Below are 55,616 nucleotides of genomic sequence, written 5' to 3' on the forward strand. Positions count from 1 at the left end.
ACGCGATGCCTTGGCCAGCTGGATCCACTTCTACAATCACCACAGACCCCACACGGCCTGCGGGAACCTCCCACCCATCACACGGTTAACCAACATCCCCGATCAGTACAGCTAGCCCGTCCGATGACGGGGAAACGCTGCGCGGCGGGCGCTGGATCGGCGTCCTGGAGCGCGCCGCCGTGTTCGGCTCCCTACTGGCAGGGCAGCCCGCACTCGTCGCCGTCACCGTGGCGGTGAAGGCCTCGGCCCGATTTCCCGAGATCCGCGGGGCCCGCAGCGGCGAGGTGGCCGAGCACTTCATCATCGGCACGCTGGCCAGCTTCCTGCTCGCCGGGGGCCTTGCCGTGTTGCCCGGCTGGGTCGTGCGCCTGTGGTGATGAGCATCGAGCAGTGGCGCCGGAGCCGGACTGCCGCTCGGGGTCAGCGGAGCCGGCGGTAGCCGTCGTCGTACGGTCCCAGTGCTGCGACGGCCTCGTAGTCGGCCCGTGCCTCGGCCAGGAGCACCGGCGGCAGCCCGGCGAGTTCGAGACGATGGCCGTCTGCGAGGACGGACAGCGACTCGGTGGCGCAGGGCATCGGTTCCTCGTCGTTCAGGTCCTGGCCGGTGAAACGGATGACCACCGTGAGGCCGCTGTCCCCGATGGCCTTCTCGTACTCGTTGAACCAGTGGAAGTCCAGGTCGCAGCGGGTGTAACCGCGCGCGGTGATGGTGTCGCGGAAGCGGAAGGTGTCGCTGACGTGGCCGCTCAGGTCCTCCATGCGGGTGATGAGCGGTTCGACGACCGGTGTCCCCAGCGCGCTCCACTGGTCGAAGAGCGGTGTCACGGCGTGCTCGCTCAGGTGAGCGCGCCATGCCTCGGCGGCCTCGGCGCCGAGGAGGGTGCCGTGGGCCACGGCGAGGCGCGCCTGCGGATCGAGGGCGAGCGGTGCGCCGTCGACGCCCACCGGTGCGCCGTCCGCGGTGGGACGGAAGGCCCGCTGCTGAGGTGTTCCGGGGTTCTCCAGCCAGACGAGCCGGGCGATGAGCAGGCGCATGAGTGGGTGCGCGGCCAGGGACTCCTGCCAGTCGGCCGACTGCCAGACCCGGCCCAGGCACATCGCTCCGTGGAGGCGGGCCGGTTGACGGGACATGACCGCGGCGAGCTCCCGGCGTGAGGCGCGCAGCCGGTCCTTGGCGGCTGCCGCGAGGTCGGGGTCGTCCCCTTCGGCGGGGCCGGGCAGCGACCTGATCGCCCGCGAGTCGGGGCCGATCAGCTGGAGACGGCCCTTGTCGGTGAGGCGGCCGTGGAACCGGTGGGCTCCGAGGTCGAGGTGCAGCAGCCCGTCGTCGGCGAAACCGGCAGTGGCGATGGTGCGGTCGGCCAGTTCATCGGCCGTCCACCCGTGACGTTCGGCGAACCGTCCGGCCAGCTCGCCGGCGGCCTTCTGGACGGTCGCCATCGAGTGGTGGCGGGCGATCGCCATGAGCAGCTCGGTGCTGTCCGGCTGGTCGTTGGCGGCCAGGGCGGACAGCAGGGCGATGAACTGTGCCCGACGCTGCGGGTGTTCGTCCATGTAGGTCCGCACGATCTCGGCCAGCTCGCCGTTCGGCATGGCGGCGGTCAGGGCGAGCAGGCCCTTGTCGTTGATCGCCGAGCCGATGTAGGAGCGCTGGTTGTTCTCGAAGTACTGGTTGATGAAACTGCGCAGGGGCCGGGCCGCCTGCTCGCGGATCGTCTGGGCGTACGGGTCCGTGTCCGCTGGGGTCAGGGCCGCGGCCCGGCGCTGCCATTCCTTGTGATCCCAGCGCGCCCGCTGCTCGGCCCGGGTGCGGTTCTCCTCGGCGCTGCGGCGGCGGGTGTCGTACTCGATCCACCGGTTGATGATGTGGCGGCCGAGTTCAGCGGCGTCGCCGCGGTCGAGCTGGTCGAGGTGGAGGGCCATGAGGGTGGAGCCATCGGGGTCCTTCATCTTGTCGGCCAGCACCACCCACCAGGCGAGGACACCCGGCTTGACCGGTGTGCCGTCGGCCCAGCGGGCACGTGGCAGCGCATCGGGGTCCAGCCAGTCGAGGTTCTTCGGCCACCGCCTCCCCAGCCCGCGCGTCGCCTCGGCGGTCAGGGTCCGGGGCGAGAGGAATTCGCCGATGTCCTCGCCGCAGGCCCGCAGCGCCTTGATCTCGGCGGCGCGCACGACCTGGTTCCGTTCACCTCGGAGGCCCTCGCGCAGCGTGGACACCGCGTGCGGGCCGCCGACCGAGCCCAGCCATTGTGCGGCGAGGATTCTCCGGTCCGGGGTCCGCAGCCCGAGCTGGGCGCCGGCCAGGTGCGGGGCGACCGGGGTGCCGGCGAGGATCTGTCGGGCGAGGCGGCGCTGCACCGGGGAATCGCAGGTTGCCCTCTCGGCGAGCAGCGGCAGCAGACGGGCCGGGATGCGCGGGTAATGGGCGAGGACGCGCAGGGCCTTGTCCGGGTGGCGGCCGGTGAGCCATGACTCGATGTCCTCCGGGTGTTCGACGAACCAGGGCCACAGGTCCGCCGGGTCGTAGGCCCACGTGATCTGGTAGTCAACCTGGGCGCGGATCGTCTCCTCGGCGATGCCGGCCCGGCGCAGGGCGTCGGCGAGGATCCTCGGTTCACTGTTCACCTCCTCATGGCCCACGCGGAACCGGGTGAGCATCAACAGTGCCTGGCGCAGCCCCGCCGGATCCCCCCGGTGAATGACGCGGGCGATGCGGGCGAGGTGGATGAAGTTCAGCTCGTGGCAGCAGCGGGACAGGGCGTCGATGACGATGGTGTACCAGCCGCGGTCGAGGGGCGGGGTCTCGTCGGAGCCGTCGGCGAGCCCGATGAGGGCGTCGAGCAGGTCCTCGTCGAATTGCGCGCAGGCCCCCGCCGGCTGAAGATACTCGGGCGACAGGAAGTCCGGTGGCGGAATCGGGCGGAAGGACGAGTCGTACGGGCCGGTGCCCTCGGCGAAACGAGCGACGATCTCGCGGATCTGCTGGCGGGCCGCCTCGGCACTGGTCTCGGGGAGCCCGCGCAGGGGCGGGAGTTCGAGGGGCTCCTCGTCGCCGAGGAGCTCGGTGAGATCCGGCAGGATCTGTTCGCAGACCGCGATGGTCTCAGCGGCTGAGTCGTCATACGGGTGGGCAGGCATGAGTGCTCCTGACTCGGGGGTTCGTCCGGGGGCCGCCTCAGGCTATCAGTGCCGGGGCGGCGGATGCCGTTCGGTGAGATCCCGGAGGGGGCGCCCGGGCCGTTCCCGCCCGGCGGACGGCCCGTCGTCAGTCGGCGCCTGCCGGCGGTCCGGACGGCGCGAAGCGCTCGTAGACCCGTCGGAAGGTGCCCTGGATGACGAGCTGGATGCCGTCGGCGCCGTACTGTGACAGCTGCTGGGCGCGGCCCTGGTCGGAGACGTAGTAGAGGAAGGGGGCCAGCGGGTCGGGGCCGGTGCGGTACTCCTCGAGGGCCCGGGCCGACATGGCGCTCAGCGCGCGGGTGAGGCCATCGCCGGCTGGTACGTGGACGAGCAGGAGCCCTGCCCGCGGGACGGTGAGGACGATGCCGGTGGCCGGCAGGGAGCCCCGCCACGGTTCGGGCAGGAAATCGGCGAGCAGGCCGAGGCGGCCGCTGACGAAACCATCGCCGCTCACCGCCCACGTGGCATCGGTGCCGTCGGCGTCGGGTGCCAGGTCCACCGGTCGCCGGCGCAGCCTCTCCCGCGCCGCGGCGTAGAGCGCCGACGGGCCGCCGTGCCGGGCCGCCAGGTGCTCGTCGGTCATGACGAGCACCTCATCGCGCTGGGGCTGTGCGGGAACGAGCGTGATGCCCGGCAGGAGCTCGGGGAAGTGGTCGGTGCCATAGCGGGCGACGGCCCTCGTCGGGACGGCGCGCACCAGCATCGAACCGGGGTCGATCGGTGACTGCCGCGTCGCATACCTGCTTGGCATGGCTCCACGCTACCGGCAGCCGGTGGCGGTCCCGCGGGGCCGGACGGGAGTGTCGGACGGTGCGCATAGGCTCGGATCATGCGTCCAGTCGAGTCGATCACCCGCACAGTGGCACCCTTCGCCGTGAAGGCCGACTTCGCACCGTCCGGCGACCAGCCGGCCGCCATCGACGAACTCGAGCGGCGCATCAGGGCGGGCGAGCAGGACGTCGTCCTGCTGGGCGCCACCGGCACCGGCAAGACGGCCACCATCGCCTGGCTGGCCGAACGGCTGCAGCGGCCGATGCTCGTCATGCAGCCCAACAAGACGCTGGCCGCCCAGTACGCCACGGAACTGCGCGAGTTCTTCCCCGACAACGCCGTCGAGTACTTCGTCAGCTACTACGACTACTACCAGCCCGAGGCCTACATCCCCCAGACTGACACCTACATCGAGAAGGACTCCAGCCTCAACGAGGAGGTCGAGCGCCTGCGGCATTCGGCCACCAACTCGCTGCTCACCAGGCGTGACGTCATCGTGGTCGCCACGGTCAGCGCCATCTACGGCCTCGGTACCCCGCAGGAGTACGTCGATCGCATGGTGCCCCTCACCGTGGGTGACGAGTGGGAGCGCACCGATCTGCTGCGCAAGCTCGTCGAGATGCAGTACGTGCGCAATGACGTGGCCGCCACCCGGGGCACCTTCCGGGTGCGCGGCGACACGCTCGAGATCTTCCCCATGTACGAGGAGAACGCGCTGCGGGTCGAGTTCTTCGGCGACGAGATCGACGCCCTCACCACCCTGCACCCGCTCACCGGCGAGATCCTCAGCGAGGACCAGCAGGTCTACGTCTTCCCGGCCTCCCACTACGTCGCCGGCCCCGAGCGCATGGAACGGGCCATCGCCTCCATCGAGGCCGAGCTGGCGGCACGTCTCGACGAGCTCGAGAAGGACGGAAAACTCCTCGAGGCCCAGCGGCTGCGCATGCGCACCAGCTATGACATCGAGATGATGCGCCAGATCGGCACCTGCGCCGGCATCGAGAACTACTCGCGGCACATCGACGGGCGCGGGCCCGGCTCACCGCCGAACTGCCTGCTCGACTACTTCCCCGAGGACTTCGTGCTCGTCATCGACGAGTCGCACGTCACGGTGCCGCAGATCGGCGCCATGTTCGAGGGCGACATGAGCCGCAAACGCACCCTCGTCGAGCACGGTTTCCGGCTGCCCAGCGCCCTGGACAACCGGCCCCTGCGGTTCGAGGAGTTCACCGAGCGCATCGGCCAGACCATCTACTCGTCGGCCACCCCCGGCCCCTACGAGACGGCCCGCGCCAATGGTGTCGTCGAGCAGATCATCCGGCCCACCGGCCTGGTCGACCCGGAGGTCGTCGTCAAACCCACGCACGGGCAGATCGACGACCTGCTCGGCGAGATCCGCGACCGCGCCGCCCGCGACGAGCGCGTGCTGGTCACCACCCTCACCAAGAAGATGGCCGAGGACCTCACCGATTACTTCCTCGAACGCGGCGTGCGGACCCGGTACCTGCACAGCGAGGTCGACACCCTCGCACGCGTCGACCTGCTGCGCGAGCTGCGCACCGGCGAGTACGACGTGCTCGTCGGCATCAACCTGCTGCGCGAGGGCCTCGACCTGCCCGAGGTCTCGCTGGTGGCCATTCTCGACGCCGACAAGGAGGGCTTCCTGCGTTCGGAGCGCTCGCTCATCCAGACGATCGGCCGTGCCGCCCGCAACGTCTCCGGGCAGGTGCACATGTACGCCGACGAGATCACCCCGTCGATGGAGTCGGCCATCAACGAGACGAACCGCCGCCGCGCGATCCAGCTGGCCTACAACGCCGAGCACGGCATCGACCCGCAGCCCCTGCGCAAGCGGATCGCCGACATCACCGACATGCTCGCCCGCGAGGACGCCGACACCGACCGGCTCATGTCCTCGACCCGGCCCGCCGGCCGCGGCGCCCCCGCCGCCCGGACCGGCACGGCGCGGGCCACCGACACGGCCCAGATGCCCGCCACCGAGCTGGCCGACCTCATCGCCGAGCTCACCGATCAGATGCACGCGGCGGCCACCGAGCTGCAGTTCGAACTGGCGGCACGCCTGCGCGACGAGATCGGCGAACTCAAACGCGAGCTGCGGGCCATGGTCGAGGCGACCCGCTGAACCCTGCCGGCGGAGCGGCCATGCGCGGCAACTCGGGTCCGGTTGCCATCCGGCTTGCTCCGCGGTGCCACAATGGGGGCAGTTGAGGGGAGTACTCCACTCGCGCAGTGATCGTCAGTACGGTGCCAGGGCGCCCGGCGCTGCGCTCCGCGTGGTCACGCGGAGGGAAGAGACCTCATCGAAGGACACATCTTCGTGGAGGCCCCGCCATGCACGTCTCCGTGCTCACCTGGATCATCACCCTCGTCGTCATGCTCGGGGTGCTCATCGCCGACGCCGTGCACATGGCGAGGAACCCGCACGTGCCGAGCGTGCGCGAGTGCGTCGCCTACATCAGCATGTACGTCGGCCTGGCCGTCGTCTTCGGGCTGTGCCTGCACTTCTTCGCCGGGGGTACGCACTCGGGCGAGTTCTTCGCCGGCTGGCTCACCGAGTACAGTCTCTCGCTCGACAACCTGTTCATCTTCCTCATCATCATGCGCAAGATGCGGGTCCCGCGCGAGAGCCAGCAGTTCGCCCTGCTCGTCGGCATCATGCTGGCCCTGCTCTTCCGGGGCGTCTTCATCGCCCTCGGCGCCACGCTCATCGCGCGGCTGGCCTGGGTGTTCTTCATCTTCGGCGCCTGGCTCATCTACACCGCCGTCGACCTCGTGCGCGACTACCTGCGCCACGACTCGGACGACGACGCGGACGACGCCACCGAGGGGCGGCTCATGCGCTGGGTGAAGAAGGCCGTCCCCTCCACCAACGAGTTCGACGGCGACAAGGTGTTCGTCCGCGTCGACGGCAAGATCCTGGCCACCAGCCTGTTCTTCGTCATCGTGGCGCTCGGCTCCACCGACGTCATGTTCGCCCTCGACTCCATCCCGGCGATCTTCGGGCTCACTCAGCAGCCGTACATCGTGTTCACCGCGAACGTCTTCGCGCTCATGGGGCTGCGCCAGCTCTACTTCCTGCTCGGCGACCTGCTCAACCGGCTCGTCTACCTGCCGATCGGCCTGTCCGTGCTGCTGACCTTCATCGGCGTGAAGCTCGTGCTGCACGCCATGAACCACTACGGCCTCGACGCCCGGCTCGGTTTCGACGGGGAGATCCCGACCTCGGTGTCCCTGCTCGTCATCGTCGGGATCCTCGCCGTGACGGCCGCCGTCTCGGTGTGGCGGATCAGGCACGACCGGAAGGCCGTCGAGCGGGCCAAGGCCGAGCGGCTCGCCAAGGACAGGGCTCGGTTCGAGGCCACCCAGGACCAGTGGAGCTGACCGATCGTCCACCTGCGGGTCAGCCGTGGCCGGGCGTCCCGACAAGATGAATCCCATCCGGGGATTCATGCTCGTATCATGGAAGACATGAGCGTTCAGATCACCGTTCGGCTTCCCGGCGAACTCGTGGCCTTCCTCGACAGCAGCGTGGCTGAGGGGCTTGCACAGAGCCGGGCCGCCCTGGTGGCTTCTGCGCTGGAACGGGAGATGCGGCGTCAGGCCGCGATCGACGATGCGAGAATCCTGGCCGAGCAGGGCCCGGGGGACGACCTGGACGAGTTGGTGTCCTGGTCAGTCTCGGGTGCTGCCCTGGGGGATTGACGTGCGAGAGATCTGCCTGGCTGAACTCGACAAGACCCGGCCCGTGCTCGTCCTCACCCGGGAGCTTGCGCGGGAAGCGATGACGAAGGTCACGGTTGCGCCCATCACGTCCACTGTCAAGGGCTTGTCCAGCGAAGTGCGTCTTGGCCCGGACAACGGTCTCGACCATGAGTGCGCGGCGTCCCTCGACAACGTCGTGACGATTCCGGTGACGTCGTTGGGGCGGACGGTGGGCTTCCTCAGGCCCGACCAGGAACGAGACCTGGCTGTGGCTGTTGTCCTGGCATATGACCTGGAGGTATCTCTCCTGGGGGACTGACCGGACGCCCGAGCTGCTCCGGCGCCGTCAGAACGTGCCCCCGGGTCGGTCCGGCCGGCCGGGGACCCGCGATGGCGGGGTGCTGCTCACCAGCCGCGTTCGCGCCACTCGCCGAGGTGGGGGCGTTCGGTGCCGAGCGTGGTCGGCGCCCCGTGGCCGGGCAGGACGCGGGTGTCGTCGCCGAAGGCGTCGAAGAGCTTGGTCGTGACGTCGGTGTAGAGGCTGTCGAAGTCGGCCGGCGAGGTGGTCTTGCCGACGCCGCCGGGGAACAGCGAGTCGCCGGTGATGAGGGTGGTGGCCGGCTCGGTCGGCACGACGAGGGTGATCGAGCCGGGCGTGTGACCGACGATGCCGATCACCCGGAGCAGGTCTGCGCCGACGGCGATCGTGTCGTGGTCCCAGACGCCGGTCGGCTCGACCCCGGTCCGGGCCCGGATGGTCTCGACATCGGGGGTGCCGGCGTAGAGCGAGGCCCCGGTCGCGGCGGCCAGCTGGGCCAGGGCCTCGATGTGGTCGGTGTGGCTGTGCGTCGTGATGATCGCCTCGATGGTGCGCCCGGCGATCCATTCGATGAGGCGGTCCGCCTCGTCCGCGGCGTCGACCAGGACGTGGTGGCCGGTGGTGTCGGTCAGCAGGTACGCGTTGTTCTCCAAGGGCCCCACGACGAGGGACTCGATGCTGATGGTCATGTCCGCCATCCTTCGGGTAGTTCGGGCAGTTCGTTGCGCGCGGGGTGGTCGCCCGGCAGCCGCCCGGTCAGCCAGCCGAGCAGCAGGGCGTCGCTCCCGCCCACCGGGGTGGGGCGCCCCTTGGCCCCCAGTCTGGCGTGGAAGCCGGAGGTCGACTCCACCTGCAGCGCGGGCAGCTGATCGTCGCCCGCGAGCCAGTAGCAGGTCCATTCCAGCACCCAGCGGGCAATGTCGTCGTCGGCGTCGGTGATGGTGAAGCCGCAGTCGAGGTCCGCGTGGTGCAGGAGCACCTCGCGCAGCCTGGCCAGCGGCAGCAGGTCGAGCCGGATGAGGCGCCCGTCACCCAGATCCACCGGTGAGGTGCAGGAGCCGATCTTGTCGAAACTGCGGTGCAGGCGACCGGCCGAGGTGTCCAGGTCGATCTGCAGGTCGAGTGCCCTGCGTTCGGCGCCGCGCTCGATGTCGGTGAAGCGGTCGCGGTCGGACAGGTACAGGGGGATACCGGTGCCACCGGAGGGTGCCGACTCGGCCAGCCGAGCGAGGGCGTCGGCGCCGCGGGCCAGATGGGTGGCGACGTGGGCCCGCGACCAGCCGGGCAGCGCACTCGGCTCGTGCCAGGCGTCCTCCTCGATCATGATCGTGTCGCCGAGGAGCTGCTGGGTGGCCTCGAGCTTGCGGCGGCGTACCAGTTGGACGTCACCCGCGCCGGGCAGGAAACGCTGGTCGTCCAGTGATGGCATCGCGGTGGCTCCCCTGTCCTTCCTGTCGTTCCTCGGTCCTCGCGGCGCCTGCCCGCACCGGCTCCGGCTCCGTGGCGGTGCGTGTCCCAGCTGATCGCGCCGGGTGCGACCAAGGACTCGCATCCCTGCAACCGTACTCTGCGCCGAGGAACCATGCCGCCCCAGGCCGCCACAAGACACCGGATGTGTCGCTCCCGGCGCCGGCGGAGCAGGGGGCTGTTCACTGTCCGCTGGGGTACCGTGGCCGGGAAAATGCCGGTGCCCGCTCATACCATGGGGCCCGTGAATGACATGCTCGTCGTCCGTGGTGCACGTGAACACAATCTGCGCGATGTCAGCCTCGACATCCCGCGCGAGAAAATGGTGGTGTTCACCGGCCTGTCGGGCTCGGGGAAGTCCTCTCTCGCCTTCGACACGATCTTCGCCGAGGGACAGCGCCGGTACGTCGAGTCGCTGAGCTCGTACGCCCGCCAGTTCCTCGGCCAGATGGACAAGCCTGCGGTCGACTTCATCGAGGGGCTCTCACCGGCCGTCTCGATCGACCAGAAGTCCACGAGCAACAATCCGCGGTCCACCGTCGGAACCATCACCGAGGTCTACGACTACCTGCGGCTGCTCTACGCGCGGATCGGCCACCCGCACTGCCCGGTGTGCGGTGAGCCCATCGCCCGTCAGACCCCCCAGCAGATCGTCGATCGTCTCATGGGGCTCGAGGAGGGCACGCGCTTCCAGATCCTCGCCCCGGTGGTGCGGGGCCGCAAGGGGGAGTACGTCGATCTCTTCCGCGAGCTGGCCACCGACGGCTACGCCCGCGTCATCGTCGACGGCGAGCAGCACCAGCTGTCGGCGCCGCCCGGCCTCGACAAGAAACGCAAGCACGACATCGACGTCATCGTCGACCGCGTCGTCGTCAAGGCCAGCGCCTCCCAGCGCATCACCGACTCGGTCGAGACCGCTCTCGGCCTGGCGAAGGGCCTCGTCGTCATCGACTTCGTCGACCGGGAACCCGACGACCCGCACCGCCGGCGCCGGTTCAGCGAGAAGATGGCCTGCCCCAACGGCCACGACCTCGAGATGGACGAACTCGAACCGCGCCAGTTCAGCTTCAACTCTCCGTGGGGCGCCTGCCCGACCTGTACCGGTCTGGGCACCCAGCTCGAGGTCGACCCGGCCCTCGTCGTGCCCGACGAGACCCTCTCGCTCAGGCAGGGCGCGATCGCGCCGTGGGCCTCGGCCATGGTCAAGCGGCACTACGACCACGTCTTCGAGGCGATGGCCGAGACCGACGGGTTCAGCGTCGACACCCCGTGGGAGGAACTGCCCGACACCGTCCGGGCCTTCATCCTCAAGGGCCACGACAACCCCGTCTACGTGAGATTCCGCAACCGCTTCGGGCGGGTGCGCACCTACACGCAGAAGTACGAGGGTGTCCTGCCCTATGTGCACCGCCGCTACGACGAGGCCGAGACCGATGCCGCCCGCGACCGGTGGGGGGCCTATCTGCGGGAGATCCCCTGCCCGGCCTGCGGGGGCGCCCGCCTCAAACCGGCCTCGCTCGCCGTCACCATGGCCGGCCGCTCCATCGCCGAGCTGTGCGAGCTGTCCATCGGCGAGGTGCTCGAGGTGCTCGAGTCCATGCGGCTGTCCGAACGGGAGGCCCAGATCGCCTCCCGCGTCGTCAAGGAGATCCGCGAACGCCTGCACTTCCTGGTCGACGTGGGCCTGGACTATCTCACCCTGTCTCGCTCGGCCGGCACGCTGTCCGGAGGCGAGGCCCAGCGCATCCGGCTGGCCACGCAGATCGGCTCGGGCCTCACCGGGGTCCTCTACGTGCTCGACGAGCCCTCCATCGGGCTGCACCAGCGCGACAACGAACGGCTGCTCGAGACCCTGCAGCGGCTGCGCGACCTGGGGAACACGCTCATCGTCGTCGAGCACGACGAGGAGACCATCCGCTCCGCGGACTGGGTCGTCGACATCGGTCCCGGCGCCGGCGAGCACGGCGGCGAGGTCGTCGTCAACGGCACCGTCGACGAGCTCCTCGCCAATCCGCGATCGGTCACCGGCGCCTATCTCACCGGCAGACGCCGTATCGAGGTGCCCGGGCGGCACCACGCGCCCAACGGCGCCGAACTCACCGTGCACGGGGCCGCCGCCAACAATCTGCGCGGCATCGACGTGAGCTTCCCCCTCGGTCAGCTCATCGCCGTCACCGGCGTCTCCGGTTCGGGCAAGTCGACGCTCGTCAACCAGATCCTCTACACGGCGCTCGCCAAACGCCTCTACGGGGCCAAGGCGGTCCCCGGCAGGCACTACTCGATCACCGGCGTCGAGCACATCGACAAGGTCATTCACGTCGACCAGACACCGATCGGCCGGACCCCGCGTTCCAACCCGGCCACCTACACGGGTGTCTTCGACAAGATCCGCCAGCTGTTCGCCCAGACCCCCGAGGCCAAGATGCGCGGCTACCAACCGGGCCGCTTCAGTTTCAACATCAAGGGCGGCCGCTGCGAGAACTGCTACGGCGACGGCACGATCAAGATCGAGATGAACTTCCTGCCCGACGTCTACGTGCCGTGCGAGGTGTGCAACGGCGCCCGCTACAACCGCGAGACCCTGGAGGTGCACTACAAGGGCAAGTCGATCGCGCAGGTGCTCGACATGCCCATCGAGGAGGCGGCCGAGTTCTTCAGGCCGATCACCTCGATCCACCGCCACCTGGCCACCCTCGTCGAGGTGGGCCTCGGCTACGTGCGGCTGGGCCAGCCCGCCACCACCCTGTCCGGTGGGGAGGCGCAGCGCGTCAAGCTGGCCGCCGAGCTGCAGAAGCGCTCGACCGGGCGCACCCTCTACGTTCTCGACGAACCCACCACCGGCCTGCACTTCGAGGACATCCGCAGGCTGCTGGCCGTACTGAGCAAGCTGGTCGACGCCGGCAACACGGTGATCGTCATCGAACACAACCTCGACGTCATCAAGACCGCCGACTGGGTCATCGACATGGGACCGGAGGGCGGCGTCAAGGGCGGGACGGTCATCGCCCAGGGCACCCCGGAGTACGTGTCCACGCGCGAGGACTCCCACACCGGGCACCACCTCGCCCGGTACGTCACGCCCGACGCGGCCTCGGCGCCGCTGCCGCCGCGGCCGGAAGTGCCCACCGCGGCCCAGCTGAAGGCCCAGGCCAAGGCGAAGAGGAGCGAGGAGGCCGCGGCGAGAAGAGCGGCCGCGCGGAAGAAGAAGACCCCGGCCAGGACGAGCACGCGGCGGAAGGCATCGGTGACGACCAGCCGGTGACGTGCGGGCCGGACGCCCCGCCCGCCGAGGGCGGTGACCCGGCCGCCGCGTGGGAGCGGGGCGGTCACGGGCTGTCCGCGGGCGCGGCCCGCGGACCCGTGCAGCGCGGCGCCGTCAGATGACTTCCTCGTTGTCGAGCCGGTAGACGCGGTTGATGCGCCTGGTGCCGTCGGCGCGCAGCGCCTGCTCGGCCGATTTGTGCACGAAGACGAAACCTAGTTTCTGGATCGCCTTGTTGGCCCGCTCGTCGGCGTCGTCGGCGCGCGTGATGACACCGGAGCAGTCGTTCGCACGGGCCTCGTGGATCATCAGGCGCACCAGGCGCAGATGCAGCCCAGTGCCCCAGACGCTGGGCGACAGATAGGTGGCGCCCAGCTCGACGCACTCGCCTCGACGGAAGTGGCTGGAGGTGCCGATGACCCTCCCGTCGAGACAGGCCGTCCAGGCGATGCGTTCGGGGCCGTCCTCGCGCTGGGCGAGCCTGGCGGCCAGATCCTCCGGCCCGTCGGGCATGCCCTTGGGCGCCGAACCCCAGACCTCGGGGGAGGACAGCGCCTCCCACAGCGGCTCGGCGTCGTGTTCGGGATCCCATACGTGCGCGGTGAGGTCACCGGCGCGCAGCACCTGCTCGGCGAACGGCCAACGAAGCATGTCTCAACCCTCCGATGCCCCGACGCCCACCGGCGCCCGGGCGCGTCGCGCACGGACTCTCCCGTCAACGCTAGCGCGGCCGGGCGCCGGACGCATCAGGACTGCTCGGTCTTGGCCTTGGACCTCTCGAGTGCGCGCTTGCGGGCCACCTCGGAGCGCTCGGCGATCTCGGCGGCGTGCTGCTCATCGCGGGTGAGATTGCGTCCGGACTCCGGGTCGAAGACCATCATGTCCTCCGGCCTGAAGTACAGCGAGGCCTCCTCGCCCTCCAGGATGCGCGAACTCGGGTCGAGATTGACGATGAACTGCGTGCGCATTCCCTCGCCGTCCAGGTCCCGGTCGAGTTCCTCGAGGGTGCTCTGCACAGCCGGGTCGGAGGTGAAGGGCACGTACGCGTACTGCTCATTGCCGAGCCACTCGGTGACGTCCACGACGGAGGAGAACTCCACGGCCCCTTCCGGGGGAGTGTGCACGTCGGCGTCCTTGATCACCTCGGGGCGCAGGCCCACGACGACGACGTCCTTGCCCTCCAGGTCGGCGCGGATGCGCTCGGGGATCGGCGCGCTCGTCATCGGCAGCTCCAGGCGGCCGTCGCGCACCCTGGCGGGCAGGAAGTTCATCGGGGGAGAGCCGATGAACCCGGCGACGAAGAGGTTGACCGGCTCCTCGTAGAGCTCGCGCGGTGAGGCGCACTGCTGCAGCACGCCCTTGCGCATCACGGCCACCCGGTCGCCCAGCGTCATGGCCTCGGTCTGGTCGTGGGTGACGTAGACCGTCGTGATGCCGAGCCTGCGCTGCAGGCGGGCGATCTCGGTGCGCATCTGGCCGCGCAGCTTGGCGTCCAGGTTGCTGAGCGGCTCGTCGAAGAGGAAGGCGTCGGCGTCCCGGACGATGGCCCGCCCCATGGCCACGCGCTGGCGCTGGCCGCCGGACAGGTTCGCCGGCTTGCGGTCGAGGTGCTCGGTCAGTTCGAGCATCTCCGCCGCCTGGTTGACGCGCCGGTCGATCTCGGCCTGGGACATCTTGTTGCGCCCGAGCCGCAGCGGGAAGGCGATGTTCTCGCGCACGGTCAGGTGCGGGTAGAGCGCATAGTTCTGGAAGACCATTGCCAGGTTGCGGTCCTTCGGCGCCAGGTCGTTCACCCGCTTGCCGTTGATCTCCAGGTCGCCGCCGGTGATGTCCTCCAGGCCGACGATCATGCGCAGCGTCGTCGACTTGCCGCAGCCGGAGGGGCCGACGAGGATCATGAACTCGCCGTCGGCGATGTCCAGGCTGATGTCGTTGACGGCCTTGAAGCCGTCGCCGTATTCCTTGACGATGTTTTTCAGAGTGATCTGGGACATTGCGAATTCCTAGGGGTTCAGCCTTTGACGGCGCCGGAGGTGAGGCCGGAGACGATCTGGCGCTGGAAGAAGAGGACGAGCAGGACGACGGGGATGGTCACGACGACACCTGCGGCGCAGATGGCGCCGGTCGGTGACTCGAACTGGCTGGCGCCGGTGAAGAACGCCAGTGCCGCCGGAACGGTGCGGGCGTGGTCACTGGTCAGCGACATGGCGAAGACGAAGTCGTTCCACGCCGTGAAGAAGGCGATGATCGCGGTCGTGAAGACCCCGGGGGCGGCGAGCGGGACGATGACCTTCCGGAAGGCCTCCCAGCTCGTGGCCCCGTCGACCTGGGCGGCCTGCTCCATCTCCCAGGGGATCTGCTGGAAGAAGGCCGACAGCGTCCAGATCGACAGCGGCAGCGTCAGCACGAGGTAGGGCAGGATCAGGCCAGGGATCGTGTCGAACAGGTGGATTCGGCGCCACAGGTCGAACAGCGGGGTGACCAGTGAGATGACGGGGAAGAAGGACACCGTCAGGGCCGTGCCGAGGATCAGTCGCTTGCCGGGGAAGTCCAGGCGCGCGATCGCGTAGGCGCAGAAGGTCGCCAGGATCACGGCGATGAGCGTGGCGGCGATGGCGACGACGATCGAGTTGCGCAGCGCCGGGAGGAAGAGGTCCTTCGCGCCGCCGGTGAAGATCAGCTGGTAGTTCTCCAGCGTCGGGTTGTGCGCCCAGAACTTCCCGTCGGCCCGGTCCGCCGTCGACTTGAGCGACATGTTGAGGATCCACAGCAGCGGGACGACCGTGTAGACGATGATCGCCACCGAGGCGACGATCTGCCAGAACTTCTGGCTACCGGACATTTCACGATTCATCGGAGCTCACTTCCTTCCACCGGCCAGGTCGACGCGGAAGCCCTTGACGAAGATCATCGCGATGATGACGACGCAGCAGAACAACAGCACGGACACGGCCGAACCGAGCCCGACCTCGGTGCGGGAGATCGTCTGGTTGTAGGCCACCAGCGACAGCGACGAGGTGTCGTGGCTGCCGGCGGTCATGATGAAGATGTTGTCGAAGATCCTGAAGGCGTCGAGGGTCCTGAACAGGAGCGCAACCATGATCTGCGACTTCATGTTGGGCAGGATCACCTTGCGCAGCCGCTCGCCCCAGGTCGCGCCGTCGACGACGGCGGCCTCCTCCATGGCGCTGTCGATCTGGGTCAGCCCGGCGAGCAGCAGCAGCGACATGAACGGGGTGGTCTTCCAGATCTCCGAGATGCAGATCGGCACCATCGCGCTCCAGAACCCGCCGAACCAGTCGAAGTCGGCGGGGAACAGGCCGAACGACAGCTTGTTGAGCAGCGGGTCGACGAACCCGGTGTCGGTGGCGAAGGCGTAGAACCAGGAGAACGCCGAGACGACGGTGATGATCGAGTAGGGGATCAGCACGATGGTGCGCAGCAGGCCCCGGCCGTAGATGACCTTCTCCATGGCCAGGGCGATGGCGAAACCGAGCACCAGCTCGACGACCACGGTCACCACGGTGATGAGGGTGGTCGTGCCGAACGCCCGCCACCACAGCGGGTCGGTGAGGATGATCCCGTAGTTGCGCAGGAAGACGAACTCGCGCTGGTCGGGGTCGGTGAGGCGGTACTTGAACAGCGAGGTGTAGACCGCCTGCAGGATGGGGTAGAAGGTGACCAGGATCATGATGACGAAGGCCGGTCCGGCCAGCCTCCAGCCCAGCCTGCGCTCGTCGCGCGCCCGGTCACTCAGGTGATTCTCAACGGTTCTGGTACTCATAGCAGGGCCTCTCCCCGCAGGACTTTCATGATCAGCTCGGTGGACTCCGCCGGTGTCCGGTTCGGGTCCACCTGCTCGGGCGGCGACCAGGTGCGCTGCACGGCGGTGGACAGGTCACCGTAGTAGGAGGTGCGGGGGCGCTGCACGGCCTGGTTCAGCGACTCGCGGAAGACGTCGGCCATCGGGAACTGCTCCTGGATCTGCGGGTCGTCGAACACCGAGGAGCGGGAGGCCGCGTTGCCGGTGCCGAGCATGTACTCCTTCTGGTGCTCGGCGCTGGTGATGCAGGAGATCGCCTGCCAGGCCTTGTCCTTGTTCCTCGAGGCCGTGTTGACCCCGAGTTCGATACCGCCGAACGGGGGAGCGGCCGGTTTGTCCGCATCCACTCGCGGATAGGTGGTCCAGGCGATGTCGTCGAGGAAGGACAGGTCGTTCTCCTTCATGGCGGCGTAGACGTAGAGCCAGTTGAGCATGAAGCCCGAGGTCTCCTCGTCCTGGAACATGTTGAGCGCGTTGGTCTCGTTCATCGAGGACAGGGCCGGGCCGACGGCGCCGGAGCCGGCAAGCTCCTGGATGATCTCGGCGGCCCGCTTCCCCTCGGGGGTGTCGAGCCCAAGCTGGGTGTCCTCCGCCGAGGCGCCCTCGTTCTGCACGATCGAACCGCCGGCGCCCGCGACGAGGGCGTTGATGAGCACGGTGTAACCCTCGTAGCGCCTGGCCTGGACGGCGAAGTCCGTGTCCGTCGCTTGGGCGGCCTCGATGATCTGCTCGAAGGTGACCGGCTTGGTCATGTCGAGGCCGGCTTCGGCGGCCACCGACTTGCGGTACCACAGCAGCTGCGTATTGGCCCAGAAGGGGGCCGCGACGAACGTGTCGTTCCACTGGGAGGCGTCGAGGGAGCCCTGCACCCGGTCGTCGGTGAAGTCCTCGATGTACTGCTCGGGGACGTCCACGAGGTAGCCGGCCTCGGCGAACTCGGGAACGACCACGGGGTCGAGGCTCATGATGTCGACGCCGGAGTCGTTCGCAGCCAGGCGCCGGACCAGCTGCTCGCGCTGGTCGGTGGCCTCGTTCGGCAGCTGCTCCACCTGGATGGTGTACGCGCCGCCGGAGGCCTCTGAGCACTCCGCCGCCAGCTGGGCCTGTCCGCCGCCGGTGGGGGATGCGCCGCCACCGTCGGGATTGATGAACCAGGTGAGGGTGTCGGTGCCTCCGGCATCGCCCCCACAACCGGTCAGGCCTGAGACTGCCAGGGCGAGTAGGCACCCGCCCAGCAGGGGTTTGAGAGCTCTTGTTCTTCTCGGTCTCATGGTCACCTGCCTCGTTGCATGATGAATCCGCGCTCACCGCAGAATTCCTCACCGATCCTAGGTGCGGGGTCCGCTGAGAGGGCGCCGGTCCGGATCCCGTCGTGGCCTGTTCGCGGTGTGCGAACAGGCCACGACGGGGCTGCGATCACGCGGCCTGTCGGCCGAGCGCCTGCTTGAGGCTCACCCTGCCGTGGGTCTGCAGCAGCGAGCGGTTGTAGATCATCGACCCGATCCAGATCGCCAGCGGGACGAAGGCCAGGGTGATCGCCAGGGCGATGACGGCCTGCCACCAGGGGACCCCGCTGGTTGCGAGGCGGGCCGGCATGAGGACGCAGGAGACGATGGGGACGAAGGACAGCACGGTCTGTGCCTGGCCGTGGACGGCGAAGCCCACGACGTAGACGGCCATGAGCAGCCAGGTCAGCGGCTGGGAGGTGTGCTGCAGGTCCTCCTGGGAGCTGGCCAGGGCACCGGCCGCGGCCCACAGGCAGGCCAGGGCGAGGAAGCCGACGAGGAAGAAGCCCAGGAACCAGACGATGGAACCGGACAGGCCCGGCAGGAAACTGCCGAGGTCGGTCTGCGACAGGCCGATGAGGCCGACGGCCAGGTAGAGGGCCATCTGGGCCAGGGCCATGAGCGTGTTCCCGGCGATCTTGCCCAGCAACAGTTGATGCGTCGGCACGGCGGCCGCCAGGATCTCGATGACCCGGGACTGCTTCTCGCCGGTCACCGACTGGGCGATCTGCATGCCGAACAGGAGCGAGGAGACCATGAACAGCACCGAGAAGGTGAGCCCGACCATGTAGCCCCGCATGGTGAAGCCGGCATTCGGGTCCAGTTCCTCACTCGTGACGTTCATGGCGGCGGCCAGTTGTTCGCCGCTCAGGCCGGCCTGGGTGGCGATCTCGGTCAGGGCGCCCTGTGAGACGGCCGTGCTGGTGTACGACAGCAGCTGGCTGTCGCTGGACCCTCCGAAGGTGAGTACCCAGCCGGACTCGGTGCGGTGCAGCCAGGCCGCGTCGTCGTCATCGGCGAGCCGGGCGCGGGCCTCGCCCTCGTCGCTCGCCTGGACGTGCTCGACCCGCGCGTCGGAGCCGTTGGCCCGGGCCACCGGTTCGATGGCCTCGGCGACCTGTGCCGAGACGGTGTCGGTGGTCACGACGGTGAAGGTCTGCTCCCTGGTGTTCTGCCAGGCGGCGAATCCCAGTGCGCCGGCGATGACGGCCAGCATGAGGACGGTCGAGATGATGAAGCCCCGGTCGCGGAGCTTGACGGACATCTCGTGGCCGGCGACGGTCAGCCACAGGTTCTTGGTGTTCATCGGGTCACCTCACGGTAGATCTCGGCAAGAGTGGGACGGATCTCGGCCAGCTCGCGCACCTCGCCCCTGGCCAGGGCCTCGGTCAGCAGGGCGCGGCGGGCCGCGTCGTCGTCCAGGATCAGCAGGGCCCTGGGGCCGTCCACGTCCAGGACGGACAGACCAGTCATGTCACGCACCCACCCGGTGTCGGTGTCCATGACCAGCCGATGCCTGGCAGTGCCGCGACTGCGCAGCTCCTCGCCAGTGCCGTCGGCCACGACCCGCCCCTGGGAGAGGATGACGAGACGGTCGCACAGGCGCTCGACCAGCTCGAGCTGGTGGGAGCTGAACAGCAGGGGCACGCCGGTGGCGGTCCGGGTGCTCAGCACCTCGGAGAGCGAGTCGACCGCGTCGGGGTCGAGCCCGCTGAACGGCTCGTCGAGGATGAGGGCGGCCGGCTCGGCCATGACGGCCGCGGCGATCTGGACGCGCTGCTGATTGCCGAGGGAGAGCTTCTCGAGCTTCTCCTTGGCCCGGTCGCCCAGGCCGAAGGCCTCGAGCAACTGCATGGCCTCCGCCCGCGCCCCGGCGGTGGAGGCCCCGCGCAGTCGCGCCAGGTAGACGAGCTGGTCGAGCACCTGCTGCTTCGGGTAGAGGCCGCGCTCCTCGGGCATGTACCCGATCGTGCGGCGCTCGGCGGCGGTGATCTGCGCGCCGTTCCACAGCACGTCGCCGGCGTCGGGGGCGAGCAGGCCCATGATCATGCGCATCGTCGTCGTCTTGCCGGCGCCGTTGCCGCCGATGAAGCCCACGGTCGAGCCGTCGGGCACCTGGAAGCTGACGTCGTCGACGGCGACCAGGTCGCCGAACCGACGCGTGAGATGACGTGTTTCGAACATGCCCCCCATCCTGTCGGCGAGCCCGTGCCGACACATCGGCCTTGCGGGCGAATCCGTAAGGGTGCCCCTGAGGGAGGAGTCCTCGTTCGAAGGGATGAGGCGTCCGCGGAGGGCATCTGGCAGGCTGACAGGGTCTGGATCGTCCATGCGCCGGAGGAGGCCGCATGACTCTTCCCGTGAATGAGCCATTGATCCGTGTCACCGGCGCGGTGAAGCACTATGGCGAGCTGGCGGCGCTGTGCGGGGTGGACCTCGAACTCCGCCCGGGCGAGACACTCGGGGTCCTGGGGGCCAATGGTGCGGGGAAGACCACCTTGATCGAGTCGATCATGGGAGCGCGCCGGCTCGACGGGGGCGGAATCGAGGTGCGGGGCCTGTCGCCGGTGTTGCAGCGCTCGGAGTGCCTGAGGCACGTGAGCCTGCAACCACAGGATTCGTCACTGTTCAAGCATCTGACCGTTCTGGAGCACGTCGCGCTCTGGGCCTCGCTCTACCCGAGCCCGCATCCGGTCGATGAGATCATCGCCATGGTCGGCCTGGACGACAGGCGGCGGGCACGGGTCAAGACCCTGTCGGGCGGCCAGCGGCAGAGACTGCGGCTGGCCCTGGCGCTGGTCGGGGGCACCGCGGTCGTGGCTCTCGATGAGCCGACGGCGGGTCTTGACCCATTGGCCCGCGAGCAGACGTGGGACGTCATCCGCTGGCGCGCAGGCCTGGGTGCCGTGCTCATGACGACCCAGATGATGGACGAGGCCGAGGCGCTGTGCGACCGCGTCGTGATCCTCGACGCGGGCCGCGTCGTCGCCGAGGGCGCCGTCGACGATCTGCTGGACCGGTACGCGGGACGGGGCAGCGTCTCGTTCACGACCCGGGCCGTCGTCGACGACGCAGTGCTGCAGGGGCTGCCGGGCGTGCTGTGGTTCTCGACCCGGCGAGTGGGCGACGGTGCGAGCGTCAGGCTGGTGAGCGCCGATGTTGCCCGGACCCGAGCGGCCGTCCGGGCCTCGAGGGCTCTGCTGGCCGCACACGTCAGGGCCGCCGGTCCGTCACTGACCGACGTGTTCGTCCGGCTGGTCGGCCGGGAACCGGCCGCCCATGTCCCCGGGGAGAACTCATGAAACAGGTGGGGGCTCTCACCCTGGCGAGTGTCAGGGAGATGCTGCGCGATCCGCTGGTGACCGGGCTGGCGATGGCGTACCCGGCGTTGTTCATCATCATGTTCCTGTTCCTGCCGGACCTGCCCCAGTCCCAGGGGAGTATCAGCGCCCTGACCTTCGGCCTTCCGGCGGTGCTCATCTTCGCCGTCCTGTCGCTGGCGCTGACGGGCACCGCCGCGCCCATGGCGCAGCTGCGCAGGGATGGCGTGCTGCGCAGCCTCGGCATGACCCCGGTGACGCGCAGCCAGTACCTGTGGGCACAGCTACCGGGACGGCTCGCCGTGATCGGAGCCGAGACGGGCCTGATCTGCGTGCTGGCCGCCCTGACCGGCTCGGCGTCCATTGGACCGCCCCTGCTGCTGTGCTGGGCCGTGGTGTTGTGCGCAGCGACCGCGCTGTCGATGGGACTGCTGGTCGGCGCCAGGTCCGACAATCCGGCGCTGGTCGGGGCGATCTCGGGTTTCCTGGGACCGGGCCTGCTGTTCCTGTGCGGCGTCTTCCTGCCGTACCGGATGATGCCCCCGGCGGTCGAGCGCATCGGCCTGCTCCTGCCGTACACCTATATCGGGGACATGCTGAGAGGCGCCCTGGCGGGGACCGATCTGGAGTATCCGATGGTGCGTGGCTCTCTCATCTGCATCGCCTGGACGGTCGTCACGGGGCTGTCGGCCTGGCGGGCCTTCGTCTGGGACGCGAACCGATGACCACGTGACACCGGTCCGGCACAACAGGGCGACTCTGAGGCCGACCGGGGCGCAGGCGAGGCGGCGGCGCCCCGCTCACTCGGCCAGGCCGTGCCGGAACGCCCAGGCCACGGCCTGCACGCGGTCGCGCAGGCCGAGCTTGGCCAGCAGGTTCGAGACGTGGGTCTTGACGGTCGCCTCCGAGACGAACAGCTCTGCGGCGATCTCGGCGTTGGACAGGCCCCTGGCGATGGCTCGCAGCACGTCGGTCTCGCGGTCGGTGAGTTCGGGGATGTGGGCCGGGCCCGCGGCGGCGCGCTGGAGCGGGGCCTGCGGCGCGGGCTCGCCCGGGGCGTCGGCCGGCGGCTGCGTCCTCGCGCCGGGCGCCGCCATGGCGCGGATGACGCGCAGCGTCACCTGGGGGCTGAGCAGTGCATCGCCCCGGGCGACGGCGCGGACGGCCGAGACCAGTTCGTCCGGGTCCGCGTTCTTCAGGATGAAACCCGAGGCGCCGGCCCCGAGGGCCTCGAAGACGTAGTCGTCGCGGTCGAAGGTGGTGACCATGATGACCTTGGCGAGGTGCTCGTCGACGATCACCCGGGTCGCCTCGATGCCGTCGACGCCGGGCATCTGCACGTCCATGAGGATGACGTCCGGGTGTTCGCTGCGGGCCAGCTCGATGGCCTGGGCGCCGTCGCAGGCCTGCCCGGCGACGGCGATGTCGTCCTCCAAGGACAGGATCATGTCGAAGCCGGTGCGCACCAGCTTCTGGTCGTCGGCGAGGAGGACGCGGATCATTGGGACTCCATGAGGGGTAGACGGACTCGCACGCGGTAGCCCCCGGTGGGGCGCGGGCCGATCTCGACCTCGCCGTGGTGGTGGGCGGCGCGTTCACGCATGCCCAACTGCCCCAGGCCAGTGCCGGACGTGCCGGGCACGGGGCGTCCCGCGTCGAGGATCTCGGTCTCGACGTAGTGTTCGGCGACACGGACGACCACCTGGGCGCTCCGGGCGGTGGAGTGGCGCCGGACGTTGGTCAGCGCCTCCTCGACGGTGCGGTAGATCGACAGTGCGACCGGCAGGGGCACCTGCGTGGCGGCCCCCGGGGTCGGCTCCAGCAGCTCGTAGTCGACCCGCAGGCCGTCCGCCCGGCCGGTGGTGAGCCCGGTGATCTGGGCGATGGTGGGGGAGGCCTGGCGGGAGTCGTCCTCGTGGCCGGCCGCGCCGCGCAGCGCGCCGAGCAGCCCGCGCATCTGCCCGATGGCCTCGCGGGAGGACTCCTCGACCATGCCCAGCGCCCGGGCGGCCTGGTCCGGTCTCCTGTCGAGGGCCCGCCTGGCCGCGGCGGCCTGCACGCCCGTCACGGAGACGTGGTGGGCGACGACGTCGTGCAGCTCGCGGGCGATGCGCAGGCGCTCCTCGATGATGGCCTGGTCGCGCAGCTGCTCGGACTGCCGGGCGAGCTGGGTGGCCTGGGCGGCCAGCTTCGCCTGCTGTCGCGCCCTGCGCCAGGCGCTCGTCCCGAAGACGAAGGCCGAGACGAAGAAGACGATGTTGATGAGATAGGCGTAGATGCCGTAGGAGACCGCCGGGCTGAGCAGCCCGCGGGCGGGGCCGTCCAGCGACGCGATGATGTGTTCGGTGCTGAGGCCTACCGCGAAGTCCCAGGTGAGCCAGAGCAGGTCGGCGAGCAGGATCCCCGTGACGGTCGCGGCCAGGGCGCGGCGGTTGCGGGCCCAGCAGGCCGCCGAGAAGACGGCCAGGAAGAGCAGAACCTGGCCGACCAGCTGGGCCGCCACCTCGTCGGCGGTCGACCGCGCCACGACGAAGGCGGCGAAGACCGCCATGGCGCAGACGAGGGGGAGGCGCCGCCGCCACAGCAGGGGCAGCGCCAGCAGTACGATGAGGCCGTACTCGAGGGGCCGCGGCTCCATGGCCTCGGCCGGGTAGTAGCCGCGCAGCAGTTCCAGGTTGAGCGCCAGCGCGGCGGCCATGACCAGGGTGACGGCGACGTCGCGCCGGTCGACGTGCTGGACCGGCCGCTGCCAGTCGTCGTCGAGACCGAGCCACGCCCCGAAGCGCTCGGGCAACGACTGCTCGACCATGCGGTTCTCCTCTCCTCCGGCGAGCCTAGCGGCGCCGGTCACCTGATGCGCCCGCCCGTCCACGACCAGTGCCTGCCGCGGTCACTGGCACGCCGGGACGGCCCCGCTCTCGGGCCGGACGGTCCACATCTCGTGCCGGTGCGGCTGAGGCCCTGACCGTCCCGCTCACGACCGGACCGTCGCGGGTTCCTCGGTAACCTGGCAGGCATGGCCGATCCGTCCACCTACCGCCCCGCGCCGGGCCAGATCCCCACCAACCCGGGGGTCTACCGGTTCAGCGACGCGCACGGCCAGGTGATCTACGTCGGCAAGGCCAAGAACCTGCGCAACCGCCTGAACTCCTACTTCCAGGACGTCTCCGCGCTGCACCCGCGCACCCAGACGATGGTGCGCACGGCCAGCCGGGTCGAGTGGACGGTGGTGCAGAACGAACTGGAGTCCCTGCAGCTCGAGTACACCTGGATCAAGCACTACAGGCCGCGGTTCAACATCAAGTACCGCGACGACAAGACCTACCCCTGGCTGTGCGTCAGCTGGAGCGAGGAGTACCCGCGCGTCTTCGTCGGCCGGGGCGCAAAGCACAAGGGCTGGCGCTACTACGGCCCCTTCGGCAAGGCCTGGGCGATCCGTGAGACGGTCGACATGCTGCTGCACGTCTTCCCGATGCGTTCGTGCACGAAGGGCGTCTTCAACTCGGCCCAGTCCAGCGGGCGGCCCTGCCTGCTCGGCTACATCGGCAAGTGCTCGGCGCCGTGCGTGGGCCGGGTGAGCGCCGACGAGCACCGCGAGATCGCCGCCGACTTCTGCGCCTTCATGGAGGGACACACCCGGCGCCTCGAGAAGAAGATGACCGAGCAGATGACCCGGGCCGCCGCCGAGGAGAACTTCGAGCGCGCCGCCGTGCTGCGCGACTCGCTCGCCGCGCTCGCCGAGGCGAGCGAACGCAACGCCATCGTGCTGCCCGAGGGAACCGACGCCGACGTCATCGCCCTGGCCCTCGACCCGCTCGAGGTCGCCGTCCAGGTCTTCCACGTGCGTGCCGGGCGGGTGCGCGGCGAACGCTCCTGGGTCGCCGACCGGGCCGACGACGCCGGCGAGGGCGAGCTGGTCGAGTCATTCCTGCTCAGCCTCTACGCCGACTCGGCGGTGCCGCGCGAGGTGCTCGTCCCGGCCCTGCCGCCCGACGCCGAGGCCCTGACCGATCTGCTGAGCGCCCAGCGCGGCTCGGCCGTGCACCTGCACGTCCCCCGGCGCGGCGACAAGCGCGTCCTCATGGACACGGTCGCGCAGAACGCCGCCCAGGCGCTGGCCCGGCACAAGACCAGGCGCTCGTCCGACCTGGAGACCCGCAACCGCGCGCTGGCCGAACTGGCCGAGCTGCTCGACCTGCCCGAGGCGCCGCTGCGCATCGAGGGCTACGACATCTCGCACCTGCAGGGCACGCAGGTGGTCGGGTCGATGGTCGTGTTCGAGGACGGCATGGCCCGCAAGAGCGAGTACCGCCGTTTCGTCATCAAGAGCTTCGAGGGCTCGGACGACCTGCGTGCCATGGACGAGGTGCTCTCGCGCCGCTTCACCCGCCTGCTCAACGACCGCGCCGCGATGAAGGACGCGGGCCCCGGCGGCGGCCTCATCGACCCCGACACCGGGCGGCCGCTCAAGTTCGCCTACGCCCCCTCGCTCGTCGTCATCGACGGCGGCCCGCTGCAGGTCGAGGCGGCCCAGCACGCCATCGACGAGCTGGGCGTCGACGAGGTCCGGGTCATCGGCCTTGCCAAGCGCCTGGAGGAGGTCTGGCTGCCCGGCGAGGAGTACCCCCTGATCCTGCCGCGCAGCTCGGAGGGCCTGTACCTCCTGCAGCGCGTGCGTGACGAGTCGCACCGCTTCGCCATCACCCACCACCGCCAGCGCCGCTCCAAGGCGATGGTCGAGTCGGTGCTCGACCAGGTGCCGGGCCTGGGCCAGGTGCGCCGGGCAACGCTGCTCAAGCGCTACGGCTCGCTGAAGAAGCTGCGCGCCGCCACCGTCGAGGAGATCGCGGAGCTGCCCGGCATCGGTCCGGCGACCGCCGAGGCCATCGTGGCCCGCCTGGCGGCCGACGACACGGCCCCGGCCGTCAACATGTCGACCGGCGAGATCCTCGAGTAGGCGTCCCACCCGGGTGACCGCCGAGTGCCGTCCACGGCCGGGCGGGGCGCGCCGATGGCCGAGACGGCCTCTGGCCATAATGGAGCCGTGAGTGATCTGCCAGCACCCGCCCGCACCCTTCCCAAGGCACCGCGCACCGTCATCATCACCGGCATGTCCGGTGCCGGGCGGCGCACCTGCGCCCACGCCATGGAGGACCTCGGCTGGTTCGTCGTCGACAACCTTCCCCCGTCGATGCTCCCCGAACTCATCGGCACCGCCGACGACTCGGGCCTGGGCCGCCTCGCCGTCGGCCTCGACGTGCGCGGCCGTGAGATGTTCGACCAGCTGCCCGCCGTCTTCTCCCGGCTGCGCGAGCGGGGCATCTCGCCGGAGATCTGCTTCCTCGAGGCCAGCGACGAGGCCATCGTCCGCCGTCAGGAGTCCAGCCGCCGCCCGCTGCCGCTCCAGGGCGACGGCCGGCTGCTGGCCGGCATCGAGAAGGAACGCCGGATGCTCTCGGACCTGCGTGCCAGCGCGGATCTGGTCATCGACACCTCCCGCCTCACCGTGCACCAGCTGGCCGCCCGCGTCGCCCACGCCTACGGCGGCGACGAGGCCGGCACCCTGCGGGTGCAGGTCATGAGTTTCGGGTTCAAGAACGGTGTGCCACTGGACGCCGATTTCGTGTTCGACGTGCGTTTCCTGCCCAACCCGCACTGGGTTCCCGAGCTGCGCCCGCAGACCGGCCTGTCCGAGGCGGTCAGCGGCTACGTGCTGGCCCAGGAGGGCGCGAACGAGTTCCTCGACGACCTGCAGGGCATGTTCCGCATCGTCGCCCCCGGCTACCTGCGTGAGGGCAAACGGCAGGTCACCGTCGCCATCGGGTGCACCGGGGGCAAGCATCGTTCAACGGCCATGACCGAGGCGACCGCCAGCCGGTTGCGCGAGGAGGGGATGCAGGTGAGCGTCCTGCACCGCGATCTCGGTCTCGAATGAGGAGGACGTGATGAGTGACCCAGGCGATCTGCCCAAGGTTGTCGCCCTCGGGGGAGGGCACGGCCTCTCCTCGTCGCTGGCCGCCCTGCGAAAGGTGACCGACAACCTCACCGCCGTTGTCACGGTCGCCGACGACGGCGGCTCGTCGGGGCGGCTGCGGTCCGAGCTCGGCGGCCTGCCGCCGGGCGACCTGCGGATGGCTCTCGCCGCCCTGTGCGGCGACGACCACAACGGACGGCGCTGGGCCACCGTGCTGCAGCAGCGCTACCGCTCCGAGGGCCCCCTCAACGGGCACGCCATCGGCAATCTGCTCATCGAGGGCGTCTGGCAGACGATCGGCGACCCGGTCGCCGGCCTCGACATGGTCGCCGAACTGGTCGACGCCCGGGGGCGGGTGCTGCCCGCCTCGACGATCCCGCTCGACATCGAGGCGGACGTGCTCGGTCTCGACCTCGAGTTCCCCGCGGAGGTCCAGGTCGTGCACGGCCAGCACGAGGTCGCCGTGACGCGCGGCCTGGTGCAGGCGATCCGTCTGCTGCCCGACGACCCGCCGGCCTGCCCGCAGGCGCTGGCGGCCATCGCCGAGGCCGACTACATCGTGCTCGGTCCCGGCTCCTGGTTCACCTCCGTGCTGCCGCACCTGATGATCCCGGAACTGGCCAGGGCGATCATCGAGGCCAAGGCGCACAAGGTACTCACCCTGAACGTCACGGCCGGCTCCGAGACCGCCGGCTTCTCACCGACCCGCCACATGGAGCTGCTCGGCGAACACGCCCCCGGCCTGCGCCTGGACACCGTCATCGCCGACGAGACCTTCACCCGCGAGGACGAGACCCTCGAGGGCGCCTGCGCCGGCTTCGGGGCGCGCCTGGTCGTCGACGACGTCGCCATGCACGACAACACGGCGCGTCACGACCGCCTGCGCCTGGCCGCCGTCTACAGCGAGATCATGCTCGGCCTGCGCCACGGGCGGCCGGACGTTTGAGCCCGGCTGCGTAGTCTGGTGGGGGTTGACGCCGAACAGGGGAGCGAGCAGATGGCACTGACACAGCAGGTGAAGTCCGAGCTGGCCACGGTCGCCGTGCTCAAACCGGAGTCACGCCGGGCCGAGATCGCCTCGATGCTGCGTTTCGCCGGGGGCATCCACCTGGTCAGCGGCCACATCGTCATCGAGAGCGAGTTCGACACGGGCAGCGCGGCCCGCAGGCTGCGCGCCGGCGTCCGCGACCTGTACGACTTCGACTGCGACATCATCGTGGTGAACTCCTCGGGCATGCGTCGCGGCACCCGCTACGTCGTCCGGCAGGTGCGGCACGGTGAGGACCTGGCCCGGCTGACCGGTCTCATCGGTGCCCGCCGACGGCCTGTGCGAGGTCTGCCCGCCCAGATCGTCGGCGGCTCCCTCGAGGATCAGGTGGCCGCCTGGCGGGGCGCCTTCCTGGCCCGCGGCACGCTCACCGAGCCGGGCCGTTCGATGGCTCTCGAGATCACCTGCCCCAGTTCCGAGTCCGCGCTGGCCCTGGTCGGCGCCGCCCGCCGTCTCGGCATCAGCGCCAAGTCACGGGAGGTGCGCCAGAGCGACCGTGTCGTCGTTCGCGACGGCGACGCCATCTCCTCGTTGCTCACCCGCATGGGCGCCCACGAGTCCGTGCTCGCCTGGGAGGAGCGACGCATGCGCCGCGAGGTGCGCGCCAGCGCCAATCGCCTCGCCAACTTCGACGACGCGAACCTGCGCCGTTCGGCGCGCGCCGCCGTCACCGCCAGCGCGCGTGTCGAGCGCGCCCTGGAGATCCTCGGCGAGGACATCCCCGACCATCTTCGCTCGGCCGGCGAGCTGCGCCTGGCCCATCGTGACGCGTCCCTGGAGGAACTCGGCCAGCTGCACGTCCCACCGCTGACGAAGGACGCGGTGGCCGGCCGGATCAGGCGCCTGCTCGCCCTGGCCGACAAGACGGCGAACGAGTGCGGCATCCCCACCACGACGGCGGCCCTGACCCCCGAGATGCTCGCCGGCGACGCATGATCCTCGCAGACCGGCCCGGGCGCCCGGGTCGGTTCGGGGCTCGGCGCGGCCAGGGGGCCACGGTGCGGTGCGCGCCGGGTGGCCCGCAGGCCAATCCTGGTGTCCCGCCGAATCCCAGGGACTGAACCCATGGGAACGAACCGCCCGGTCGGATAAGATCAGCTGTGTCCGCGCCTGGGGCCGGGCGACGCCGGGTGGCCAGGCATCATGACCTGTCGAAGGAGAATCGACTTTATGACCGTCAAGGTTGGTATCAATGGGTTCGGCCGCATCGGCCGCAACTTCTTCCGTGCGATGATCGAGCAGGGGGCCGATCTCGACATCGTCGCAGTCAATGACTTGACTGACACCAAGACTCTCGCCCACCTACTCAAGTACGACTCGATCCTCGGCCGCTTCGCCGGCGAGGTCGACTATGACGACAGCAACATCATCGTCAACGGCAAGGTCATCAAGGTCTGCTCCGAACGCAACCCTGCCGATCTGCCCTGGAAGGAGCTCGGTGTCGAGGTCGTCGTCGAGTCGACCGGCCTGTTCACCGACGGTGAGAAGGCCAAGGCCCACATCGACGCCGGCGCCAAGAAGGTCATCATCTCCGCCCCGGCCAAGAACATCGACGGCACCTTCGTCATGGGTGTGAACGACACGGAGTACGACCCGGCCACCCAGAACATCATCTCGAACGCCTCCTGCACCACCAACTGCCTGGCCCCGCTGGCCAAGATCCTGCAGAACAAGTTCGGCATCGAGCGTGGCATCATGACCACGATCCACTCCTACACCGGTGACCAGCGCATCCTCGACGCCCCCCACAAGGACCTGCGTCGCGCCCGCGCCGCCGCGCTCAACATGATCCCCACCAAGACCGGCGCCGCCCAGGCCGTCGCCCTCGTCCTGCCCGAGCTCAAGGGCAAGTTCGACGGTCTCGCCGTCCGCGTCCCCACCCCGACCGGCTCGCTGACCGACCTCTCGTTCATCCCGAGCCGTGAGGTCACCGTCGAGGAGATCAACGCCGCCGTCAAGGAGGCCGCCGAGGGCGAGCTCAAGGGCATCGTCGAGTACACCGAGGACCCGATCGTCTCCACCGACATCCAGGGCGATCCGCACACCAGCATCTTCGACGCCTCCGAGACCAAGGTCATCGGCAACCTCGTCAAGGTGCTCAGCTGGTACGACAACGAGTGGGGCTACTCCAACAGCCTCGTCAGCCTGACCAAGCTCGTCTGCGACAAGCTCTGAGCATCCCGAGCACACACATCGTGAAGAACAGGGCGCGTCGGCTCAGGCTGACGCGCCCTGTTCGCCCATGAACGACCAATCCAGGAGTTGCCCAGTGAAGACTGTCTCCCAGCTCGGCGATCTGCGCGGCAAGCGCGTCGTGATCCGCTGTGACTTCAACGTGCCGCTGAACGGCACCACCATCACCGACGACGGCCGTATCCGTGCCGCCCTGCCCACCCTGAAGGCCCTCCTCGGCGCCGGTGCCAGAGTCACCGCGCTCGCCCACCTGGGCCGCCCCAAGGGTGAGGTCAATCCCAAGTTCTCCCTCGCCCCCGTCGCCGCCCGCCTCGGTGAACTGCTCGGCCAGGACGTGAAGTTCGCCACGGACACGGTCGGCGAATCTGCCCAGGCGACCAGTGCCGCCCTGACCGACGGCCAGATCGCGCTCGTCGAAAACGTCCGCTTCGAGCCCGGCGAGACCAGCAAGGTCGACGCCGAGCGCGAGGCCCTGGCCGCCAAGTACGCCCAGCTCGGGGAGATCTTCGTCTCCGACGGCTTCGGTGTCGTCCACCGCAAGCAGGCCAGTGTGTACGACCTGGCCAAGTTGCTGCCGAACGCCGCGGGCGAGCTCGTCGCCAAGGAGGTCGAGGTCCTGTCGAGGCTCACCACCGATCCCGAGCGGCCCTATGTCGTCGTCCTCGGCGGCGCGAAGGTCGCCGACAAGCTGGCCGTCATCGACAACCTGCTCTCGGTCGCCGACACGCTCGTCATCGTCGGCGGCATGGCCTACACCTTCCTCAAGGCGCAGGGGCATGAGGTCGGCAATTCGATCCTCGACGAGTCCAAGGTCGAGACCTGCCGCGAATACCTGGCCCGCGCCGAGGCCACCGGGAAGAAGATCCTGCTGCCCACCGACGTCGTGACGGCCGCCGGCATGGACTTCGACGCCCGCAAGGCCCTCGGCGAGGTCACGGTCGTCCCCGCCGACGCCATCGGACCCCAGCGCGAGGGCCTCGACGTCGGCCCCGAGACGGTCCAGGCCATCGCCGCGGAGATCGCGGGCGCCAGGACCGTCTTCTGGAACGGCCCCGCCGGCGTCTCCGAGATCGCCGACTTCGCCGAGGGGACCAAGGGGATCGCCGAGGCCCTGGCCTCCAGCGACGCCTTCTCCGTCATCGGCGGCGGTGACTCCGCCGCCGCAGTGCGCACCTTCGGTTACTCAGACGATCAATTCGGCTGGATCTCCACCGGTGGCGGCGCCTCGCTCGAGTACCTCGAAGGCAAGGAACTGCCGGGCCTGGCAGTTCTGGAAGGGAATGACTGACATCATGGCACGCAAGCCGATCATGGCCGGTAACTGGAAGATGAACATGAACCACGTCGACGCCGTCGGCCTGGTCCAGAAACTGGCCTTCACGCTCCAGGACAAGGGCTACGACCCGGACGCCTCCGAATGCGTCGTCATCCCCCCGTTCACCGACATCCGCACCGTTCAGACCCTCGTCGAGGGCGACAAGCTCCCGATCGTCTACGGCGCCCAGGACGTCTCGGAACACGATGATGGCGCCTACACCGGCGACATCAGCGCCGACATGCTCGCCAAGCTCGGCTGCACCTATGTGGTCATCGGGCATTCCGAGCGCCGCCAGTACCACGGCGAGACGGACGAGATCGTCAACGCCAAGGCCGTCAAGGCCCTCTCCAAGGGGCTCACACCGATCATCTGCGTCGGCGAGTCCCTGGACGTCCGCAAGGCCGGCCAGCACGTCGAGTTCACCGTCAACCAGGTCAAGGGGGCGCTCGCCGGCATCCCGGCCGAGCAGGTCGCCGGTCTCGTCATCGCCTACGAGCCCATCTGGGCCATCGGCACGGGCGAGGTCGCCACGCCCGAGGACGCCCAGGAGGTCTGCGGCGCCATCCGCGCGGCCGTCACCGACCTGTACGACGAGGCCACCGGCGATGCGGTGCGCATCCAGTACGGCGGCTCTGTCAAGCCCGGTTCCGTGGCCGCCATCATGGCCAAGCCCGACATCGATGGTGCGCTCGTCGGCGGCGCCAGCCTGAAGCCGGACGACTTCGCGGCCATCGTCCGCTTCTACGCCATGGCCCAGGCCTGACGAAGATCAGAACACCGGGGGCGCCCAGGCATCTGCCGGGCGCCCCCGGTGTTCTGCGTGTGCCCCGCCGATCCGCCCGTCCCGCCAGGCGGTCGTGCCATCAGCCCTTGCGCCGTGGGATAAAATCGCCTGGTGATGCTAGTTCCGCTCATGACATGGCCCATCACGACGTTGTCCATCGTGCTCGTGGTGCTGAGCTTCACCCTCACCGCCTTCATCCTTCTGCACAGAAGCCGCGGCGGTGGTCTGTCGGATCTGTTCGGCGGCGGTATGACCACCTCGACGAGTGGCACGTCCTCCGCCGAGCGCATGCTCGACAGACTCACGATCATCATCGGTCTGCTGTGGGTGGCCTGCATCCTCGGCCTGCTCACGCTGTATCGCGTGACGGCCTGAGCCGATCCACACACGCATCCCCCTCGTTAGGAGCATTCAGCTGTGGCCAGTGGCAGCGCAATCCGTGGCAGCCGTGTCGGTGCCGGTCCGATGGGCGAGGCCGAGCGTGGCGAGGCCGCGCCCCGCATCCAGGTCTCGTACTACTGCGCCAACGGGCACGTGACGTGTCCCTCGTTCGCGGAGGAGGCCGAGGTCCCCGAGGGCTGGGAGTGCACGAGATGCGGCCTGCCCGCCAGTCAGGACCGGCAGAACCCGCCCCCGCCCCCGAAGAACACCCCGTACAAGACCCACCTGGCCTATGTGAAGGAGCGGCGCAGCGACAAGGAGGCGGCGGCCATCCTCAAGGAGGCCCTGGCCAACCTCAAGGAGCGTCGGCGCAGCGGCGAGGTCATCTACTGATCTCGCCCGGATTCCCGTTCTCCCGCCCGGTGATGGTGCTCCCGCCTCAGGGCCGTCACAGGTCGCACCGGTAGTAGGGCACCTGCGCCGCCGCGGCCCGGTCGACGAACCATGTCGTCCTGGCCGTGCCGCGCACCTGGGCCGCGGGGGTGCGCGGGTCGCCCCGGAGCGTGTCGGCCAGGCAGCCGGCGATCCCCGCACCGCTGGCCAGGCCCCAGATCTGGCGGGACCTGTTGATCGCGTTGTAGGTCAGCGTGATCTGCTCCGGGGGCCCTTCGGGGGCGTCGGTGACGCCCATCGCCAGCAGGTTGAGGTTGTTCTGAGCCGTGAAGCTCGGATGGCGCGGGAAGATCGAGGCCACCCGGCCGCCCAGACCCAGCTCGAGCAGGCAGATGTCGAACACCGTCGCGCCGAGCTCCTTGGCGTAGATGTACGCGGCGTCATCGGGGTCAGCGGAACCGTTCGAACTCGGCATGGCATGGATGTTCGACGGCGGCACCGCGAGGGCCCCGCCCAGGACCCCCAGCGTCGCCAGCGAGTTGCGTGAGGTGTCGGCCGTGGCGACGAAGGCCTCGGAACTCCACCACAGGTGCAGGCCCGACGGGTCGATGCTGCCCGAGCGGGCCAGCGTGGCCAGGTGCCCGCACACCATCCGTTCGGCCCGGCCACCGCACAGGCACAGGTGGGCCGTGCCACGTTCGGCCTGGGCCTGGGTCAGCGAGTTCACCAGGTGCTTGCTCACCTCGCCGGCGAGCTCACTCTCGTCCGCATAACGCAGGACGTACGGGAGGCTGTTCATCGTCGAGACCTCTCGGCCAGTCGTGCCAGTGCCTGGGCGAGGATCACGTCGGGGTCGAGCCTGCGCAACTCCTCGCTCAGCAACGCCACCGTGCCACGGCGGCCCAGTGCCGCCGTGCGTACCGGCTGGTTCGGGATGATGAAGGAGGCGTCGGCCGGCTTCGTGCGGCGCACCGCCAGCTCGCCGGCCTCGGTCTGCAGGCGGACAGCCGTCAGACCCGGGCCCATCGAGGTCCTGACCTCGACCGGTACGCCCAGGCGGGCGTCGAGCCAGGCCGCGAACAACTCGGCCGGTGCGTTGTCGGCGGCGGCCTCGACGACGGCGGACTGGACGGGTAGGCGACACTGGTCGAGAGCCGAGGCCACGAGGGCCCGCCAGCGCGTCAGACGGGTCCAGGACAGGTCGGTGTCGGCGCCGCTGTGCTCGCCATTGGCCCGGGCCACCAGGGCGGCGACCGGGTCGTCCGCATTGGCCGCATCGGTGATGCGGCGCTGGGCCAGTGCGCCAATGGGGTCCATGCCGGGCAACTCGGGCCCGCGGCCGGGCCACCAGGCGATGACCGGCAGGTCGGGCAACAGCAGCGGCAGAACGACCGAGTCGCCGTGACCGACGAGATCGCCGGTCAGCCGCAGGGTGATCATGTCGCCGGGGGTTCCCTCGCCGACCCGGATCTCGGCGTCCATGGCAGTGGGCCTGTCCCTGCTGCCCTCGATGACGACGATGATCCGTGAGGGGTGCTCGATGGCAGTGGCCTGCGCGGCGTCGAAGGCGTCGGAGTACTGACGCGTGGTGCTGACGACGATGAGCGTCATGACCAGGCCGGATGCGGCACCGGTGGAACGGCGGGCGGCGAGCGCCCGGGAGGCCACCTCGGCCGAACTGGTGTTGGTGAGTTCGATGATCATCTCTTCAGACTCCCTAGGGGCGACGCCAGACGAAACCGTCATTGGCCAGCATGCGGGCGCCGCCGGCCGGCCCCCACGTGCCGGACGTGTACTGCTCCGGCCGTCCCCGGGTCGCCCAGTGCGCCAGGACCGGGTCGAGCAGCTTCCACGAGAGCTCGACCTCCTCCTGCTGCGGGAAGAGCGGTGGCTCGCCGAGCAGGACGTCGAGGATGAGCCGTTCGTAGGCCTCGGGGCTCGTCTCGTTGAACGAGTCGGCGTAGGCGAAGTCCATGCTGACCTGGCGGATCTCCATCGCCGTGGCCGGCACCTTGGCGCCGAAATGCATCGAGACGCCCTCATCCGGCTGGATGCGCAGGACGAGCGCGTTGGTGCCGAGCTCGCGTGTCTCGGTGTTGTTGAACGGGAGATGCGGGGCGCGCTTGAACATGAGCGCGATCTCGGTGACACGGCGCGGCATGCGTTTGGCGGCGCGCAGGTAGAACGGCACCCCGGCCCAGCGGCGGGTGTCGATGTCGAAGCGGACGGCGGCGTAGGTCTCGGTGACCGAGTCGGGCGCGATGCCCTCCTCGTCGAGGTAGCCGATGACACTGCTGCCGCCCTGCCACCCGGCTGCGTACTGACCGCGCGCGGTGTGGGCGTCCAGATCCGCGGGCACGCGGGTCGCGGCGAGGACCTTCTGCTTCTCGATGCGCAGTTGGGTGGCGTCGAAGCTGTTCGGTTCCTCCATGGCGGTCAGGGCCATCAGCTGGAGCAGGTGGTTCTGGATGACGTCCCGGGCCGCGCCGATGCCGTCGTAGTAGCCCGCCCGGCCCCCGATGCCGATGTCCTCGGCCATTGTGATCTGTACGTGGCTGACGTAGTTGTTGTTCCAGATGGGCTCGAACATCTGGTTCGAGAACCGCAGGGCCAGCAGGTTCTGGACGGTCTCCTTGCCCAGGTAGTGGTCGATGCGGAAGACCGACTCGGCCGGGAAGGCCTTGGACAGGGTGGCGTACAGCTCGCGCGAGCTGGCCAGGTCGTGGCCGAACGGTTTCTCGATGACGACCCGCTTCCAGCCGGTCGACTGGTCGGTCATCCGGTGACTGGTGAGCTGGTCGATGACCACCCCGAACCTGCTCGGGGGCACCGACAGGTAGAAGGCGTGGTTGCCGCCCGTGCCCTGCCGGGCGTCCAACTCGTCGAGCGTGTCGTGCAGGCGCTCGAAGGTGCTGCCGTCGTCGAAGTCCCCCCAGACGAATCGGATGCCGGCGACGAGTTGCTTCCACGTCTCGTCGTTGAAGGGTGTCCGGGCGTTCTCCTGCACGTACCCCTTGACGATCTCGGCGAACTGGGTGTCGGTGTAGTCGCGACGCGCCACGCCGACCAGGCCGAATCCCGGCGGCAGCAGGCCGCGGTTGGCGAGGTCGTAGACGGCGGGCAGGAGCTTCTTGCGCGACAGGTCGCCGCTCACACCGAAGAAGACGAGTGCACAGGGCCCCGCGATGTGGGGCATGCGGCTGTCCTCCGGGTCGTAGAGCGGATTCACCCACTCCTGGGGGGTTGCAGCTGCGTTCATGGAGTCCTTTCGCAGGATGAGGAACGAACTCCAAGACTAGCCCGCACGGCCGGGGTCTCCCAGTCGCCCCCGCCGTCGTCACGCGTGCGGGTCCCCGCGTCCCACGCCGCGTCGCCGCAGGCCGCGGCGATCGCCGTCACCGCCCGCTCCAGCTGGGGCACCGGCACGCCGGCGAAACCGAAGACGATGCCCTGCTCGCCGCCTGCCGTGCCCCAGCGGCCGGCCAGGTCGCCCACCAGGACACCACGGTCCTCGGCGGCCCGGATGACCCTCGCGCCCGGCGCGTCGGTGAGGACGATGGCCTGCAGGCCACTCACCAGGGGAGCCAGCCGCGCTCCGGGCGCGTCGGCGAGGTGCTCCATGACGACGTTGCGGCGCGACCGGTAGCGGCGCCTCATCCGCTGGATGTGCCGCCGCAGTTCCCCGCTGGCCAGGTACTCGGCCAGGGCCTGCTGGACGATCGTGCCGGAGGCCGGGCCGAGAGCCCGCCGGTGATCCAGCAGGGCCTCCAGCAGATTGGCGGGAGCCACTGCGTAACCGGTTGCCAGAGCCGGTGAGAGCACCGTCGAGAACGTGCCGAGTGTGAGGACGCAGCCCGCCTCGGGGTCGTCGAGGCTGGCCAGCGGCGGCAGCGGCATGCCGACGTAGCGCAGCTCTGAGTCGTAGTCGTCCTCGATGACGAGCACCCGGCCGGCCTGCGCCCAGGCCAGCAGCTCCTGGCGGCGGCGGGCCGACAGCACGCCGCCGTGCGGGTACTGGTGGCTGGGGGTGACGATGACCGCGTCGAGTTGCGCGGGGTCCGGCAGCCGGTCGGTGACCAGACCCTGGTCGTCGGCCGTCAGGGCGATGGTCTCGTGTCCCAGCGCCGCGGGCAGCAGGGACAGCGCGGGGTGGCCGGGGCGTTCGACGCCGATCGTCAGCCGGCCCGGCCCCTCACCTGTGGAGCCCCGGCGCCGGGCCGAGAGGGCGCCGAGCGCGAGGGTGAGCCCCTCGCGGGCGCCGGCCGTGATGAGCACCTGGTCGGGCGGGCACACCAGTGACCGCATGAGGCGCAGGTGTTCGGCGATCTCGATGCGCAGGGCCGCGAGCCCGGCGGGGTCCGTGGTTGCCGCGGGTCTGGACAGCGCTTCCCGCCACGCGCGCCGCCAGGGCGGGGAGTCGACGGCCGAGATGTCCGGGTGACCCGGGCGAAGATCGAGCACGTCACCGGCCGGGGTCCCGTCGCCGTGCCCCGGGCGAGTCTGCGGGCGGGGCCCCGGGCTCCGCGCCACGATCTGCGCCACATGGGTGCCCGAACCCCGGGCCGCGGTCAGATAGCCCTCCGCCTCGAGCTGGTCGAAGGCCGTCACGACGGTGCCGCGGGCCACCCCCAGCTCGGCGGCCAGGGCACGTGTCGAGGGCAGGGCGTCTCCCGCCACGAGAGTGCCCGCCTCGATGAGGTCCCGTGTGCCGGTGACGATCTGGCGTGTCAGCGGCACCGGGAGACTGCGGTCGAGGGTGAGCGGGGGATGGACCACCAGATCGTTGCGCATGGCATCACTGTCTCACCGAGGACAAGAAGTGGTCCATCGAGAATGGCTGGATTTGGATCTTGCAGTGGTCCAGTTGGCGGTCTGAAATGGCCTCCATGACGACGCAGAACACGACACCGGCAACGACCCGTACCGCCACCACCCGAGTCAAGAGGGGACTGGCCGACATGCTGAAGGGCGGCGTCATCATGGACGTCGTCACCCCGGAACAGGCCCGGATAGCCGAGGACGCCGGCGCCAGCGCCGTCATGGCCCTCGAGCGCGTACCCGCAGACATCCGGGCCCAGGGCGGCGTGGCCCGCATGAGCGACCCGGGCCTCATCGAGGGGATCATCGATGCGGTCTCGATCCCCGTCATGGCCAAGGCGCGCATCGGTCACTTCGTCGAGGCCCAGGTGCTGCAGGCCCTCAAGGTGGACTACATTGACGAGTCCGAGGTGCTCTCGCCGGCCGACTACGCGCACCACATCAACAAATGGGATTTCGACGTCCCCTTCGTCTGCGGCGCCACGAACCTGGGTGAGGCCCTGCGGCGCATCACCGAGGGCGCCGCCATGATCCGGTCCAAGGGAGAGGCGGGTACCGGCGACGTCTCCGAGGCGGTCAGGCATCTGCGCACCATCCGCGATGAGATCGCCCGGTTGCGCGGCCTCGATCCCGATGAGCTGTACGTCGCGGCCAAGGAACTGCAGGCCCCCTATGACCTGGTCCGGGAGGTCGCCGAGACCGGCGAACTGCCCGTCGTTCTCTTCGTCGCCGGCGGCGTGGCCACCCCGGCCGATGCGGCGCTGGTCATGCAGATGGGCGCCCAGGGCGTCTTCGTCGGTTCGGGCATCTTCAAGTCCGGCAACCCGGCGGCCCGGGCGGCCGCCATCGTCAAGGCCACGACCATGTACGACCGTCCCGAGATCATCGCCGAGGTGTCTCGTGACCTCGGAGAGGCCATGGTCGGCATCAACGTCGCCGACGTACCCGCCCCGCACCGTCTCGCCGAGCGCGGCTGGTGAGCACGTCGCCACGGGCCCCGCTGATCGGCGTCCTGGCGCTCCAGGGCGGCGTGGACGAGCACCTCGATGCCCTGGCGGCCAGTGGCGCCCGGACTCGCACCGTCCGCCTGCCGGTCGAACTGGACGGCCTGGACGCCATCGTGATCCCCGGTGGGGAGTCTTCCGTACTCGACCGTCTGATGCGCGCCTTCGGTCTCGACGGACCGCTTGGCGAGGTCATCGCCGACGGGCTGCCGGTGCTGGCCACCTGCGCCGGGATGGTCGCGTGCGCCCGCGAGCTGTACGACGCAGCGCCCGGACAGCAGTGTCTGGGCGTCCTCGACATCGGTGTGCACCGCAATGCCTTCGGTTCCCAACTCGACTCCTTCGAGACGCGTCTTGACGTCGACGGTGTCGGCGCGGACATCGAGGCCGTTTTCATCCGGGCGCCCGCCGTGACCCGGGTCGGTGGTCGAGTTCGTGTCATCGCGACCGTGGGGGACCGGGTCGTCGGCGTGCGTCAGGGCGCGATCACCGCCCTGTCCTTCCACCCCGAGCTCACCAGTGACCGACGGGTGCATCGCGCTCTCGTCGAGCAGGCCCGGGCCCGCCGGAACCGGCCCTGACCGGGTGTTCGCGCCGTCCTTGTGCCCCAGGCCCCGGGATCATGCCCACCGCTTGGCCGTGGCGCCGCGCGAGGTGGCCGCAGGGATCACCCGAATTGAGGCAAGGCTTACCAAAATGAGTGGTAAAACCCCTAGCTGCTGTCGTGATTCGCTGTGGACGATGGGGTTTGACAGTGCCCCGATTTAGGAAACAATGGGGTTATGAAATCGGTGACGGAATTCGAGGACGAGCCCGAACGGGGCGAGTACTCCACCCGTCACCAGGTGCTGCACGAACTCCTCGTCAACGGGTCCGCGACGACCGCTGAACTGGCCGACCGCCTTGGCGTCACCCCGACGGCCATCCGTCGTCACCTGGGCATCCTCGAGGCATCGGGTCAGGTCGTCGAGAAGGAGCGCTATGTCCGCGGCCGGCGCGGCAGGGGCCGCCCCGCCAAGGCGTACGCCCTCACCGACCGTGGCCGCTCATCCTTCTTCCAGGACTACGACACTCTCGCCCTGCAGGCGCTCGGCGCTCTGGTCGAGGCGGCCGGCCCAGAGGCCATCGTCACGGTGGGGGAGCGTCGTTACGGCGAGGTCGAGGCCCGCTATCACCAGCTCCGCGCAGAGGCCCCGGACGCCGATCCGGTCGAGGCGCTGGCCATCGTCCTGCGTGAGGAGGGATACGCGGCTCACGTCAGCGAGGTGCCAGGCGGCCACCAGTTGTGCCAGTATCACTGTCCGGTCGCCCATGTCGCGGCCGAGTACCCGCAGCTGTGCGAGGCCGAGACGAGCATGTTCGCCAGGCTCTTCGACACCCCGGTGCAGCGGATCGCCACCATCGCCCACGGCGATGGCGTGTGCACCACCAACATCCCGTTGGGCACCCCCAACGGTCCCCACAAGCGAGAGGCAACACGCGCATGACGCAGGTTGATACGAGGCTCGAGAGCAGACTCGCCGAGCGCGACGAGCTGGTCGAGGACCTGACCACCTACAAGTACGGCTGGCACGACGCAGACGACTACTCGGCCGCCTTCCAGCGGGGCCTCTCCGAGGATGTCGTGCGCAGCATCTCCGGGCTCAAGAACGAGCCGGCGTGGATGCTGGAGCGGCGGCTGAAGGGCTTGGAGCAGTTCGAACGCAAGCCCCTGCCCACCTGGGGCTGCGACCTGTCGAAACTGCGTTTCGACGACATCAAGTACTTCGTCCGTGCCCAGGACAAGCCGGCCAGTGACTGGAATGACCTGCCCGAGGACATCAAGAACACCTACGACAGGCTGGGCATCCCCGAGGCCGAGAAGGCGCGTCTGGTCGACGGTGTCGCCGCCCAGTACGAGTCGGAGGTGGTCTACCACAAGATCAACGAGGAACTCGGCCGCCAGGGCGTCATCTTCACCGACACCGACACCGGGCTGAAGGAGTACCCCGAACTCTTCAAGGAGTACTTCGGCACGGTCATCCCCGCCGGCGACAACAAGTTCGCGGCGCTGAACACGGCGGTGTGGAGCGGGGGCACGTTCATCTACGTGCCCAAGGGGGTGCACTGCACCATCCCGTTGCAGGCCTACTTCCGGATGAACACGGAGAACCTCGGTCAGTTCGAGCGGACCCTCATCATCGTCGACGACGACGCCTATGTGCACTACGTCGAGGGCTGCACCGCCCCCATCTACAAGACGGACTCGCTGCACGCCGCCATCGTCGAGATCATCGTCGGCAAGAACGCGCGCTGCCGCTACACGACCATCCAGAACTGGTCGAACAACGTCTACAACCTGGTGACCCAGCGGGCCACCGTCGCCGAGGGCGGCACCATGGAGTGGATCGACGGCAACATCGGGTCCAAGGCGAACATGAAGTACCCCGCCTGCCTGCTCATGGGGCCCCACGCCAAGGGCGAGGCGCTGTCGATCGCCTTCGCCGGCGAGGGCCAGCACCAGGACACCGGCGCCAAGATGGTGCACACCGCGCCCCACACGTCGAGCACGATCGTCTCGAAGTCGATCAGCCGCAACGGCGGACGCACCGGCTACCGGGGCCTGGTCGCGGTGGCCGAGGGGTCCCACCATGCGATGTCCTCGGTCAAGTGCGATGCCCTGCTCGTCGACAACGTCTCACGCTCCGACACCTACCCCTACGTGGACGTGCGGACCGACGACGTGCAGATGGAGCACGAGGCCACCATCTCCAAGATCTCCGAGGACCAGCTGTTCTACCTGATGCAGCGCGGTCTCAACGAGGACGAGGCGCGTGCCATGATTGTGCGCGGCTTCGTCGAGCCCATCGCTCGCGAGCTGCCCATGGAGTACGCACTCGAACTCAACCGCCTCATCGAGCTTCAGATGGAAGGCGCGGTGGGCTGATGTCGCAGAGGAATGGAGCTGTTGCCGTGGCCGAACCGATGAGCCCTGGCGCCGAGGCGGTGGGCAACGCCATCGAGACCGTTGCCTCGCATCTGCACCCGAGGGTCTCGTGGAACCTCGATGACCATCCCGTACCCACCGGCCGCGAGGAGGTCTGGCGGTTCACCCCGGTCGACGCGGTGAAGGGGCTCCTCACCAGTGGTCCCACCGGCATCGAACTCGACTGCGAGCTCAGGCTGCCCGCCGGCGTGACCGCCGGGTTCATCGAGGGCGACGCCGTGCGCGCGGCAGCCGTCGAGCCCCCGGCCGACCGCACCTCGGCCGTCGCCGCCGCCAACACGGACCGGGCGCGCCTCGTGCAGGTGCCCGCCGGTCTCGAACTGGACGAGCCCATCGAGCTCAACTTCACCGGCACCGGCGTCGACGGCTTCGCCTACGGGCAGACGATCATCGAGGTCGGCGCCCATGCCACGGCCCAGATCCTGCTGCGCTACGAGGGTTCGGCCCAGGTCGCGGACAAGATCGACGTGCGGGTCGGTGAGGGGGCCCGCCTCGACCTGGTGACCCTGCAGGACTGGGCGCCGGACGCCGTGCACGTCGGACAGTCCTCCCTGCTCGTCGGGCATGACGCCACGGTCCGCACCGTGCAGGCCTCGCTCGGCGGGGCGGTCACCAGGATGCTCGAGCGCGCCAGCTACGAGTCCTCGGGCGGTGAGCTCGAGCAGTTCGGCCTCTACTTCGTCGATTCGGGCCGCCACGTCGAGCACCGTCTGTTCGTCGACCACAACCAGCCGCTGAGCCGCTCGAACATCGACTACCGCGGGGCCCTGCAGGACAAGGGCTCACTCGGCGTGTGGGTGGGTGACGTGCTCATCCGCAAGGAGGCCGAGGGCATCAGCACGTACGAGGCCAACAAGAACCTGCTGCTCACCGAGGGCGCCCGGGCCGAGTCGATTCCGAACCTCGAGATCGCCACCGGTGACATCGAGGGCGCGGGCCACTCGTCCACCACCGGTCGATTCGACGACGAGCAGCTGTTCTACCTGCGCAGCCGGGGCATACCCGAGGACGAGGCCCGGCGCCTGGTCGTCCAGGGCTTCTTCGTGGAGATCGTCCGCCGGATCGGCATCCCCGAGGTCGCCGAGCGACTCATCGCCGTCGTCGAGCGCCAGCTGGACGCCATCGCCCCGGACTGGGGCGCCCAGGAGCCGGCCTCGTGAACCCGACACGTCTCATACCGCACATTCCCACACCCATGTACCCAGTTCGCGCCGAGGACGCCCCGGTTCTCGTCGGCATCGAACGCCCCGTGAAGGAGAACTGAAGAAGATGGCTGAACTCGTCATCAAGGATCTGCATGTCGATGTCGACACCGAGAATGGCCCCAAGGAGATCCTCAAGGGTGTCGACCTGACCGTCAGGGACGGTGAGGTGCACGCCATCATGGGCCCCAACGGCTCCGGCAAGTCGACCCTGGCCTACGCCATCGCCGGCCACCCGAAGTACACCATCACCCAGGGGTCGGTGACGCTCGACGGCGTCGAGCTGTCCGATCTGCCCGTCGACGAGCGCGCCCGCGCCGGCCTGTTCCTCGGCATGCAGTACCCGGTCGAGGTTCCCGGCGTCTCGATGGCCAATTTCCTGCGCACCGCCAAGACGGCTCTTTCCGGTGAGGCCCCCAAGGTCAGGACCTGGCCCAAACAGGTCAACGAGGCCCTGACCGTCATGGACCTGACCAGCGACTTCTCCGAACGCTCCGTCAACGAGGGTTTCTCCGGCGGCGAGAAGAAGCGCGGCGAGATCGCCCAGCTCGAACTGCTCGATCCGCGGGCCGCCATTCTCGACGAGATCGACTCCGGTCTCGACATCGACGCCCTGCGGGTCGTCTCGGCCGGCATCGAACGGTTCGCCAAGAAACCCGACAAGCTGGTGCTGCTCATCACGCACTACACGCGCATCCTGCGCTACGTGCACCCCGACCGCGTCCACGTCTTCGTGGACGGTCGGGTCAAGGTCTCCGGCGGCCCCGAGCTCGCCGACAACCTCGAGGAGCGGGGCTACGAGCAGTATGCGAAGTGACGTCGACGTCGAGGCGATCCGCCGCGACTTCCCGATCCTGGGACGGCAGGTGGGGCCCTACCCCCTCACCTACCTGGACAGTGCGAACACCTCCCAGAAGCCCCTCAGCGTCATCGAGGCGCTGACCAGCCACTACCGTGAGCACAACGCCAATGTCGCCCGCGCCATGCACGTGCTCGGCGCCGAGTCGACGGCGGGTTATGAGGGTGCTCGCGCGAAGGTCGCCGGCTTCATCGGGGCGAAGGACCCCGCGGAGGTCGTCTTCACCAAGAACGCCTCGGAAGCTCTCAACCTGGTGGCGAACACTCTCGGGAACCGGCTGGGGCCCGGTGACGAGGTCGTCATCTCGGTGATGGAGCACCACTCGAACCTCATCCCGTGGCAGATGGTGTGCGAACGCACCGGGGCCACGTTGCGCTGGTTCGACATCACCGACGAGGGCCGTCTCGACCTCGAGGCGGCCGAACGGGACGGGCTCATCAACGAGCGCACCAGGATCGTCTCGCTGGCCTGGGTCTCCAACGTGCTGGGCACCGTCAACCCCATCGCGCGCATCGCCGAGCAGGCCCACGCCGTCGGCGCGGTCATGGTGGCCGACGGCTCCCAGGGGGTGCCCCAGCTGCCCACGGACGTGTCCGAACTCGGCGTCGACCTGCTGGCCTTCACCGGCCACAAGATGCTGGGACCGACCGGCGTGGGGGTGCTGTGGGGCAGGCGCGCCCTGCTCGACGAGTTGCCGCCCTTCCTGGGCGGCGGCGAGATGATCGGCGTCGTCACCATGGAGGGCGCCACCTGGGCCGACGTGCCGCACAAGTTCGAGGCCGGCACCCCACCGATCGCCCAGGCCGTCGGTCTCGGCGCCGCCGTGGACTACCTCGCGAACGTCGGCATGGAACAGGTCGCCGCCCACGAGCACGAGATCACCGAGTACGCGCTGGCCCGGCTCGGCGAGATCCCCGCCGTGCACGTCATGGGGCCGACCACGGCCGTCGAGCGTGGGGGAGCGATCAGCTTCACCGTCGACGACGTGCACCCGCACGACCTCATGCAACTGCTCGACTCACGGGGCGTCGCGGTGCGCGGCGGACACCACTGCGCCGAACCACTGCACCGGCGCCTCGGTGTGCAGAGTTCGGCTCGGGCATCCGGGTATCTTTACACGACGAAGGCCGAGATCGACGCCCTCTGCGAGGCCGTCGTCTGGGCCCACGATTTCTTCACCGGGAAGCTGAGAGGCCGCTGATGAACGTCGAGGAGATGTACCAGGACATCATTCTGGACCACTACCGCGAGAAGCACCACAGCGGGCTGCGCACCCCCTTCGGCGCCGAGGTGCACCACGTGAATCCGAGCTGCGGCGACGAACTGACGCTGCGCGTGGCGATCGACGGTGACCGGATCGGGGATGTGAGCTACGCCGGTGAGGGGTGCTCCATCTCCCAGGCCTCCAGTTCGGTCATGACCGATCTGGTCATCGGTCACACCGTCGAGGAAGCAATGGACGTCTTCTCGGTGTTCAAGCAGATGATGGAGAGCCAGGGCCGGATCGAGCCCGACGAGGACGTCCTGGAGGACGCGATCGCGTTCGCCGGCGTCTCACAGTTCCCGGCACGCGTCAAGTGCGCCATGCTGAGCTGGATGGCTCTGCGCGATGCGCTCGCCCGTGCCGGCGCGAACATCAGCGACGAGAAGGAGACAGAATGACTGAGCAGCAGTCACTCAACGGCGGTATGACGCCCGGGCAGCGCCCGTCCGACTTGGTGCGCGACAGGCTGCCCGACGCCCCGACCGGCGTCACCGAGCCCCCGACCCAGGATCAGGTCCTCGAGGCCCTCAAGGAGGTCATCGACCCCGAGCTCATGGTCAACGTCGTTGATCTGGGACTCGTGTACGGCGTCGAGATCGACGAAGAGGCCAATGTCGTCGTCGACATGACATTGACGAGCCCGGCCTGCCCGCTCACGGACCAGCTCGAATGGGGTGCCCAGTCGGCTCTCGACGGGCTCGTGAACTCGGTGACGATCAACTGGGTCTGGCTGCCGCCGTGGACCCTGGACCGCATCACCGACGACGGACGGGAGCAGTTGCGGTACATCGGCTTCAACGTCTGAATCGGCACAGGGCACGTGATGGGGGTTGCCGTGCACCGGGCACGCAGCCCCCATCACGTGCCTGCCCCGACCCGGGCGGGTTCGGGGGTCACTCGTTGTGAATCCGTTCGGGGCCGAAGGAACCGGCCCAGCCCATCAGGACGGCTGAGACGAACCAGCAGACGTTCTCGATGACGCCCAGCCAGGTGCCGACGAAGACCTGGATGAGCGCGTTGATCGCCATGACGACCACGACGATGAGAACGAAACGCGCCACGAGGGCACGCCGGCTTGGGCGCGATGCACGTGAGGCATCTGACATCTGGTTCGCTTTCGTCGTCCTGTGCTGCCTATGGGGGTGGCGGGGGTACATGGCGCCTGCTCCCGGGTACCTCGCACGATCGGGGGGCGTTTGCGACGATGACGCGACACGCAGGTGTCTTCATTGTGCGACGGAACGTCCCCTGTGACCAAATCGAAAGAACCTTTTTCAACCATTTTGTTGTCCCCATGACGCGGACGGGCGACTTTTGTGCGGGGCCGGCGCGTGCGGGAGAATGGACGACGGTCCATCGTCGAGGAGTGCAGGAGCACAGTGTTACAAGCCAATGACCTGGAGGTACGTGTCGGCGCCCGCCTGCTGCTGGCTCCCGTGAGCTTCCAGGTGGCCGACGGTGACAAGATCGGGGTCGTCGGCCGCAACGGTGCCGGCAAGACGACGACGATGCGGATCCTGGCCGGTGAGAGTCTTCCATCGGGGGGCGTGGTCAGGCGCTCGGGCCGGATCGGATACCTGCCGCAGGACCCCCGGGAATCGGACCTTTCGATCACGGCTCGGTCGCGCATCATCTCGGCCCGCAACATCGAGTCCCTGATGACCAGGATGAGCCGGGCCACCGATGACATCTCCCGCACCAGCGGAGCTGAACGCGAGAAGGCGCTCGCCGCCTACGACCGAGCCGAGGCCGCCTTCGTCGCTGCCGGCGGCTACGGCGCCGAGGCCGAGGCCGCGCGCATCGCGTCCAACCTGGGTCTGCCCGACCGGGTCCTCGCCCAGCCGCTGCACGAACTGTCGGGCGGCCAGCGACGCCGCGTGGAGCTTGCCCGCATCCTGTTCAGCAATGCCGACACCCTGCTGCTCGACGAGCCGACGAACCACCTCGACACCGACTCGATCACCTGGCTCCGTGATTTCCTGGCGTCCTACGCCGGCGGTGTCATGATGATCAGCCACTCCACCGAGTTGCTGGACGAGACGGTCACCAAGGTCTTCCACCTCGATGCGAACCGGGCCACGCTCGATGTCTACTCGATGGGGTGGAAGCTCTACCTGGCCCAGCGCCAGGCCGATGAGAAGCGCCGCCGCCGGGAGAGGCTGAACGCCGAACGCAAGGCCGCTCAACTGCTGGCCCAGTCCGAGCGGCTGCACGCCAAGGCGACCAAGGCGACCGCCGCTCAGAACATGGCCCGCCGCGCCGAGAGACTGCTGGCCGGCACCGAGACCGAACGGACCCAGGACCGGGTTGCGGCGATCTCCTTCCCCGATCCGGCTCCCTGCGGCAGGACACCGCTCATGGCCGAGGGACTGTCGAAGGCCTACGGCTCGCTGGAGGTCTTCACCGACGTCGACCTCGCCATCGACAAGGGCTCCCGGGTCGTGGTGCTGGGGCTGAACGGTGCCGGCAAGACGACCCTGCTGCGCCTGCTGTACGGCGCCGAGAAGCCCGACACCGGCGAGGTGCTGCCCGGTCACGGCCTCAAGCTCGGCTACTTCGCCCAGGAGCACGACATGCTCGACATGGACGCCACCGTGCTCGAGAACATGCAGGCCGCCGCACCCCAGCTGAACGAGACCGATGCCCGTGCGGTACTCGGCGCTTTCCTCTTCACCGGGGATGACGACCACAAACCGGCGCGAGTGCTGTCGGGCGGCGAGAAGACCCGGCTGGCGTTGGCCACGCTCGTCGTCAGCGCGGCCAATGTGCTGCTGCTCGACGAGCCGACGAACAACCTCGACCCGGCGAGCCGCGAGCAGGTGCTGGGCGCGATCCGCGCCTACAAGGGCGCGATGGTGCTCGTCACTCACGACGAGGGCGCCGTCCAGGCCCTCAGCCCGGACCGTGTCCTGCTGCTGCCCGACGGGGACGAGGACCTGTGGAACGAGGACTACGCCGAGCTCGTCGCGCTGGCCTGAGGCGCCGTGAGGCGGCCGGCGGCCGCCGGACGGGCGCGATGAGCGGCCCGGACGGGGTCAGGGCCACCCGAGCGTGCGGACCACCTCGTCGAAGGTGTTGTCGGTGCGTTCGCTGCGGTTCAGGTGGAGTTCGGCCTGGGCCTGATCCATCTCGATGGCCATGGCGGCGGGGTCATCGGCGGCGGCCGCCGGCAGGGGATTCCTCGTCGTGGCGTTGAGGCGGACGAAGGCGGCGAGCTCATCGGCCGCCCGATCGATGTGGGCGCGCACGTTCTCCATGTCCCCGCCCAGCTCGCTGGTCGTCAGGTAGACGCCGGTCGGTGTGGTCATGGTGCGCAGATAGCTGAACAGCGGACGCATGGCGTGCTCGATGACGAGCGAATGACGTTCGGAGCTCCCGGTGGCGCCGAGCAGCACCGGCTTGTGGACCAGGTCGGTCGGCGGCAGCAGGTCGATGAAGGACTTGAACAGGCCCGAGTACGAACCCTGGAAGGTGGGGGAGACGGCGATGAGGGCGTCGGCGTCCTTCACCGAGGCGATCACCTCTGCCAGATTCGGATGGGTGAAACCGCCCAGGAGCGCGTCGGTGATGGCCTGCGCGTAGTCGCGCACCTCGATGCTGGTCACGGTGAGCGGCCCGGGAAGCCGCACGCACACCGCCTCGGTCAACTCGTCAGCCAGCATTCGCGTCGTCGACGGTGCGCGCATGCCGGCACTGACCACGGTCAGGGTCGTCATGGTGATCTCCGTTCTCACCCCGGATCGTAAGGCCTCCAGACGGCCGACGACCACGCCGAAATGGATATGTGCCGGACGAGGACATGATCGTGACACCCGACTTCCGGCGTCACCCCTAGCCGGAGGGCGCCATCACGGTGTTAAGCCGCTCGCGAGTTTCCCGGGCGGGGCCGAGGCGGCCCCGGCTCACCGGGCCGTTCGCGTCCAGACGCTCACGAGAACGCTCACGGTGATGGTGCCGGGCCCGTTCGGCCCGGCGTGCTCGTGGAAGGCGTTCGGTCCCATGGCCACCAGGTCGCGCAGCTGATCCAGGGTGCATGCGGCCTCGAACTCGACGAGGCGCCGGCCGGCCAGTTCGAGACCGGCCCCGCCCATCTGCTCTGCGAGCCGCTCGGTCTTGTCACCGGCCACGTCGAGCAGCCCGAGCATCGCTCGCAGGCCGGCCAGGTGGGCGGTTTGCGGGGTGGCGACCACGACGCGTCCCGCGGGCGACAGGACGCGGGCGAATTCCTCGGCGTTGCGTGGGGCGAAGACGCACAGCAGCGCGTCGACGCAGCCAGAGCACACCGGCAGCCCCGCCCAGGTGTCGGCCACGACCGATGCGAGGCCGCGGGCGGCGGCCCGCCGGAGCGCGGGCACCGAGACGTCCATGCCCAGCGCCGTGGCCCCGGGGTTGGCGGCTGCGGCACCGGCCAGGTACCAGCCGGTGCCGCAGCCGGCCTCGGCGAGGCGTGACGGCGTCCCGCAGGCTTCGACGACCGCGGTGCGCAGTGGCTCGTAGACGCCCGAGGCGAGGAAGCGGTCGCGGGCGTCGAGCATGCGTGGGGTGTCCGCGTTGCGCGGCTGGCCCGTCCCGGAAAGGTTCACGTATCCCTGCCGTGCGACGTCGAAGACGTGCCCGTGCGGGCAGTGCAGGGTTCGCCCGGACATGGCCAGTGGCACGTCCCGGGTGCCCCGGCGGGCGCACACCGGGCAGGCCAGCAGCGGGCAGGCCCGCCCCAGGGCGTCCAGGCGCTGCGCGATCGGGACGGGGCCCTGCCCGATCACAGCCCGCGGAGCATCCCGCCGTCGACGGGCAGGAGGCATCCGGTGAGGTAGCTCGCCGCGTCGGAGAGCATGAAGGCGGCCACGGCGCCGAACTCCTCGGGCGTGCCCAGGCGCTCCATCGGGATGCCGGCGCGTCGGGCGTCCTCGGCGGTCGGTTCATGCCCCAGCAGGTCGACCATGCGCTGCGTCGCGATGTTGCCCGGCAGCAGACCGAAGGTGCGGCCGCCGTCTCGGGCGATCTCGTCCCCCAGCTGCTTGACGAGCATCGCCAGGCCGGGGCGCAGGCCGTTGCTCGGCGCCATGTCGGCCAGCGGCATCCTGGCCGAGACCGACAGGACGAAACCGAGGCGGGCGGCCGGGTTCGCGCCCAGCACGGCGCGCGCGGTGCGGAGCGCGGCGAGGAAGACGGAGTCGAAGGCGCCGAGCCACTGCTCGTCTGTGGTGCCGGTGACGGTGCCCTTCGGTGGGCCGCCCACCGAGACCATCGCGCCATCGAGGCGTCCCCACGTGGCCAGCGCCAGGTCGACGGCCTCTGGCGCCGTGCCGGGCAGTGACAGGTCCGCCGCCAGGGCCGTGGCGTTGTCGCCGAGCTCGGCGACGGCGGCGTCGAGGGCCTCCCGGCGGCGGGCCACGAGCACTGCGCGGGCCCCCTCGGCGACCAGCGCCCGGGCACTTGCCAGTCCCAGACCACTGCCGGCGGCCGTGACGATGAACACCCTGTCGTGCAATCCGAGATCCATGTCCTCATCCTGCCGCACTGTGTGCATCGCCACACGCAGGGGCACGAGAACCGGTAGCGTGGCCGGGTGAGCAATGAGCAGAACGGGCGCGTAGCCCTCGTCACCGGAACAAGCCGCGGTATCGGCGCGGCCATCGCCGCCCATCTCCTCGAGGCGGGCTACCGCGTCGCGGGGACCAGCCGCACGGGCACCGCCCCAGAGGGCGTGCTGGGCATCGCCTGCGACATCACCGACCCGGAGCAGGTCGACGCCGCCTACCAGCGGATCGAGGCCGAACTCGGCCCCGTCGAGGTCCTCGTCGCCAACGCCGGGGTCACCCGCGACGGCCTCATGGCCATGATGAAGGACGAGGCCTGGCAGGAGGTCATCGACACGAACCTGTCGGGCACCTTCCGCACCGTGCGCCGCGCCGTGCGTCCCATGACGCGCGCCCGCTTCGGCCGCATCGTGCTCATCAGCTCGGTGTCCGCCTACGTCGGCACGCCGGGCCAGGTGAACTATGCGGCCAGCAAGGCGGGGCTCATCGGCATGGCCCGCTCGGTCGCCGGCGAGCTCGGCAGCCGCAACATCACCTGCAACGTCGTGGCGCCCGGTTTCGTCCGCACCGACATGACCGAGGAGCTGTCCGACGACGTCAAGGCCGACTACCTCAAACGCATCCCGCTGCGTCGTGCCGCCGAGGTCGACGACATCGCCGCCGCGGTGCGTTTCCTGTGCTCCGACGAGGCCGGCTACATCACCGGCGTCGTGCTGCCCGTCGACGGCGGCATCGGCATGGGGCGCTAACCTTCGACGGGAACGAAAGGACAAGGACACATGGGCATTCTCGAGGGCAAGAAGATCCTCATCACGGGCATCACGATGGACACCTCCATCGCCTACAAGGCGGCCGAGGTCGCCCAGCGCGAGGGCGCCGACATCATCGTCACCGGTTTCGGCCGGGCGCTCAGCCTGTGCAGGCGCGTCTGCGCCAAGCTCGACCCGGCGCCGCCGGTCATCGAGCTGGACGCCACCAGCGCCGAGAGCCTGGCGGCACTGCCCGGCACGCTGGCCGAGAACGGCTTCGACCACGTCGACGGCGTGCTGCACTCCATCGCCTTCGCCAACCCCGAGACGGCGCTGGGCGGCAACTTCCTGTCCACCGGGTGGGACGACGTGGCCACCGCACTGCACACCTCGACCTACTCCTACCCGGCCCTCGCCGTGGCGCTGAAGGACATGATGGGCCCCGGCTCCTCGGTCGTCGGCCTCACCTTCGACGCCACGATCAGCTGGCCGTCCTACGACTGGATGGGCGTCGCCAAGGCCGGCCTGGAGTCCGCGAACCGCTACCTGGCCCGCTACCTCGGCCCGGACGGCATCCGCGCCAATCTGGTCTCGGCCGGGCCGATCGACTCGCTGGCGAAGAAGGCCATCCCCGGCTCGGCCTCGCTCAACGACGTCTGGGACGAACGCGCCCCCCTCGGCTGGGACGCCAAGGACGCCACCCCGGTGGGCACCGTGATCTGCGCCCTGTTCAGTGACCTGTTCGCCGCGACCACCGGCGAGATCATCCACGTCGACGGCGGTCTGTTCTCGACCGGCGCCTGATCCCTGGAACACTGCGACGAAGGGCCCGGTCCCTCGGGGCGGGGCCCTTCGCCATGTTCACGTCCGGGCCCGGCAGCGGCAGGCGCCCTCCCATCCTCTCGTTCCGGCACGGTGTGGGACCGGTACAGCGCCACATGGGTCCGGCCGGAGGACCGGTCACGGGTCTGCGGGCGCCTCGTCGGGTTCCTCGGAGCGGCCGCGGCCTGCTCACCGGCCCGCCGCACGGGCGGGACGGGGTGTCCGGTCAACGCTGAAGGATTGCGGGACGGGCGGCCGCTTCTGGCCGGGGGATACCCAGAGGAGGGGCGTGGCATAGGGGCCGACGTGCCGGTCAGGCGCGGGCCGGGCTCATGTCGGGCCAGCTCGCGGCGGCGCTGATGGCCTCGCAGCACAGGGCGTCGAGGCGGCGCAGGTGCGTGAAGCGGATCTGCTGGGCGTGCGAGTGCAGCAGCGCGTCACCGGCGTCCAGCCCGGCCGCGCAGGCCTCGCGCCAGAGCATCGCCTTGTCGAGCAGCTGCTGGTTGCGGGCCGGGTAGGCCTGCCCGAGGACGACCGACGCCGCGTCCGCCGGCCTGCTGCCGGCCACCACGTCGAGCGAGGCCAGTTCGCGAGCCGACTCGAGGATCTGCTCGTTGAGTGCCGTCGCCGCCTCACTCGGAGTGGGAGGGGGCAGGGGGCGCTCGGCGCGGGCCAGCTGCCACTGCATCGCCGGGCCGACCGGGTGGGGGAACCAGACCGCCCCGCCGTCGTGACGGATGACCGCGGCCCCGCAGGCCAGGGCCTGCTCGTTCACCGCGGCCGGCCCGCGCAGGCCCCCGAGATCTCCCGGCCGGGCCAGCACCAGCATCCACAGCGCGCCCCGCATCCGGTCTGAGATCCTGGCCAGGGCAAGCCGCACCGGAACGGCGCCGTCGGTGTCCAGGCCCAGTACGGATTCCGGATCGGCGACGTGGTGGGGACGGTCCGGCTCACCGGCCTCGGTCATGCGCAGCACATGCTCGGCCTGCGGCGCATCGAGAGCGCCGACGCCCATGGCGTTGAGCAGGCTCACGAGCCGCAGGCACTCGATGACGGAGTCGGACACGGCGACAAGGTTAACGGCGGTCCCGGCCACGGCTAAGTGGTTGCGTTGCAGGCGAACGCGGGAATCCCCGGCCGATCCGGGCAACGCGGCGCCGGGCGGGATTGTAAGGTCTAACCATGGTTTCGGTGGCAGAGCTTGCAGGGGTCAGCGTTCGGCGTGGTGAGAAGCTTCTGCTCGACGACGTGAACCTGAGCATCGACGAGGGCCAGCGCTGGGTCGTGATCGGGCCGAACGGAGCGGGCAAGACCACGCTGCTGTCGATCCTGGCGACCACCCTGTACCCCACCAAGGGCGTCGTCGGAATCCTCGGGGAGGTGCTCGGAGCGGTCAACGTCTTCGAACTGCGGCCCCGCATCGGCCTGACGAGCGCCTCGATGGCCCACCGCATCCCCTACCGCGAGAAGGTGGGCGACGTCGTCGTCTCGGCCAGCTACGCCATCAACGGGCGCTGGCACGAGCACTACGACGAGATGGACTTCGAACGGGCCGGCCGGCTCATGGACTACTTCGGGGTGGCCCATCTCGCCGACCGCACCTATGGCACGCTGAGCGAGGGCGAGCGCAAACGCGTCGAGATCGCCCGCGCCATGATGACCGACCCGGAGCTGCTGCTGCTCGACGAGCCGGGCGCCGGCCTCGACCTCGGCGGGCGCGAACGTCTGGTGTCCACGCTCAACCAGCTGTGCGCCAGCCCCTACGCCCCGACGACCGTCCTCGTCACCCACCATGTCGAGGAGATCCCGGCCGGCATCACCCACGCCCTGCTGCTGTCCGACGGCCGGGCCGCGGCATCCGGCCCGGTCGGCGAGGTACTCACCGACGAGAACATGTCCGCCGTCTACGGCATGCCGCTGCACATCGAGCAGGCCGCCGACGGGCGCTGGACCGCCAAGGCCGCCGTCACCGGCTGAGGCAAGGGCCACGATCCAAGGCGGCGCGGCCCCTGCGTTGTGCACAGCCTGCGGTTTCTGTGTGTCTTTCCACGACGAACGCAGGGCGAAGTCGTGCAGGCAGGGTCAGGTCGAGGGTTTCTCGGTGACGCTCAGCCGCCCGGCCCGCTCGTGCCAGGCGGGGGACTTGGTGCGGTAGCGCCCGGCGATGACGCCGCAGGCGATCAACTGCGCCATGTGGAAGATCATCAGCGGCAGGACGAGCAGCGGCACCTGGGCGGCGCTGAACAGCACCGAGGCCATCGGGGCGCCGGTCGCCAGCGACTTCTTCGTGCCGCAGAACTGGATGGCGATCTGGTCGCGGCGCCCGAAACCGAGCCGGCCGGGCAGCCACCACGTGATGGTCAGCATGACCGCGAGCACGACGAGCAGCACCGGCAGCAGCCGGACGATGTCGAACGCGCCGACCGTGTGCCAGACGCCCTCGTTGATGCCGTCGCTGAAGGCGCTGTAGACGACGCAGACGATGCTGAACTGGTCGACGAGCTTCAGTCGCGGGTGCGATGTGACGAAACCGGCCGTCCAGCGCCGGGTGAGCTGGCCCAGCACGAACGGCAGCAGCAGCTGCACGCACAGGTCGAGGATCGAGCTGGGTTCGATGACCAGCCCCCCGGTGCTCATGACGACCATGGCCAGCAGCGGCGTGAAGAAGACGCCCAGGATGTTCGACAGCGAGGCCGAGACGATCGCCCCGGCCACGTTGCCGCCGGCGATCGAGGTGAAGTTGATGGAGCTCTGCACCGTGGACGGCAGGATCGACAGCCACAGCACACCCAGGTACAGCTCGGGGCTCAGGTAGTGCCCCGACAGCGGGCGCAGGGCGAGCGCGATGAGCGGGAAGACGACGTAGGTGAAGACCAGGATCGTCACGTGCAGGCGCCAGTGGGTCAGGCCGGCCAATGCCTCCCGGGGGGCCAGCCGCACGCCGTACAGGTAGAACAGGATGAAGATCAGCACCTTGACGGCCCAGTCAAGCACGTGATTCGCCTCACCGGTCGCCGGCAACAGGGTGGCGACGACGGCGGAGACGACGATGGCCGTCACGAACCAGTCGACGCGGATCCGCCGGTACCAGGGCCTGTGCTCGTGCGGTGGGGTCTGCGACGTAGTCACG

54 protein-coding genes are annotated in these 55,616 nt (G+C 69.5%); 31 read left to right on the top strand and 23 right to left on the bottom strand.

Features of this window, described 5'->3' with window-relative positions; all coding sequences use genetic code 11:
* On the top strand, positions 1-115 hold a 115-nt coding region (locus tag PROPJV5_RS11130), incomplete at its 5' end, for an integrase core domain-containing protein (RefSeq protein ID WP_147385436.1).
* 64 nt (positions 116-179) lie between these two features.
* Positions 180-377 (top strand): hypothetical protein, encoded by a 198-nt coding sequence (locus PROPJV5_RS11135; protein ID WP_119716435.1) that lies wholly within the window; start codon positions 180-182, stop codon positions 375-377.
* Between the two features lie 43 nt (positions 378-420).
* On the opposite strand, the gene PROPJV5_RS11140 is transcribed toward PROPJV5_RS11135, so the two are convergent.
* Together PROPJV5_RS11140 and PROPJV5_RS12440 are read right to left on the bottom strand one after the other, a co-directional pair.
* Positions 421-3,138, bottom strand: a complete 2,718-nt coding sequence (locus tag PROPJV5_RS11140; RefSeq protein ID WP_119716436.1) for a DUF4132 domain-containing protein — start codon at positions 3,136-3,138, stop codon at positions 421-423.
* A gap of 127 nt (positions 3,139-3,265) precedes the next feature.
* Complete coding sequence (locus PROPJV5_RS12440; protein WP_147385437.1) at positions 3,266-3,931, bottom strand: hypothetical protein; 666 nt, start codon at positions 3,929-3,931, stop codon at positions 3,266-3,268.
* Between the two features lie 78 nt (positions 3,932-4,009).
* Here PROPJV5_RS12440 and uvrB point away from each other — a divergent pair, with 78 nt between their 5' ends.
* The 4 genes from uvrB (at position 4,010) to PROPJV5_RS11165 (ending at position 7,993) form a co-directional block, all read left to right on the top strand.
* Entirely contained in the window at positions 4,010-6,094 is a 2,085-nt protein-coding gene (gene uvrB, locus PROPJV5_RS11150) for an excinuclease ABC subunit UvrB (RefSeq protein WP_119716438.1), read from the top strand.
* Between the two features lie 209 nt (positions 6,095-6,303).
* The gene (locus PROPJV5_RS11155) at positions 6,304-7,353 is read left to right on the top strand and encodes a TerC/Alx family metal homeostasis membrane protein (protein WP_119716439.1); all 1,050 of its coding nucleotides are present in this window, start codon (positions 6,304-6,306) and stop codon (positions 7,351-7,353) included.
* Between the two features lie 87 nt (positions 7,354-7,440).
* Positions 7,441-7,674 (top strand): YlcI/YnfO family protein, encoded by a 234-nt coding sequence (locus tag PROPJV5_RS11160; protein ID WP_119716491.1) that lies wholly within the window; start codon positions 7,441-7,443, stop codon positions 7,672-7,674.
* Between the two features lies 1 nt (position 7,675).
* Positions 7,676-7,993, top strand: a complete 318-nt coding sequence (locus PROPJV5_RS11165) for a type II toxin-antitoxin system PemK/MazF family toxin (RefSeq protein ID WP_119716492.1) — start codon at positions 7,676-7,678, stop codon at positions 7,991-7,993.
* Positions 7,994-8,079: 86 nt separating this feature from the next.
* Here PROPJV5_RS11165 and PROPJV5_RS11170 read toward each other — a convergent pair whose 3' ends face one another.
* Complete coding sequence (locus PROPJV5_RS11170; protein ID WP_239018488.1) at positions 8,080-8,682, bottom strand: MBL fold metallo-hydrolase; 603 nt, start codon at positions 8,680-8,682, stop codon at positions 8,080-8,082.
* Positions 8,679-9,422 (bottom strand): maleylpyruvate isomerase family mycothiol-dependent enzyme, encoded by a 744-nt coding sequence (locus PROPJV5_RS11175; RefSeq protein ID WP_119716441.1) that lies wholly within the window; start codon positions 9,420-9,422, stop codon positions 8,679-8,681. Before PROPJV5_RS11175 ends, PROPJV5_RS11170 begins: the two co-directional genes overlap by 4 nt.
* Positions 9,423-9,695: 273 nt before the next feature.
* Between PROPJV5_RS11175 and uvrA the strand changes: the two genes are divergently transcribed.
* Positions 9,696-12,722, top strand: a complete 3,027-nt coding sequence (uvrA, locus tag PROPJV5_RS11180; RefSeq protein WP_119716442.1) for an excinuclease ABC subunit UvrA — start codon at positions 9,696-9,698, stop codon at positions 12,720-12,722.
* 114 nt (positions 12,723-12,836) lie between these two features.
* Here uvrA and PROPJV5_RS11185 read toward each other — a convergent pair whose 3' ends face one another.
* The 7 genes from PROPJV5_RS11185 to PROPJV5_RS11215 all read right to left on the bottom strand — a co-directional run bounded on the left by PROPJV5_RS11185 (position 12,837) and on the right by PROPJV5_RS11215 (position 20,015).
* The gene (locus tag PROPJV5_RS11185) at positions 12,837-13,373 is read right to left on the bottom strand and encodes a GNAT family N-acetyltransferase (RefSeq protein WP_119716443.1); all 537 of its coding nucleotides are present in this window, start codon (positions 13,371-13,373) and stop codon (positions 12,837-12,839) included.
* A 95-nt stretch (positions 13,374-13,468) separates the two neighbouring features.
* Complete coding sequence (locus PROPJV5_RS11190; protein WP_119716444.1) at positions 13,469-14,716, bottom strand: ABC transporter ATP-binding protein; 1,248 nt, start codon at positions 14,714-14,716, stop codon at positions 13,469-13,471.
* A gap of 17 nt (positions 14,717-14,733) precedes the next feature.
* On the bottom strand, positions 14,734-15,576 hold the full coding sequence (locus tag PROPJV5_RS11195) for a carbohydrate ABC transporter permease (RefSeq protein ID WP_182858700.1): 843 nt from the start codon (positions 15,574-15,576) through the stop codon (positions 14,734-14,736).
* Positions 15,577-15,582: 6 nt separating this feature from the next.
* The gene (locus tag PROPJV5_RS11200; protein WP_119716446.1) at positions 15,583-16,506 is read right to left on the bottom strand and encodes a carbohydrate ABC transporter permease; all 924 of its coding nucleotides are present in this window, start codon (positions 16,504-16,506) and stop codon (positions 15,583-15,585) included.
* Positions 16,503-17,816 (bottom strand): extracellular solute-binding protein, encoded by a 1,314-nt coding sequence (locus tag PROPJV5_RS11205; RefSeq protein WP_119716447.1) that lies wholly within the window; start codon positions 17,814-17,816, stop codon positions 16,503-16,505. The genes PROPJV5_RS11200 and PROPJV5_RS11205 overlap by 4 nt, the downstream gene beginning before the upstream one ends.
* 145 nt (positions 17,817-17,961) lie before the next feature.
* On the bottom strand, positions 17,962-19,137 hold the full coding sequence (locus PROPJV5_RS11210) for an ABC transporter permease (RefSeq protein WP_119716448.1): 1,176 nt from the start codon (positions 19,135-19,137) through the stop codon (positions 17,962-17,964).
* A complete protein-coding gene (locus PROPJV5_RS11215) occupies positions 19,134-20,015 on the bottom strand; it encodes an ABC transporter ATP-binding protein (RefSeq protein WP_119716449.1) in 882 nt (293 codons plus the stop codon). The genes PROPJV5_RS11210 and PROPJV5_RS11215 overlap by 4 nt, the downstream gene beginning before the upstream one ends.
* A gap of 164 nt (positions 20,016-20,179) precedes the next feature.
* Between PROPJV5_RS11215 and PROPJV5_RS11220 the strand changes: the two genes are divergently transcribed.
* Together PROPJV5_RS11220 and PROPJV5_RS11225 are read left to right on the top strand one after the other, a co-directional pair.
* The gene (locus tag PROPJV5_RS11220) at positions 20,180-21,133 is read left to right on the top strand and encodes an ABC transporter ATP-binding protein (RefSeq protein ID WP_119716450.1); all 954 of its coding nucleotides are present in this window, start codon (positions 20,180-20,182) and stop codon (positions 21,131-21,133) included.
* The gene (locus tag PROPJV5_RS11225; protein WP_119716451.1) at positions 21,130-21,876 is read left to right on the top strand and encodes an ABC transporter permease; all 747 of its coding nucleotides are present in this window, start codon (positions 21,130-21,132) and stop codon (positions 21,874-21,876) included. Before PROPJV5_RS11220 ends, PROPJV5_RS11225 begins: the two co-directional genes overlap by 4 nt.
* Before the next feature lie 75 nt (positions 21,877-21,951).
* Here PROPJV5_RS11225 and PROPJV5_RS11230 read toward each other — a convergent pair whose 3' ends face one another.
* A complete protein-coding gene (locus PROPJV5_RS11230) occupies positions 21,952-22,653 on the bottom strand; it encodes a response regulator (protein WP_119716452.1) in 702 nt (233 codons plus the stop codon).
* Complete coding sequence (locus PROPJV5_RS11235) at positions 22,650-23,960, bottom strand: sensor histidine kinase (protein ID WP_119716453.1); 1,311 nt, start codon at positions 23,958-23,960, stop codon at positions 22,650-22,652. Before PROPJV5_RS11235 ends, PROPJV5_RS11230 begins: the two co-directional genes overlap by 4 nt.
* A 207-nt stretch (positions 23,961-24,167) precedes the next feature.
* On the opposite strand from PROPJV5_RS11235, the gene uvrC reads away from it, so the two are divergent.
* The 9 genes from uvrC to PROPJV5_RS11280 all read left to right on the top strand — a co-directional run bounded on the left by uvrC (position 24,168) and on the right by PROPJV5_RS11280 (position 33,242).
* Complete coding sequence (gene uvrC / locus PROPJV5_RS11240) at positions 24,168-26,108, top strand: excinuclease ABC subunit UvrC (protein ID WP_119716454.1); 1,941 nt, start codon at positions 24,168-24,170, stop codon at positions 26,106-26,108.
* A 96-nt stretch (positions 26,109-26,204) separates the two neighbouring features.
* Positions 26,205-27,086, top strand: a complete 882-nt coding sequence (rapZ, locus tag PROPJV5_RS11245; RefSeq protein ID WP_420812734.1) for an RNase adapter RapZ — start codon at positions 26,205-26,207, stop codon at positions 27,084-27,086.
* Between the two features lie 10 nt (positions 27,087-27,096).
* Positions 27,097-28,071, top strand: a complete 975-nt coding sequence (locus tag PROPJV5_RS11250; protein WP_119716456.1) for a gluconeogenesis factor YvcK family protein — start codon at positions 27,097-27,099, stop codon at positions 28,069-28,071.
* Positions 28,072-28,122: 51 nt separating this feature from the next.
* Positions 28,123-29,109 (top strand): DNA-binding protein WhiA, encoded by a 987-nt coding sequence (whiA, locus tag PROPJV5_RS11255; protein WP_119716457.1) that lies wholly within the window; start codon positions 28,123-28,125, stop codon positions 29,107-29,109.
* Between the two features lie 234 nt (positions 29,110-29,343).
* Positions 29,344-30,348 (top strand): type I glyceraldehyde-3-phosphate dehydrogenase, encoded by a 1,005-nt coding sequence (gene gap, locus PROPJV5_RS11260; RefSeq protein ID WP_119716458.1) that lies wholly within the window; start codon positions 29,344-29,346, stop codon positions 30,346-30,348.
* Between the two features lie 94 nt (positions 30,349-30,442).
* Entirely contained in the window at positions 30,443-31,654 is a 1,212-nt protein-coding gene (locus PROPJV5_RS11265; protein ID WP_119716459.1) for a phosphoglycerate kinase, read from the top strand.
* A 4-nt stretch (positions 31,655-31,658) separates the two neighbouring features.
* A complete protein-coding gene (gene tpiA, locus PROPJV5_RS11270) occupies positions 31,659-32,447 on the top strand; it encodes a triose-phosphate isomerase (protein WP_119716493.1) in 789 nt (262 codons plus the stop codon).
* A 150-nt stretch (positions 32,448-32,597) separates the two neighbouring features.
* Positions 32,598-32,843 carry a preprotein translocase subunit SecG gene (gene secG, locus PROPJV5_RS11275; protein WP_119161095.1) on the top strand — a complete coding sequence of 82 codons (246 nt, stop codon included), beginning with the start codon at positions 32,598-32,600 and terminating at the stop codon, positions 32,841-32,843.
* 42 nt (positions 32,844-32,885) lie between these two features.
* The gene (locus PROPJV5_RS11280) at positions 32,886-33,242 is read left to right on the top strand and encodes an RNA polymerase-binding protein RbpA (RefSeq protein ID WP_119716460.1); all 357 of its coding nucleotides are present in this window, start codon (positions 32,886-32,888) and stop codon (positions 33,240-33,242) included.
* A 55-nt stretch (positions 33,243-33,297) separates the two neighbouring features.
* Here the strand turns inward: PROPJV5_RS11280 and pgl are convergent, their stop codons facing one another.
* Genes pgl through pdxR form a run of 4 tightly spaced genes read right to left on the bottom strand, consistent with a single transcriptional unit; the run spans position 33,298 to position 38,033 of the window.
* A complete protein-coding gene (gene pgl, locus PROPJV5_RS11285) occupies positions 33,298-34,041 on the bottom strand; it encodes a 6-phosphogluconolactonase (RefSeq protein WP_119716461.1) in 744 nt (247 codons plus the stop codon).
* Positions 34,038-34,946 carry a glucose-6-phosphate dehydrogenase assembly protein OpcA gene (locus PROPJV5_RS11290; protein ID WP_119716462.1) on the bottom strand — a complete coding sequence of 303 codons (909 nt, stop codon included), beginning with the start codon at positions 34,944-34,946 and terminating at the stop codon, positions 34,038-34,040. Before PROPJV5_RS11290 ends, pgl begins: the two co-directional genes overlap by 4 nt.
* Before the next feature lie 13 nt (positions 34,947-34,959).
* Positions 34,960-36,501, bottom strand: coding sequence for a glucose-6-phosphate dehydrogenase (gene zwf / locus PROPJV5_RS11295; protein WP_119716463.1), 1,542 nt, complete (start codon positions 36,499-36,501; stop codon positions 34,960-34,962).
* Positions 36,498-38,033, bottom strand: a complete 1,536-nt coding sequence (pdxR, locus tag PROPJV5_RS11300) for a MocR-like pyridoxine biosynthesis transcription factor PdxR (protein ID WP_119716464.1) — start codon at positions 38,031-38,033, stop codon at positions 36,498-36,500. Before pdxR ends, zwf begins: the two co-directional genes overlap by 4 nt.
* 167 nt (positions 38,034-38,200) lie before the next feature.
* Between pdxR and pdxS the strand changes: the two genes are divergently transcribed.
* The 9 genes from pdxS (at position 38,201) to PROPJV5_RS11345 (ending at position 46,180) form a co-directional block, all read left to right on the top strand.
* Positions 38,201-39,040 (top strand): pyridoxal 5'-phosphate synthase lyase subunit PdxS, encoded by an 840-nt coding sequence (gene pdxS, locus PROPJV5_RS11305; protein ID WP_239018493.1) that lies wholly within the window; start codon positions 38,201-38,203, stop codon positions 39,038-39,040.
* Positions 39,037-39,645 carry a pyridoxal 5'-phosphate synthase glutaminase subunit PdxT gene (gene pdxT, locus PROPJV5_RS11310; protein WP_239018489.1) on the top strand — a complete coding sequence of 203 codons (609 nt, stop codon included), beginning with the start codon at positions 39,037-39,039 and terminating at the stop codon, positions 39,643-39,645. The genes pdxS and pdxT overlap by 4 nt, the downstream gene beginning before the upstream one ends.
* A gap of 201 nt (positions 39,646-39,846) precedes the next feature.
* Entirely contained in the window at positions 39,847-40,551 is a 705-nt protein-coding gene (locus PROPJV5_RS11315; RefSeq protein WP_119716467.1) for a helix-turn-helix transcriptional regulator, read from the top strand.
* Positions 40,548-41,990 (top strand): Fe-S cluster assembly protein SufB, encoded by a 1,443-nt coding sequence (gene sufB, locus PROPJV5_RS11320; RefSeq protein WP_119716468.1) that lies wholly within the window; start codon positions 40,548-40,550, stop codon positions 41,988-41,990. Before PROPJV5_RS11315 ends, sufB begins: the two co-directional genes overlap by 4 nt.
* A 26-nt stretch (positions 41,991-42,016) precedes the next feature.
* On the top strand, positions 42,017-43,210 hold the full coding sequence (gene sufD, locus PROPJV5_RS11325) for a Fe-S cluster assembly protein SufD (protein ID WP_239018490.1): 1,194 nt from the start codon (positions 42,017-42,019) through the stop codon (positions 43,208-43,210).
* Positions 43,211-43,319: 109 nt separating this feature from the next.
* Positions 43,320-44,069: a Fe-S cluster assembly ATPase SufC gene (gene sufC, locus PROPJV5_RS11330; protein WP_119716470.1), complete on the top strand. Its 750-nt coding sequence runs from the start codon at positions 43,320-43,322 to the stop codon at positions 44,067-44,069.
* A complete protein-coding gene (locus tag PROPJV5_RS11335; RefSeq protein WP_119716471.1) occupies positions 44,059-45,312 on the top strand; it encodes an aminotransferase class V-fold PLP-dependent enzyme in 1,254 nt (417 codons plus the stop codon). The genes sufC and PROPJV5_RS11335 overlap by 11 nt, the downstream gene beginning before the upstream one ends.
* Positions 45,312-45,773, top strand: a complete 462-nt coding sequence (gene sufU / locus PROPJV5_RS11340) for a Fe-S cluster assembly sulfur transfer protein SufU (RefSeq protein WP_119716472.1) — start codon at positions 45,312-45,314, stop codon at positions 45,771-45,773. The genes PROPJV5_RS11335 and sufU overlap by 1 nt, the downstream gene beginning before the upstream one ends.
* Before the next feature lie 26 nt (positions 45,774-45,799).
* Positions 45,800-46,180, top strand: coding sequence for a metal-sulfur cluster assembly factor (locus PROPJV5_RS11345; protein ID WP_119716494.1), 381 nt, complete (start codon positions 45,800-45,802; stop codon positions 46,178-46,180).
* An 88-nt stretch (positions 46,181-46,268) separates the two neighbouring features.
* On the opposite strand, the gene PROPJV5_RS12595 is transcribed toward PROPJV5_RS11345, so the two are convergent.
* A complete protein-coding gene (locus PROPJV5_RS12595; RefSeq protein ID WP_182858701.1) occupies positions 46,269-46,436 on the bottom strand; it encodes a hypothetical protein in 168 nt (55 codons plus the stop codon).
* Positions 46,437-46,754: 318 nt separating this feature from the next.
* On the opposite strand from PROPJV5_RS12595, the gene PROPJV5_RS11355 reads away from it, so the two are divergent.
* Positions 46,755-48,353 carry an ABC-F family ATP-binding cassette domain-containing protein gene (locus PROPJV5_RS11355; protein ID WP_119716474.1) on the top strand — a complete coding sequence of 533 codons (1,599 nt, stop codon included), beginning with the start codon at positions 46,755-46,757 and terminating at the stop codon, positions 48,351-48,353.
* Positions 48,354-48,410: 57 nt separating this feature from the next.
* On the opposite strand, the gene PROPJV5_RS11360 is transcribed toward PROPJV5_RS11355, so the two are convergent.
* From PROPJV5_RS11360 to PROPJV5_RS11370, 3 genes are all read right to left on the bottom strand, one after another.
* Positions 48,411-49,091, bottom strand: a complete 681-nt coding sequence (locus PROPJV5_RS11360; RefSeq protein ID WP_119716475.1) for a CE1759 family FMN reductase — start codon at positions 49,089-49,091, stop codon at positions 48,411-48,413.
* Positions 49,092-49,277: 186 nt separating this feature from the next.
* Entirely contained in the window at positions 49,278-50,138 is an 861-nt protein-coding gene (locus PROPJV5_RS11365; RefSeq protein ID WP_182858702.1) for a putative RNA methyltransferase, read from the bottom strand.
* Positions 50,135-50,878: an SDR family oxidoreductase gene (locus PROPJV5_RS11370; RefSeq protein ID WP_119716477.1), complete on the bottom strand. Its 744-nt coding sequence runs from the start codon at positions 50,876-50,878 to the stop codon at positions 50,135-50,137. Before PROPJV5_RS11370 ends, PROPJV5_RS11365 begins: the two co-directional genes overlap by 4 nt.
* 66 nt (positions 50,879-50,944) lie before the next feature.
* On the opposite strand from PROPJV5_RS11370, the gene fabG reads away from it, so the two are divergent.
* Both fabG and fabI read left to right on the top strand, forming a co-directional pair.
* Positions 50,945-51,664, top strand: a complete 720-nt coding sequence (gene fabG, locus PROPJV5_RS11375) for a 3-oxoacyl-ACP reductase FabG (RefSeq protein WP_119716478.1) — start codon at positions 50,945-50,947, stop codon at positions 51,662-51,664.
* Between the two features lie 30 nt (positions 51,665-51,694).
* Positions 51,695-52,468, top strand: a complete 774-nt coding sequence (gene fabI / locus PROPJV5_RS11380; RefSeq protein WP_119716479.1) for an enoyl-ACP reductase FabI — start codon at positions 51,695-51,697, stop codon at positions 52,466-52,468.
* A 331-nt stretch (positions 52,469-52,799) separates the two neighbouring features.
* Here fabI and PROPJV5_RS11385 read toward each other — a convergent pair whose 3' ends face one another.
* Positions 52,800-53,552 carry a hypothetical protein gene (locus PROPJV5_RS11385; RefSeq protein WP_119716480.1) on the bottom strand — a complete coding sequence of 251 codons (753 nt, stop codon included), beginning with the start codon at positions 53,550-53,552 and terminating at the stop codon, positions 52,800-52,802.
* Positions 53,553-53,668: 116 nt separating this feature from the next.
* Here PROPJV5_RS11385 and PROPJV5_RS11390 point away from each other — a divergent pair, with 116 nt between their 5' ends.
* Entirely contained in the window at positions 53,669-54,463 is a 795-nt protein-coding gene (locus PROPJV5_RS11390; RefSeq protein WP_119716481.1) for an ABC transporter ATP-binding protein, read from the top strand.
* Positions 54,464-54,568: 105 nt separating this feature from the next.
* Here PROPJV5_RS11390 and PROPJV5_RS11395 read toward each other — a convergent pair whose 3' ends face one another.
* Positions 54,569-55,615: a bile acid:sodium symporter family protein gene (locus PROPJV5_RS11395; RefSeq protein WP_119716482.1), complete on the bottom strand. Its 1,047-nt coding sequence runs from the start codon at positions 55,613-55,615 to the stop codon at positions 54,569-54,571.
* Position 55,616 lies beyond the last annotated feature (1 nt).

The sequence above is a fragment of the Propionibacterium ruminifibrarum genome, assembly GCF_900289195.1.
Taxonomy (GTDB): domain Bacteria; phylum Actinomycetota; class Actinomycetes; order Propionibacteriales; family Propionibacteriaceae; genus Propionibacterium; species Propionibacterium ruminifibrarum.

Excerpts from the sequence above, each read along its gene's own strand:
- PROPJV5_RS11160 (WP_119716491.1), top strand. The coding sequence starts at position 7,441 with ATGAGCGTTCAGATCACCGTTCGGCTTCCCGGCGAACTCGTGGCCTTC.
- PROPJV5_RS11220 (WP_119716450.1), top strand. The coding sequence starts at position 20,180 with ATGACTCTTCCCGTGAATGAGCCATTGATCCGTGTCACCGGCGCGGTG.
- sufB (WP_119716468.1), top strand. The coding sequence starts at position 40,548 with ATGACGCAGGTTGATACGAGGCTCGAGAGCAGACTCGCCGAGCGCGAC.
- uvrB (WP_119716438.1), top strand. The coding sequence starts at position 4,010 with ATGCGTCCAGTCGAGTCGATCACCCGCACAGTGGCACCCTTCGCCGTG.
- PROPJV5_RS11315 (WP_119716467.1), top strand. The coding sequence starts at position 39,847 with ATGAAATCGGTGACGGAATTCGAGGACGAGCCCGAACGGGGCGAGTAC.
- PROPJV5_RS11200 (WP_119716446.1), bottom strand. The coding sequence starts at position 16,506 with ATGAGTACCAGAACCGTTGAGAATCACCTGAGTGACCGGGCGCGCGAC.
- PROPJV5_RS11155 (WP_119716439.1), top strand. The coding sequence starts at position 6,304 with ATGCACGTCTCCGTGCTCACCTGGATCATCACCCTCGTCGTCATGCTC.
- PROPJV5_RS11175 (WP_119716441.1), bottom strand. The coding sequence starts at position 9,422 with ATGCCATCACTGGACGACCAGCGTTTCCTGCCCGGCGCGGGTGACGTC.
- PROPJV5_RS11360 (WP_119716475.1), bottom strand. The coding sequence starts at position 49,091 with ATGACGACCCTGACCGTGGTCAGTGCCGGCATGCGCGCACCGTCGACG.
- PROPJV5_RS11190 (WP_119716444.1), bottom strand. The coding sequence starts at position 14,716 with ATGTCCCAGATCACTCTGAAAAACATCGTCAAGGAATACGGCGACGGC.
- PROPJV5_RS11195 (WP_182858700.1), bottom strand. The coding sequence starts at position 15,576 with ATGAATCGTGAAATGTCCGGTAGCCAGAAGTTCTGGCAGATCGTCGCC.
- PROPJV5_RS11140 (WP_119716436.1), bottom strand. The coding sequence starts at position 3,138 with ATGCCTGCCCACCCGTATGACGACTCAGCCGCTGAGACCATCGCGGTC.
- pgl (WP_119716461.1), bottom strand. The coding sequence starts at position 34,041 with ATGAACAGCCTCCCGTACGTCCTGCGTTATGCGGACGAGAGTGAGCTC.
- PROPJV5_RS11290 (WP_119716462.1), bottom strand. The coding sequence starts at position 34,946 with ATGATCATCGAACTCACCAACACCAGTTCGGCCGAGGTGGCCTCCCGG.
- PROPJV5_RS11170 (WP_239018488.1), bottom strand. The coding sequence starts at position 8,682 with ATGACCATCAGCATCGAGTCCCTCGTCGTGGGGCCCTTGGAGAACAAC.
- sufC (WP_119716470.1), top strand. The coding sequence starts at position 43,320 with ATGGCTGAACTCGTCATCAAGGATCTGCATGTCGATGTCGACACCGAG.
- uvrC (WP_119716454.1), top strand. The coding sequence starts at position 24,168 with ATGGCCGATCCGTCCACCTACCGCCCCGCGCCGGGCCAGATCCCCACC.
- PROPJV5_RS11185 (WP_119716443.1), bottom strand. The coding sequence starts at position 13,373 with ATGCTTCGTTGGCCGTTCGCCGAGCAGGTGCTGCGCGCCGGTGACCTC.
- PROPJV5_RS12440 (WP_147385437.1), bottom strand. The coding sequence starts at position 3,931 with ATGCCAAGCAGGTATGCGACGCGGCAGTCACCGATCGACCCCGGTTCG.
- PROPJV5_RS11215 (WP_119716449.1), bottom strand. The coding sequence starts at position 20,015 with ATGTTCGAAACACGTCATCTCACGCGTCGGTTCGGCGACCTGGTCGCC.
- PROPJV5_RS11205 (WP_119716447.1), bottom strand. The coding sequence starts at position 17,816 with ATGAGACCGAGAAGAACAAGAGCTCTCAAACCCCTGCTGGGCGGGTGC.
- PROPJV5_RS11210 (WP_119716448.1), bottom strand. The coding sequence starts at position 19,137 with ATGAACACCAAGAACCTGTGGCTGACCGTCGCCGGCCACGAGATGTCC.
- uvrA (WP_119716442.1), top strand. The coding sequence starts at position 9,696 with ATGGGGCCCGTGAATGACATGCTCGTCGTCCGTGGTGCACGTGAACAC.
- tpiA (WP_119716493.1), top strand. The coding sequence starts at position 31,659 with ATGGCACGCAAGCCGATCATGGCCGGTAACTGGAAGATGAACATGAAC.
- PROPJV5_RS11345 (WP_119716494.1), top strand. The coding sequence starts at position 45,800 with ATGACGCCCGGGCAGCGCCCGTCCGACTTGGTGCGCGACAGGCTGCCC.
- zwf (WP_119716463.1), bottom strand. The coding sequence starts at position 36,501 with ATGAACGCAGCTGCAACCCCCCAGGAGTGGGTGAATCCGCTCTACGAC.
- PROPJV5_RS11370 (WP_119716477.1), bottom strand. The coding sequence starts at position 50,878 with ATGGATCTCGGATTGCACGACAGGGTGTTCATCGTCACGGCCGCCGGC.
- fabI (WP_119716479.1), top strand. The coding sequence starts at position 51,695 with ATGGGCATTCTCGAGGGCAAGAAGATCCTCATCACGGGCATCACGATG.
- pdxS (WP_239018493.1), top strand. The coding sequence starts at position 38,201 with ATGCTGAAGGGCGGCGTCATCATGGACGTCGTCACCCCGGAACAGGCC.
- PROPJV5_RS11225 (WP_119716451.1), top strand. The coding sequence starts at position 21,130 with ATGAAACAGGTGGGGGCTCTCACCCTGGCGAGTGTCAGGGAGATGCTG.
- sufU (WP_119716472.1), top strand. The coding sequence starts at position 45,312 with ATGAACGTCGAGGAGATGTACCAGGACATCATTCTGGACCACTACCGC.
- pdxR (WP_119716464.1), bottom strand. The coding sequence starts at position 38,033 with ATGCGCAACGATCTGGTGGTCCATCCCCCGCTCACCCTCGACCGCAGT.
- PROPJV5_RS11335 (WP_119716471.1), top strand. The coding sequence starts at position 44,059 with ATGCGAAGTGACGTCGACGTCGAGGCGATCCGCCGCGACTTCCCGATC.
- PROPJV5_RS11235 (WP_119716453.1), bottom strand. The coding sequence starts at position 23,960 with ATGGTCGAGCAGTCGTTGCCCGAGCGCTTCGGGGCGTGGCTCGGTCTC.
- PROPJV5_RS11230 (WP_119716452.1), bottom strand. The coding sequence starts at position 22,653 with ATGATCCGCGTCCTCCTCGCCGACGACCAGAAGCTGGTGCGCACCGGC.
- secG (WP_119161095.1), top strand. The coding sequence starts at position 32,598 with ATGACATGGCCCATCACGACGTTGTCCATCGTGCTCGTGGTGCTGAGC.
- whiA (WP_119716457.1), top strand. The coding sequence starts at position 28,123 with ATGGCACTGACACAGCAGGTGAAGTCCGAGCTGGCCACGGTCGCCGTG.
- PROPJV5_RS11250 (WP_119716456.1), top strand. The coding sequence starts at position 27,097 with ATGAGTGACCCAGGCGATCTGCCCAAGGTTGTCGCCCTCGGGGGAGGG.
- PROPJV5_RS11390 (WP_119716481.1), top strand. The coding sequence starts at position 53,669 with ATGGTTTCGGTGGCAGAGCTTGCAGGGGTCAGCGTTCGGCGTGGTGAG.
- gap (WP_119716458.1), top strand. The coding sequence starts at position 29,344 with ATGACCGTCAAGGTTGGTATCAATGGGTTCGGCCGCATCGGCCGCAAC.